Origin of the sequence: Pedobacter frigidisoli, from assembly GCF_004331675.1 — a bacterium.
In the GTDB taxonomy this organism is placed as follows: Bacteria; Bacteroidota; Bacteroidia; order Sphingobacteriales; family Sphingobacteriaceae; genus Pedobacter; species Pedobacter frigidisoli.
This window is the reverse complement of the sequence record NZ_SJSN01000001.1, coordinates 1-57,671: the sequence shown is the minus strand read 5'-3', so window position 1 is coordinate 57,671 and position 57,671 is coordinate 1. Positions and strand designations below refer to the sequence as shown.

Sequence of the window (57,671 nt, the reverse complement as noted above, 5' to 3'; positions counted from 1 at the left end):
GTAAAAGGCAGTAATAAATGTGAGAATACTGCCGCTACTGCCAAATCGGTAAGTATTGTGGTTAATTCAATAGCAACCTCAACAGATGTTGCCGCTTCCGATGCTAATATTTGTGCAGGATCTACTGCCAGTTTGGTAGCTTCAACAGCAACGGTAACTAACCCAATATTCAGTTGGTACAGTGATGCTGCCTTAACAACAAAAGTATTTACTGGAGCAACATTTGTAACACCAGCTTTAACCGCAACTACCAAATATTACTTAACTGTAAAAGGAGATAACAGATGCGAAAGTTCAGCAGCAAATGCTAAGGTGGTTACGGTTAATGTAAATACAGTGGCAACAGCTGCCGATATTACCTTATCTACGCCAGCAAGAATATGCGGTACCGGAACAGTGGTTATCAACGCCAGTTCTACAACAGTTATCAACCCAGTATTTACCTGGTATAACGATGCATCGTTAACAAGCGTGGCATTTACTGGATCGACTTTCACTACACCAACTTTAACCACCACTACTACTTACTATGTAACGGTTAAAGGCTCAAACAGATGTGAGAACACCGCCGCAAACGTTAAAACAGTAACGGTAATAGTTAGTCCGATTGCAGTGGCAACAGATATTTCTGTAAGTGGAGCAACATCAATTTGTTCGAATGTAGCTGCGGTATTAACAGCAAGTTCTACAACAGTTACCAATCCAATATTTACATGGTATAGCAACGCTAACTTAACAACGTCAATATTTACTGGTGCAACATTTACGACACCAGTATTAACCGCGACAACAACTTATTATGTAACGGTTAAAGGTGATAACAAATGTGAAAACTCGCCTGCAACCGCAAGAGTTGTAACGGTAACGGTTAACGCAACACCAAATAACCCAATTGTATCTAACGCAGGAACAAACATTTGTGCTGGTGATGTTACAACGTTAATTATTTCTAATGCACAATCTGGCGTTACCTACGAATGGTACAATGCTGCAACGGGTGGTAACGTGTTGTTTACCGGATCATCTTACACCACACCAATATTAACAGCAACTACCGATTATTACATTTTAGCAATTGGTGCAGGTGGCTGTAATAATAGCGGCGGTAGGGTAAAAGTTACGGTAACTGTAAATCCTAAACCAACCGTGCCAACAGTGGCATCTTCATCGGTAAGTGTTTGTACAGGAAGTACAGCAGTATTAACAGTAACAAGTCCTCAAACAGGAGTAGTTTACAATTGGTACACTACGCCAACTGGCGGAACAATTGTTGGAACAGGAACTAATTTCACAACACCTCCTGTAACAGCAAACGGAACTTATTATGTAGAAGGAACGAATGGATCTTGTACATCAGCAAGTAGAACGCCAGTAAACGTAATTGCTTTACCTGTTCCAACTGCACCAGCATCGGCAACGGCTGCAAACGGTACCATTTGCGCAGGCAGTACCACAATACTAACGGTAAATAATCCAACTACAGGTCTAATTTACAGATGGTACGCCGCAAGTTCTGGTGGCACAATGTTGGCCGAGGGTGTAACTTTTACCACGCCCGCTTTAACCACAAGCACAACATATTATGTAGAAAGTATTGCGGTGGGTGGTTGTGCTAGTCCTACGAGAACAGCAGTTGCAGTAACCGTACTTCCCGTATTGGCCAGACCAGTTGTGGTTGTTCAGGAGACTACGATAAACAGTGTAAACTTTGCTTGGAGTCCGGTTTCGGGAGCAACAGCTTACGAAGTTTCACTGGATAATGGTTCAACTTGGGTAAATCCGACTAACGGATCTACAGGAACATCATACTTGGTAATCGGCTTAAAACCTGATCAAAGTGTAACGATTATTGTTAGAGCAAGAGGACAGATTGATTGCCAAACCAGTGCAAACTCGGTTCCTGTTACAGGTAAGGCAACCAATCCTTTTGGTAACCAAATATTTATTCCGAATGCGTTTACGCCAAATAATGATGGTAAGAATGATATCTTCCTAATTTTTGGAAACACCATCGCAAGTTCGAAAATGAGCATTTACACACAATGGGGACAGTTAATCTTCCAGTCTGATAATATGGCTACGGGTTGGGATGGAACTTTTAAAGGCATCAATCAACCGATAGGGGTTTATGTGTACATGGTTGAAGTTACTTTCAGCGATGGTACAACAACGATGAGAAAAGGTACAGTAACCTTAATTAGATAACGAAGAGTGGATTAATTTATAAACAGATAAAATCAAATACCATGAAAATACTATCGGCTTTAAAAATATATGTGGCAATTGTTGGATTGATGCTTTGTTCGGCTAAATCCTTTGCACAAACCGATCCACACTTCTCTCAATATTACGCTTATCCATTATGGCTAAACCCAGCTTTAACAGGTGTAATTGATGGAGATTATCGTGCCTCGGTGAATTTTAAGCAGCAATGGAGTGCGCTAAACAGTTCGTTTTTAACTGGTGGAGCATCATTTGATTTAGCCCCCAAAAAGAACTTTGCTTTCGGCGCAACCATATTAAACCAAAGGGCTGGTGAATTGGATTTCAATTATCTCAGTGCGCTTGTATCAGGCTCTTATCGATTAAGATTTGGTTTCGAGGGTTTACAAATGATCAGCTTTGGTTTGCAAGCGGGCATTATCAACAGAAGTTTCGATTTCTCGCAAGCTAAATTTGGTAATCAGTTTAATCCAGTTACAGGTTACGACGGTGGAATGATCAGTGGCGAAACCTTAAATTCTCAATCCTCATTGGTGCCAGATGTAAATGCTGGGATTATGTTTTTCGATGGTAATCCAAACCAGAGTGTAAATGTTTTCTTAGGTGCAAGTGCAGCGCATTTAACTCGCCCAATGGATCGGTTTTCAGGAACGCAATCGAGAATACCTGTTCGATTTACCGGACACGGTGGCGCCAGAATTCGTGCTTCAGAGTTGCTGGATATTGTTCCAAATGCATTGGTGATGTATCAAGGGAATACGAATGAGATTTCAGTTGGCGCTTATGCACAGCTTAATGTTAATCAAAATTCAAATATCTTATTTGGAGGAAATTACCGTGTTAAAGATGCCGCAATTGCCTTTGTTGGTTTACAGCTTAGAAATATGGTTTTTGGATTAAGTTATGATGTAAATACCTCCAGCTTTAATCGTGCTTCCAACAGTAATGGAGGCTTAGAACTGTCTATTTCATTAATTGGTCGTAACGGAATTATTGGTCCAAACTTCTTTTGTCCACGTTTATAATTATTCACATGAAAAAAATATTACTTCTTTTATTAGTGGCATTTGGCGGTTTTGCAAACGCTCAGTATGTGGTGAATTATAAAAAAATTGCCGATACCTATTTCGAAAACAAGGACTATTACGCTGCATCAACTTTTTATAAGAAAGCGCTGAAAATTACTGGCGATAGTACACAGGCAGTATTGCCCTATGGTAAAGAAAGGAAATCGGGTACAGATGAGAAAGTAATCGAGGATTACGAGGGCTCCATCTTCAATTTAGCAGAATCTAGTAGGTTATATCGTGAATTTAACGAGGCAGAAAAATATTATGGTGTTGCCATTACCTTTACAAATACCCGTTTTAGGAAAGCGCTTTTCTATTATGCCGAATCATTAAGGGCGAACAAAAAATTCACGCAGGCGATTACTTCTTTTCAAGATTACATCAAAAAAAATCCTGGCGATATCTTCGTTAAGGATGCCGAAAAAGAGATCGAATCTTGCAAGTTTGCCATGGAGGAAATGCGTTTTCCAAGAATGGTTCAAGTGAAAAAATTACCCAGTAATGTAAACGGATTAGGTTCTAATTATGCGCCATTAAAAATTAATAACGAATTTTATTTTACCTCATCTCGCCCCATTACAATAGCTGGTAAAAAGGATATTGTTAAAACCGAGGCTGGAGAAGTTCAGGTGTCTACAAAATCCAATCCATTCATCAATAATATTTATACCACTAAAAGCGAACTTTCGGCAACAGATATCTCTGTAAAAATGATGGACATTAACTTTCCTAAAAATATGGAAGTTGCCGCAGCTAGTTTTACACCCGATGGCAATACCGCATACTTTACGGTTTGGGCAGATAAAGGAAATTATTCGATTTACAGCTCGAAAAAAACTGGCGATAAATGGACAAATCCACTGCCACTTGGTCTTGAGGTAAATAGTAAGGACTTTAACGCCTCTCAACCTTTTGTAACCAGCGATGGCAGATATTTGCTTTTCTCTTCTGATCGATCGGGTGGTTATGGCAAATTCGATATTTGGTTTTGTACACTTCGCGAAGATGGAACTTTGGGCCAACCTGTAAATTTGGGCGGATCAATTAACACTGAAGACGATGAAAGAGCGCCTTATTATAATGTTTTAACCAAAAAATTATTGTTTAGTACCGATGGAAGAATTGGACTGGGCGGCTTAGATTTCTTCGAGGCTGAAGGTGATCTAATCAACTGGACTAAGCCAAAAAACTTAGGTTTTCCGTTTAATTCATCAAAGGATGATATTTATTTTACCGCTGCGGATGAAAAAGGAACTAAGGGTTACATCAGTTCTGATCGTGAATCTTCTTGCTGTCTAGAAATTTTTGAGGTAAAAAAGGAGTTCTTTACGGTTAGCGGTATATTGTCAGATTGTAAAACAAAAAAACCTTTGCCTGATGCTAACGTAACTCTTTCTAATGTGGAGGGAGAACAAAAAATGACCACAGTTTTAGATGGAAAATACGAATTTAAGGTAGATTCGAAACGCCCGATTAAACTTACGTTTGCAAAAGATAATTACTTCGCCATTAGTAAGAATTATGCCTACGAAGAATTGGCAAAAGCCGATACTTTAATTTATAGAGATTATTGTTTAAGTCCGTTTAAGTTGGGTATTCCAATCGTGTTGGATAATGTTTACTATGAATTTGATAGTGCAGATTTAACCGAGCCATCTAAAAAAGTGCTCGATTTCTTAGTGCCAATTATGGAAGATAATACGGAAATGGAAATCGAACTTGGCGCACATACTGATAATGTTGGTACCGATGAATATAATTTGGTGCTCTCAAATAAAAGAGCGCAATCTTGCGTTGATTATTTGGTGAGTAAGGGTATAGCTGCTTCCAGAATGACCTCCAAAGGTTATGGCGAATCGGTTCCTGTTGCGCCAAATACCATTGGGTACGGCAAAAAGAAAAAGGATAATCCTGTAGGAAGAGCTAAAAATAGAAGAACAGAATTTAAGGTTACCAAGAAATAATATAATCTATTGTCCCGGTTGAGCCATCTTCTTTTTAAGGAGATGGCTTTTTTGCGATTAAGCGATAGGGTTTTTAAGATTAATCTTTGTAATTTTCGCCTAACATTTAAATTCATGAAGCTTAATATCCATCCAACAGTAATATTTAGAACACCTAAATTTTCGTATCATGCTGAGTTATCGGCCTGTTGGGAGGAATTGAAAGCTGCAATTGCTATATCTTCAACAGCCTTTTATGAGCATATTAAAGATGTTAATGCCGATGAAGTTCATCAGCTCCCACCAAAAATATTTTTTACCATTTGGAAATACTTCAATAGAGCAAAATTCCGGCCTACACCGTACGGCACTTTTGCCAGTTTCAGCATTCTTGCTGATGCCGTTAAACCATCGGACGAGCAAATTATAGTTGAAGAAAACCAAAAGATACGAGCATTAATCGATTGGCCATCAAAAAATAATATTCATTTTAATTTTGTAGAACTAATTGAACAAAATTGCCTTTTATTTAGCAATAGCAGTTATTATCTGGCCTTAAATAGTATCCGTTATATCGCCTGTACAAATGGATTATTCGAATTAGCCGAAATTGATAAGAATGATTTTGTACTGGCAATTTTATCAGCTTGCCTTAAACCAATTAGGGTTGTAGAGCTTGTAAAGGTTTTAGGCTTGGATGATGATGAATTGGCTAACCTATATGGATTGCTACAAGATATGCACGAACTGCAGCTTGTTTTTACCAATTTCGACCCAAATATTATTGGTGAGGATTATTTTGAGCGGATTGGTTTAAAACCTGAAGATTATCCAGCAAAATACCTTATCGCAGAAAGAACTGTAAAGTCTGGTCATGTTGATGAGCGGTTATTGCAAGCTGTTCCGGGTTTAGTAAAGTTGCTTCAGGGAACGCTACCTTTTGATAATAAGCCAGCACTTAAGCAATTTGTAGATAAGTTCACTAAAAAATTTGAGGGTAAGGAAATTCCACTTGCATTAGCTTTAGATCCCGAAATGGGCGTAGGTTATGATGAATTGGAACAAGCTGGTGGGAGTGATGATTTTATTGCTCAACTGAATATTAAAAAGGTAACTGAGAAAGCCACTAATGATTTAAAGGCATTGCTTTCCAATCAGCTCTCTACACAATATTTTAAAAGAGGAGAAACCATTCTCCTAAATAAGTTGCCATTAAAACTCAATGAAAAGCTACCCACGCTGCCAAATTCAATGAGTATGATTATGTCGGTTGTTGATGATTTAATTTTTGTAGATCAAATTGGAGGATCAACTGCCAATGCATTAGGTGGTCGATTTTCAATGGCCAATAACGAGGTAGAAGCCTATTGTAAAAGCATAGCTGAAATAGAGCAAGAAGCAAATCCTGATGTGCTGTTTTTTGATGTTGCCTATATGGTGGAAACGAACGTGGATAATATAAATCGTAGAAAATTACTCTACCAGTACCAGCTCTCTATTTTAAACTTCGATACCTCTTCAGATCCATTAACATTAAACGATATTCAAGTCTCCATTCAAGGGTCGGAAGTTGTATTGCGTTCTAAAAGGTTTAACAGGAGGATTGTTCCAAAAATGGCCTCTGCCTATAATTATACCCGATCTGATTTATCGGTTTTTAGGTTGCTCTGCGATTTGCAGCAGCAATCGTTGCAGGCAAGTTTATCCTTGTCGCTCGATAATATTTTTCCAGATTTAGATTACTACCCAAGGTTGCAATATCAAAATCTTGTTTTAAGTGCTTCGAAGTGGAAGATAAAAAAGCAAGATCTTTGTGATTTAAACAAGCAATTTATACCTATAGACCAGTGTAGGGAATACTTGCAAAAGCTCGGCGTAAGTCAATTTTTTAAAGCTGGAATTTCTGATCAAACCTTATGTTTCAACTTGGCTAATGATGTGGATTTACAAGCTTTTACGCAATTTATACAGAAACAAACCAGCATTTATTTAGAAGAGGTAATACTGCCAAATAGAAATCTAGTTGTCGATCAATATGGGAAGCCTTACCTCAGTCAATTTATTGTAAACCTATATCATCGCGATAAAATTTATCGTGGTGTTAAAGAGCCTAATGTTAAATCTGAGGTGAAAGAATTTTTTCCGCCAGGGAAAGAGTGGTTGTATTTTGAGGTTTTTTGTCACCAGCAGCGAACAGATCAAATTTTGGCAGAAGTGATTATGCCGTTCTTAAATCAGTATCAATCGGCTATCAAATTATGGTTTTTTATAAGGTATAGTGAAAATGGCAACCACATTAGGTTTAGGATTTTACTAAACGATGAAAATTATGGACAAAGGCTAACCTCCCAATTTGTTGATGAATTGGAGGTTTACCTTTCTTCAGGATTAATATCTGATATTCAGGTTAAAACCTACAAGCGAGAGTTGGAGCGCTATGGGGCAGATGCAATAGCGTTAATCGAGCAGCATTTTGCTGTCGATAGTGAATTTGTTCTTTCTTTATTTGAAACGCAGCCGAGTGATTTTGATAAATACCAGTTATGTGCAGCTTTGGCTTATAATCTTCAGGCTTCGGGTATTTTCGATCGTAAGACCTTAACCAATGCAGTTCGAATAATGGCCGATATTTTTACAAATGAGCATGATTTGGATGCTGCGGATTTTAAAAAGCTAAATGGCCAGTTTCAACTTTTTAGAAAATCAGAGTTTCAGGCTTTAAATGATCATCAACAGCAAAAATTTAATGAGTTTTCAGCTAGCTTTTCAAGTGTTTTAATCAAAAGCGAGCCAGAGAAGCTAACCAAGTTGTTTGGCGATTTAATGCACATGCACGTTAATCGCCTTTTTAGCAAAGATCAGCGAACTCATGAAATGATAATGTATTATTTTCTATCGAAAGATCTTCAGCGGCAAAATGCCATTAATTGCTAATAATTTAACTTCGACATAGGGTTAATCACCTCTACATCAATTTCGGTGATGTACCTATTCTGCGGGTCCTTGTAATACCTGAACATATACTCCTCCCCATAAAAGTTGGCAAGGCGTTTATTAATGTTCTCAATCCCAACATGATGACTTTCGGTTTGCTTGCCTTTATTGTCATTAATCATGTTTACAGTTGTAATGTTTAGATTATTCTTCTCGTAGGCGATTTTTATTTCTGCTGCTTGGGTAGAATGCGTAACATTCCCATGTTTGAATATATTTTCTACAAGGGTAAGTAAAATGAGGGGAGGAAACCTTAATCCAAATAAATCGCCTGTTATCTTCAAATCTAAATTGATGCCATTAGCCGTTCTTAACTTATGCAGGTTAATAAGGTGTTCTATTTGTTCAATCTCTTCACTCAATGGTACCATTTCCGATGCTTCTGGCCTTTTTAAGGCATAGCGCATCATCTCCGCAAGATTCATTATGGCATCGGCAGCCATAGGTGCTTTTTTACGGGCATCATTATAAATAAAATTTAAGGTATTGAATAAAAAGTGAGGATTAATTTGACTGCGCAGGTAGTTATTTTGCGACTGAACTAAATCATTTTCAAGAGCCTGTTTTTCTATTTGCGTAACAAGACTTTGACGCTCGAGTGCCTCAACTTTTTTTCTATCTTCAAACGATTTTAGAATATAAACGTAACCAGTGGAATAACCGATAATAGCTAAGGAGCGATACACACATGACAAAAGAAAATCAAAATCAGTTGCTGTTGCACCTTTTGGTTCAAAGAAGAAATTAATTTTTTCAAATATTACAAATAAAACACTGCTGCAAGCGACATAAGTTGCTATTGCTGCTAGTATTAGTAAAATAATTTTTATGATTTTTAATTTAGGTTCATTGACATTTAAGATTTTTTTAAGGACCCAAGCATAACTATAAAATAAAAAGATGTTAGTTATATAAACGATGGTGTATGCGCCAATTTGATTAAAGCGATCCTTTATTAATCCAAGTATGAAAACTTCATAAATGATGAAAATACTCCAGACAATTATGTGAAGTTTATATTTCTGATAGAAATTTTTAAGGTTAAGTGGAGACATTTTTTCTGTGTAGATCTATTGATATAGGGTTTTTATCTTCTAAAACCCATGTTTTGTGTAAAAAAATGGTAGAGTTGGTTTGGTTGGCGCACCTTTACAGCAGTTAATTGTAACAAACGAAACACATTATACATTATTTAAAAAAAAAATATGAAAACTCAAAATACTTCAAAGATCACTAAAAAAACTGTATTCGTTTACAAAAGTGTAAAGGTTCAAAGCGGTTACCAAACCAATCCTACAGGTGATCAAAGCCAAACAATTGCTACAAGTTTCATCCTAGGTTTATAAAATTTAAATTATGAAAACTCAAAGTACTTCAAGGATTACTAAAAAAACTGTATTCGTTTACAAAAGTGTAAAGGTTCAAAGCGGCTACCAAACCAACCCTACAGGTGATCAAAGCCAAACAATTGCTACCAGCTTTATCGTAGGTCTATAATTACTGACTTCTATTAGATTTCAATAAGCTACTTTGAACATAGGCGAAGAAAGCTTCTTTATAGCCTTCGCCAATTTGAATCATCTCATTATTTACAAGACGGATAATATTTCCATCTACCTTTTTAATTGCTGCTTTGGCCACAATATTCGATTTATTCACACGAATAAAGGCGTGGCTCTCTAAAGCTTTTTCAATTTCTTTGAGTGTAAGGTAGGTGGTGTGGGTTTCGCCTTTTGTAATAATCTGTATATAGTTTTGTAAGGCCTTTATGTAAAGTATTTCATCTATCGCGATGTTAGAAAATGCATACTTATGGTCTCCCTTAATATATAGTGCCGCAATCTGATCAGCTTCTTTTGATGCCGATTTAGCATTGTTTGCTTCTTTCTTTAATATCCTGTCAATTCCAAGTGCAAATTTTGCAAATGATATCGGTTTAAGTAAATATTGATCTGACTGAACATCAAATGCCTGAAGTGCATAATCTGGATGTGCAGTGGTAAAGATTAAATATTTTGCCTTTTCCCTAATGTTTTTGGCCAATTCTATGCCATTAATCCCAGGCATATCGATGTCCATGAAAAGTAAATCAATCTCATCGTCTGCGCTAATTTCGGTAAGTGCCTGCACAGGGCTAGTAAAGGTTTTAAAAATTGTTAAACCAGGCATTTCGGCTATATGGTCAGTTAGTACCTCAATAGCATGTTGCTCATCGTCTATAACAACGCATTTTAGATTCATGATTTTGTAAATATGTCTGTTTGGAATGATTTGAATGCAAGTTAAATAAAAAATGAATTGGTTTATCAAACCGCTATAAAAAAACTCGAACCCGTTTCGTCTAAAAAACTATGGGTTTCATGTAATAAACTGACTAGTTGATGTAAAAAAATTACAAACGCAATATCTTTTTGTAATCTTTAAACTGTTTGCCAAAAACAAATAATTGAAAGCATAATCTCTTTCAGTTAAACCAAAACATCTGCCTGCCCAATATTGTGTAGCCTGTAGATAAGAAAATTAAAAACAGGCCATACAACACTGGGTTTTGGGGATTTGGAAAGCGGCAAACAAACAGAAAAAGTATAAAAACTAAGAAACATCATTCTCCCAACATCTATTAAAAACATCGCCATGAAATATAACGAATACGAGTTTTTACTAAATAGCATTTACTACAGGGGAATTCTTAAAAATCAAGGTATTGATGCAGATATGTACCAAAGAATGCAAAGAGAATATAGCAATCTTAATTTGCAAACTTCGGATAACGGTAAGCTAGATAAGGAATTTGCTTTCAGAAAATCATTTCTTATTGTTCGCAATTATGTTCAGCAAGCAATTAAGGATGGTTTGAAAAGCTTTCAATTGATTATGCAAGCTGCCGATATCAATAAATTAACCTACATGGTTGCCATGTTAAATAGAAACTTTTTCGATAAGAGAAGTTTAGACCAAATTATTACAACAGCAAATACTGTTTTTACCCAGTACAATTTAAAGAACTAACTCCCTATTAAAGATATATCCATGGAACTTAAAGACGAAATCGGGCAATTTGCCGTGAGAATTAAGAAAATGCTTCCTCAAGTTCAATCTGAAGATTCAACTAGGAATGCCCTAGTAATGCCTTTTATCCAAATTTTAGGCTTTGATCCTTCTGAAGTTCAATCTGAAGCTGTACTAGATTTCGGTGTTAAAAAAAGTAAAAAAGTTGATTATACCATTATGAAAGATGGTGAGCCAACAATTTTGGTAGAATGCAAACACCATGATGATAATTTAGATATTCACGATTCTCGCCTATCTAAATATTTCCGTAAAACTAAAGCGAAATATGGTTTACTAACCAATGGTTTAGTTTATCGTTTTTATACTGAGAAAATGGTTAGATCGAAAAAAAATCAAGAGCCATTATTCGAATTCAAACTTACTGATACCAAAGCTGCAACAATTGCAAAAATGATTGAAGACCACAAAGATTATTTCAACGTGGACCACAAACACAATGCATTAGCAAGCTAGAAAAATAATAATTTTAATCTAAGAGTTCCCGAAAATTCTTACCACATTAAAGTCCTGATGAAAATCGGGATTTTTTTTTGCATTGAATTTTCATAAAAAAAGGAGAAGCTAAAAGCTTCTCCTTTTTGATAATACTTTATAAGCAATTTTCATTAAAGATTTGCTAGCGTTAACGATGGAAGCGGCATCCCCCGATTTTTCATCGGGGATATAGCGTACAGCGTGTTAAAACGCACAAATAGTTACTCTAGTTCATTGCCCGAATCCAGTTAATACTTTAAATCAACTCCACACTTCTGCTTACAAATGCAGTTAATTCTGCACCAGTTAACATACCTTGAGCCAACAAAGCTAAATCTATAGCTTGTTTAGCTAAATTGCTTTGCTCTTCGCCTTCTGCCTTTAAAATTTTGCTCACCAATTTATGGTTTCCATTGATGGCAACTTTATAACTATCTGGCATTTGGCCATAAAAACCCATTCCGCCACCCATAGCTGCCATATCTTTCATACGGCGCATAAATTCATCCATCGTAATCGTAACTGGCAATTCCTCAGGATGTAAAGCCACAACTTCTACCTGCATGCCAGGTTTTGTAATTGCTTTTTCAAAGATCGTTGTAACTTCTTTAACCTGATCTTCAGTTAAAACATGCTCATTAACTTCATCTTTCTCAATCAATTTGTCGGCAACGCTAGAATCTACACGTTTGATAGATGTTTTCTCTAATTTCTGCTCTAATTGCTGGATGAAATGATTATCAATTTGAGAATCTAAAACCAAAACATCATAATCTTTTTTATTCGCCGATTGGATGAACGCATCTTGTTTGGAAGCATCATTGGTGTACAAATAAACTACCGTTCCGTTTTTATCTGTTTGCAAAGGCGCAACTTTCTCCGCGTATTCTGGTAAAGTGAAAAGCTCATTTTTAGTGTTTCCAACCAAAGCGAAATCTTTTGCCTTATCGTAGAATTTATCTTCGCTAATCATACCATATTTTACGAACATACCAATGTCTTTCCATTTGTCTTCGTAAGATTTACGGTCTTTAACAAAAAGTTCGCCTAATTTATCAGCAACCTTTCTAGTGATGTAACTGTTGATCTTTTTAACATTACTATCCGCCTGTAAGAAACTACGCGAAACGTTTAGTGGAATATCAGGTGAATCGATTACACCATGCAATAACATCAAGAATTCTGGAACAATGTCCTTAACCTCATCCGTAATAAAAACCTGACGAGAATACAACTTGATTTTGTTGCGTTGCATTTCGAAATCGTTTTTCAACTTAGGGAAATACAATACTCCCGTTAGGTTGAATGGATAATCAACATTTAAGTGAATCCAAAATAATGGCTCTTCGCTAAATGGATATAATTCACGATAGAAACTTAAATAATCCTCATCTGACAAATCTGCAGGTGCTTTTGCCCAGATTGGATTTGTGGTGTTGATGATGTTATCAACCTCAACATCGTTATATTTTGCTTTACCTTCTTCATCAACACCATCTTCTATAGATTCTGTTTTAGTACCAAACTTAATTGGAACAGGTAAGAATTTAGCGTATTTATCAAGAATTTCCTGCAGTTTCGATTCCTCTAAAAACTCTTCAGAATCTTTGTTGATGTGAAGAATGATATCTGTTCCACGAGTAGTTTTCGTTCCTTCTGTAATTTCGAATTCGGTACTACCATCACAAACCCAACGAGCAGGTTCTGCACCATCTTGATACGATAAAGTATTAATCTCAACTAAATCTGCAACCATGAAAGCCGAATAAAAACCTAAACCGAATTTACCGATGATTTCATTGGCATCTTTCGCATCCTTAAATTTTTCTACAAACTCACTTGCGCCAGAAAATGCAACTTGGTTAATGTATTTTTTAATTTCTTCGGCAGTCATACCCAAACCATTATCGCTAATTGTAATGGTTTTTGCTTCCTTATCAACAGCAACTTGCACCAAAGGCTGGCCAACTTCGCCATTAAACTGACCTAATGAACCTAGTCTTTTAATTTTCTGAACGGCATCTACTGCGTTAGAAACCAACTCACGAAGAAAAATCTCGTTATCAGAGTATAAAAACTTCTTAATTATCGGGAAAATATTCTCGGTATGTATCGAGATATTTCCTCTTTCCTGTATGCTCATATATGTAAATATTGTTTAATCTACCTGCTGCATAACAAGGGTTGTTCCAAAGCGTTTTATTTGCCAAAATGACAGGATCATCAAAGCTTCATTGCGAAGCTATTTTTTCATTGGCTGTGGCAATCTCCTCTCAACCTATCAGTTGTTGGCTATCAATTCTTAACGGTTTACAAGAACGGTCGTCATCCTCAGCTTGACTGGGGATCTTAATTCACTAGCTTATGGTTTGGTATCCCAATAACCGAAAACAACTTTAGTCTATCGGTTGGTGTCTGCACCGACCGAAACAAATGGCCGTCATTCTGGTTCCGTGGTCGGTGGACTCACCGATCACATCATAAGTCTGATTGGTGCAGCACCAACCAATGATTTTGCAAAAACCAAAAAGCCAAGAAAACTTATATTTTTTCCTATCGGTCGGTGTCTTACCACCGAAACATAAACATAATTCATTTGTTTTGGAAAGCAAAACCTGCATTTCAATTAATGTTAGTCCCACTTTCTGCTGTAGCCCCGATAGAAGAAATCGGGGGCTGCCGCTGCAATTGGGTTTAGAGTGGCAAATGCTCTGCTTTTTCCTATCGGCTTATTGTCCCATGATCTTATCCCATGGTCGGTGGCTCACCGACCTTTTAAGTTTTATTGGGGGGTGGGCCACCAACCACCAATTAAGCACAAAAAAGCCAAGAAATCTTATGTTTTCTTGGCTTCATAATTTTGAATATTATCTTAATTCAATAAAAAACTTGGTTCGCTTTCTTCTAAACTTAAGATTTTAGTAATCTTTTTAAGTAAAACATCCATTTGGAAAGGCTTAGAAAGAAAATCATCCTGACCATAATTTAAGGTTGTAAAATCCTTTGCTTCGTATAATCCAGAGATTAATAAAATTGGAATCTTCGAAGTACTTTCAATTGATTTTAGTTGCTCGCACAAAATACGGCCATCAATATGGCCTAGAGAAATATCTAATAAAATTAAATCAGGGTTGAAAGTTTCTATTCTATTAAAAACTTCCTCACCATCGTTAAGTGCCGAAACTTTAAAGCCTCCAATTTCCAGTATCAATTGTATGGTTTCCAAAACCTCAATATCATCATCTACAACCAGTATTTTCTTCATATGTTTAAGCAATTTGTATGTCTTCAAAATTATAACAAAATGTATGTTGTTATGTTTACAATCTTTAAAATATTTTAACAATTAATTTATAAACCGAAAAATATTATGGGTTTTGGGCGTGTTTTACAACTCCTTCTTTGTGAAGAATGTAATTAAAAAGATCTTCAATTGGCTTTTGGAGTATTTTGCCTGGCTCAATGCCGTTCTCTAAAAGCACTGCAACCAATTCTGTTTGATAATAGTAGGCAATTGAACCAACAAAGTGGCAAGGTACATTTTTGTATTTTGGATAATCCTTAATATTGGTATCTACAAATTCCTGAAAGCCGCTTTTTAAAATTTCCTGAATAAAAGGATGATCTTTATGATTAGCCATAAAACGACTGAACCCAGCTAAATAGATATTTGGAAATGGTTTTTGATATACATTTGTAATGATTTGTTCCTTCTCTGCAGGAAAGGTTTTCTTAAATTCTGCCGCCAAACTGCTAGGCATTTTATTGTACAAATAACTTAACAAAACTTTTTTACCGAAAAAAGTGCCAGAGCCTTCATCGCCTAAAACATAGCCCAAGCCATGGTGCCCATCGTGAATTTTCTTGCCATCGAAATAGCAAATATTAGAGCCTGTACCCAAAATACAATTTAAACCCTCAGCACTGCCACAAGTGGCGTAAACAGAACCTAAAAGATCGTGATCTACGGAGATAAAGGCATTGGTAAAAACTTCCGATAATCCATTTGAAACCACTTCATGCTTATCGGGAGAGGAGCAACCTGCACCAAAAAAATAAATTTCCTTTACCTGATCGGCGTACTGTGCAACTGTTTCATTTTTTAAAATCAGTTTGCTAATTTCCTGCTCACTTAAAAAATAAGGATTGATTCCGGGGGTATTAAACCTAATGGTTTCGCCATTAAGATAACCCATCCAATCGGTTTTCGATGAGCCACTATCTGCAACAAGTATCATGGGACTAAATATAAAAATTAATTACCTAAATCTATATTGCCGCTAATTTCTTTAAGCGTAGTTTCTGCAATTTTTGCTTGATATTGCATCTCAATAAAACGATTTTGCGCATCAATTGCATTTCGTTGTGCTTCTCTCAATTCCAGGGGCGCAATACTTCCTAAGCGGTATTTCGCCAAGGTGATGTCTAGGTTTTCCTTAGCGATATCCACGTTACTTTGCTCAAGCTTAATCAGATCTAGATAAGTGCTATAATTTTGATAAGCGGTAAGCAACTGGGAATTTACATCAAGCTTCGTTTTATTCAAGTTTAGAGTTGAAGTTTCAATATCGATCTTGGCATTTCGCTCTTGCTGCCTTTGCAAAAATCCATTAAATAAATTTAAGCTTGCTGTAACGCCATAAGTAAATCCATTGGCAGCAAATTTCTGGTTAAAACCCGTCGGACTCGTACTATTTGCCCTACTGTAACCAGAATTTAAACTAATTGCAGGATACCTTGCTCCACGAACTGATTTTAATGTTAAAGAAGCTATTTTCTGATTGATAAAAGCATTTTGAACATTTGGATTCTGTGTTTCTGCTATTTCCGCCTGTTTGCTAAACAATATTCCCTTATCAACATCGATATTATTCACCACTGAAAAATTAGTGCTAATATCCCTCACCATTAATTGGTTTAGGCGAACCTTGGCCACTTGTAAAAAGTTTTTCACCTGAATGTAGTTAGATGTATCGGTATTGTAATCTACTTGCGCAGTTAATACATCCAACTTTGAGCCTCTTCCCAGTTGCAATTTAGTCTTGGCAATATTCGTTCGTAAAACCGAAACATCCATTGCACTATCGGCGGCGATTAACAGTTGTTGCTGCCTTACTACATCATAATAAGCGGTAATGACATCAGAAACGGTAGTTAAAATGGTTAATCTTGAATTGATTTCTCCTTGCTTTTGCAACTCTTTCAAGCGGTCATAATTGGCAAACATGGTGAAACCATCAAAAATTGTCCAGTTTAAATCAGCACCATAACTGTTGTTTGTACTTTTGGCTCCACGAATTACACGATCTTCTCCGGTTACGGGAGTTTGCCTAGTATTTTGGATGCTTCCGCCGTTGGTGTAACTTCCATCGATTGTTGGAAGCATGCCTGCATTGCCAATAGTTGCATTATTTTTAGCGATACCAATTTCATTTTTACTGATTTTAATATCGTAATTGTTCTGCAAAGCGATGGAAATGGCTTCCTGTAAACTGAGCTTTTCCTGCGCAAAACCCGAAGTGGATAGGCATAAAAGGAAAATAAATAGGTTTAATCTCTTGCTCATCTTATTCTGCTGTGTGTGTTGCTTCTTGTTCAAAACGATCAGCGTCTTTTAATTCTTTATTTGGTTTATAAGGTTTTGCCCAGTATGAGTAAATCGCTGGAATTACAAATAAGGTTAGTACCAAAGAAAATAAGGTTCCCCCAACGATAACCGTTCCCATACTCATTCTACTTTTTGCCGCTGCTCCTAAAGCCATAGCAATCGGTAAGGCGCCAATGGCGATGGCTAAACTCGTCATCAAAATTGGGCGTAAACGAGAAACCGCTGCTTCGCGAATAGCCTCTGGAATAGCAACTCCTTTTTCTTTCAATTGATTAGCAAATTCTACAATCAAAATACCATTTTTGGTTACCAAACCAATTAACATAATGGTTCCAATCTGGCTGAAGATATTCCAACTCTGACCACAAAGCCAAAGCGATAAAAATGCTCCGGCAACAGCCATTGGTACAGTTAGGATAATGATAATAGGATCTTTAAAACTTTCGAACTGTGCCGAAAGAATTAAGTAAACCAGTAGCAAAGCCAAGCCGAAAGCAAAGAAAGTATTGGAAGAACTTTCCTTAAAATCTCTAGATTCTCCACTTAAATCGGTAGAGAATGTTTCATCCAACACTTTTTCTGATATCCTATCCATGGCGTCTATTCCATCGCCAATGCTTTTGCCTGGGGCTAAACCTGCCGAAACGGTTGCCGCAATAAAACGATTGTTTCTGTACAATTGTGGCGGACTACTTTCTTCTTTTGCCGTCACTAAATTATCCAATTGCACCAAATCGCCTTTGTCGCTACGAACATACACCGAACTCAAATCCAAAGGATCTTTTCGGTCGCCACGATCGAACTGCCCAATAACCTGGTACTGCTTTCCATTCATAAAGAAGTAGGAAAACCTTTGTCCACTTAAGCCTAAGTTTAGGGTTTGTGCGATTGCCGCAATGGAAACACCTAAGTTTTTGGCCTTATCTCTATCGATGGTTAAATTGATTTCTGGTTTGTTGAATTTTAGGTTCACATCAGAAACGGTAAAGGTTGGGTCTTTTGCAACCTCATCCATAAATACAGGCACTTTCTCCCTCAGCTTTTCGAAATTCTGTGCCTGAATAATATAACTGATTGGTAATCCGCCTCGGCGACCAACAGAAATGGTTGGTTGTTGGTTAACGATTACTTTCCCTTCGGTATATTTTTTGGTGATTTTCGTTAATTGATCTGCAATTTCTTTTTGAGATCGTTTACGATCTCCAGCATCGATTAAACCCATTCTTACAAAACCTGAGTTTGTAGAACCAGCGCCACCGAAACCAGGAGAAGTGATGGTGATATTAACATTCTTCTCCGGAACAGAATCAATCACCAATTGATTCAATTTCATGATAAATTTATCTGTGGAAGTGAATGATGCACCTTCTGGCAAAGTCGCCGTCATATTTATCGCACTTCTATCATCATACGGAGCGGTTTCCTTTGGAAGAATTTTCCAGAACAGAAAAATCAATCCCATACAAATTACAATGATGGGAATGGAAAGCCACCTTTTATCTAAAAATTTATTCAGGTTTGAGGCATAGGCATCATTCAGTTTAACAAAGTAAGGCTCCGTCCAGTTGTAAAATTTGGATGGTTTATGCCCGCCTTTTTTCATTAAATAAGCATTTAACATTGGAGTTAACGTAAGGGAAACGAATGCCGAAATTAAAACTGCGGCACCGATTACAACACCAAACTCTCGAAACAACCTACCAACAAAACCCTGTAAGAAAATTACAGGTAAGAATACTGCCGCAAGCGTAATTGAGATTGAAATTACCGCAAAAAAGATTTCATTAGAACCTTTTATGGCCGCTTCAAATGGCGACATGCCTTCTTCTACTTTCTTAAAAATGTTTTCCGTAACTACAATTCCATCATCTACCACTAAGCCCGTGGCCAAAACAATCGCCAATAAACTCAATACGTTGATGGAAAATCCAAAAGCGTACATGATGAAAAATGTAAATATCAAGGAAACAGGAATATCAATCAATGGCCTAAAAGCGATTGCCCAATCCCTAAAGAAAAGGTAGATAATCAGAATTACCAGCACAAGAGATAACCCAATAGTTTCTGCAACCTCTGTAACCGAACGCTTAATAAATAACGTGTTATCTAGCGCAACTTTAAGCTTAATGTCTTTCGGCATATCGGCTTTCAGCTTATCAAATCGTTCGTAAAAAGCTTTACTAATATCGAGATAGTTGGCGCCCGGTTGCGGAATAATGGCAACGGCTACCATCGGTTTGCCCGATTCTCTTAAAATAGTTTCCTCATTTTCCGACCCGAGTACTGCATAACCAACATCTTTTAATTTTACTACTTGGTTGCTGTCCGATTTAAGGATCAAATTATTAAACTGATCTTCGTTGGTTAGCTTTCCAAGGGTTTTTACGGTTAGTTCTGTGGTTGCGCCTGTAATTTTTCCCGATGGTAATTCAACATTCTCGTTGTCCAATGCGGTCACAATATCTTGTGAAGTCAAGCCATAAGCGCTCAGTTTATTGGGATCCATCCAAATACGCATGGAATATTTTCTTTGCCCTTGAATTTGAACACTACTTACCCCAGGAATAGTTTGAATACGATCGGCGATCACATTTTCGGCAAAATCACTTAGCTCCAAAGTGTTTCTTTTATCACTCTGAATCGTCATCGATAAAATAGGATCAGAGTTGGCATCGGCCTTGCTTACCGTCGGTAAACCATCAATATCTTTTGGCAACGTTCTGGCTGCTTGCGAAACCTTATCACGAACATCATTTGCCGCCTCTTCAATATTTTTATCAAGGTTAAACTCAATGGTGATGTTACTTGTTCCCTGATTACTGGACGATGAAATATTTCGAATTCCGTCAATGGAGTTGATCGATTTTTCTAAAGGCTCTGTAATTTGAGATTCGATAATATCCGAATTCGCACCAGGGTAGGAGGTTCGAACGGAAACCACCGTTGGATCGATTGATGGATACTCCCGAACACCCAAAAATGTATAGCCTATTATCCCAAAAAGAACAATAACCAAGTTCATTACTATGGCCAGAACGGGTCTTTTTATACTCGTGGTTGAGATACTCATAATTATTCCTTAACCAGATTTACTTTTACTGGAGCATCTTTTTTCAAGGCCATCGAACCAGTTGTTAAAACCGTATCGCCAGCTTTTAATCCAGAAGTAATCACGATGTTTTCATCAGTTCGTGTTCCAGCTTCAACCTTAACTTCTTGTGCTTTTCCGTTTTTCTTAACATAAACGATCTTTCCCTTTAAAACCGGAATTACCGCTTCATTCGGAATCAGAATAGCGTTTTGTAAAGTACTCAAGGCCAGTTTTATCTTCGCAAACGATCCAGGCAATAAAGCATTATCTCCATTTGGTGCGAGCGCCCTAATCTGTAAAGTTCTGGTTGCAGCATTTATCCCTGGCTCAATAGCGTAAACTTTCCCTGTGTTTTCTTTCGATGATCCATCAGTTGTAAAGGTAATGGCAGAGCCCATTTTTATCTGACCAGCATATTTTTCAGGGACAGAAAATGTAACTTTTACCGGGTTAGTGCTTACCAAGTTAGCAATAACGGTTGCTGGCGTCAAATAAGTTCCAGATGAAATGCTGCGTAAACCAATTCTTCCACTAAAAGGTGCACGAATAGTGGTCTTCGCCAATTGCGCTCTAATTAATTGCGATTGCGCTTGCAACGATCTTAAATCTGCTAAAGAAGTATCGTATTCTTCTTGACTTATTGCACCTTTTTCGAGCAACTGTTTCGCCCTGTTTTCATTGGTGCTGGAAAGTTTTTGTTTAGTTTGTGCCTCTAGTAATTGTGCCTGAATATCTCTATCATTAACTTTTACCAAAACAGCTCCTTTAGAAACATTTGTGCCTTCAGTAAAATATATTCCAGTAACTAAACCAGAAACCTCGCTTTTTAGCACGACAGATTCATTTGCGTCAATAGCGCCCGTTACTTCTAAATCATTATCAAACGAGGTTAATTTAACTACAATGCCGTCTACCACCATTGGTGCTCCAGCTCCACCTTTTCCTCCCTCAGCACCCTTGCCTTGCCCAGCTGCGGCACCACCTTTACCCTCTAGTTTTTTATTCGCGTTAATTCTGTAATAAACTAAATAGGCCAAGCCTAAAGCCAAAACAGCATAAATGATATACCTTTTCTTCATGTTTATATTTGTGTCGTGCTATTCCGAACATTAAAATGAGCGTAATGTTCCAAATAGAGCGTAAAAATATTCAAATAGTTTAGTCCTAAATTTGTTGTATTAAGGATGTTACTTAGTAGGTCGCGAGCCTTTACTTAAGAGTCTTGAGTCTGCACTGGAAATAGCAAAATGGCTTTTAAGGTTTTCAAATGCGCATTTGTATAAATCATGAGCGTAGTAATTTCAGCTTTTGGAACAAAATCTACCGACTTCGGTCTCCTGACCTCCGACTAATTTTTCCTTAAAATTCAAAATCATCATCATTAAATATAAATTTGTGGCAAAACACATTCAATATGTTTATTAAAAAATCAATTTTAAGTTTAGTTTTATTACTAACGTGTATTATGGCAGCGAAGGCGCAAGTAAAAATTGGCTTTGAGGTTTCCTTTAAAGAACCGCAGGCACATTATGCTGAGGTTCAGATGAATATTTCTGGCCTAGTAAAAGATTATGTAGATGTTAAAATGCCAGTGTGGACACCAGGTTCTTATTTGGTTCGCGAATTTGAAAAAAGTGTTGAAGAATTTAAGGCAACTGCTGGTGGTAAAACGGTTAAGGTAGAAAAAGTAAGAAAAAATACCTGGCGAATATTTTCAGCTAAGGCAGCAAATATTAAAATTAATTACCGTGTGTATGCGTTCGAAATCTCGGTACGTACACCCTTTATCGATGAAACTCACGCTTTCTTATCGCCAACAGGAATTTTTATGCATCCTGATGGATTGATTAAATCGCCAAGCACTGTAAAAATCATTCCCTTTAATACTTGGACTAAAGTATCTACAGGTTTAGAGCCAGTTGCTGGTCAACAATTTACCTACAAGGCTACCGATTTTGATATTTTGTACGATAGCCCGATTGAGGTAGGTAACCAGGATGTGTTCGAATTCATGGCTGCGGGCGTTCGCCATGAAGTTGCCATGTATGGTGGTGGTAACTACGATAAGGAGAAGCTAAAGGTAGATATGGCGAAGATTGTTGAAGAACCAACAAAAGTTTATGGCGAAAATCCTAATAAACATTATGTTTTCATCGTTCATAACTTTTTAAGAGGCGGCGGTGGTTTAGAGCATTTAAACTCTACAACTTTAGGTGCAACAAGAAATGCATATAATACAGAAGCTGGTTATAAGGGCTTTTTAGCATTGGTTGCTCACGAATATCATCACTTATGGAACGTTAAGCGATTACGTCCGGTGGCATTAGGTCCATTCGATTACGACAACGAAAACTACACCACCAATTTATGGATTGCTGAGGGATTTACTTCATATTACGAAAACAAATATATGCATAGGGCAGGTTTTGTTGATGCAAATGGTTTCGTAAGCGATCTTGCTGGCGCAGTTGGAACGGTATTAAATATTCCAGGGGCAAAATACCAATCTGCTGCTTCTTCAAGTTACGATGCTTGGATTATCGGTTATCGCCCGAATGAAAATTCGAAAAACAATTCTATTTCTTATTACAGCAAGGGTGAAGTAATTGGAATTTTAATGGATCTGGAAATCATCAATGCTACAAAAGGCGCCAAAAGTTTGGATGATGTAATGAAAGCCATGTATTTACAATGCAAAACCCTAAAACGTGGTTATACCGATGCTGAATTTAAGGCAATGGTAGAAAAAGTTTCAGGAATCAGTTTTACTAACTTCTGGGCTAAATATGTTAACGGTGTTGATGATGCCGAATATGTAAAATATTTTGGATACGCCGGAGTAGATGTAACATCAGAAAATGCAACGCCAGGTAAACCAGTAAGCGGTGCTAGCGGTCAATTAACCAATAACGGTACGATTGCGGTAACTTCAATTACTAGAAATTCTGCGGCGTGGGCTGCAGGTTTAAATGTTAACGATGAAATTATCTCTTTAGATGATGTTACGGTAAACGATGCGCTTACTAATATAAGATTAAAAAGCCCAATGCTAAGTTTAGAAGCCTTACCAGTTGTGTCGAAGAAAAATATTGGCGATGTTTTGAAGTTGAAAGTAAAACGTGATGGTTTGGATAAAGAAATTTCTTTAACCTTGAAAGAAAACCCAAGTGTTCGTTTAAAAGCAACGATTAACGAAAATGCAACTCCGGCTCAGAAAGCCGTATTTGCAAAATGGTCGGGGAAATAAGAATGAAGTACTGAATCTTAAGTCAAAAAAAATCCCGTGAGAAATTAATCTCACGGGATTTTTTTTCTTACAAAAGCTTAGAATGTAAAACGTACGCCTAAACCAACGTCGCCACTGTAAAAATCTGTATCAGGAGTTAACTGTAAAGTTGGAACCCAGTCTAAAGAAAGGTTAATTGGAGCACCTTTAAATTTATAATCTAAACCTAAAACTCCATTCAATCCTAAATAAACATCACTATCGTAACCTTTAATTTTGTAAGATCCGATAGTACCACCACCACCATAATACCAAGTTAAGCCTTCAGCTCCATTAATTGGGTTATAAATTTCATATAATCCAGTTAATCTTAAATAATCAATTCCCTTGTTACTTCTAAAGTTACCAATTAGTTCAAGCATGGCACCTTTGTTTAGGCCAGTTTTAAAACTTATACCGTTTGCAGTTCCGAAGCGACCACCAATAGCATTTTTGTAATTTTGTGCTTTAACACTCGTTGTAGCAATAGCAAACAGTGCAATGCATCCTAAAATTGTAAATAATTTTCTCATAATTGATTTTATAAATAAATGTTTTTTTAAAATTATTATCTCCTTATCAACTTTAGTGCCGTTTATGTTTTTTTGGTAAAAATCTTATAGTTATAAAAAACAATGCTTGCATAGTAATAATGTTATTGCTAAGTTTATTCCAATAATTTACACCAGAAGAAAATTTGGTATTCTTTATTCGAGCAAAATTTTTTGATTAATAAAACATAATGGTTAACACAACTTTATGTTTGATTTTTTAACTTAACCAAATAATATTAAAATATATGGCTGCAGAAATTACAAGGGTTTTTGATCTTTTAAGATATAGCCTAGAAAATCCAAAGCAAGAGTTTATCAGCGGAAAAATTAATGGCAAATGGGTTAACTACAGCACAGCAGAATTTTGTGCAACTGTAGATAATTTGAGCCATGGTTTAATTGCAAAAGGGATTGGGAAAGGAGGCAGAGTTGCTGTAATGTCTCACAACAGGCCCGAATGGAATATTGCCGATTTTGCAGCCAACCAAATTGGCGCTTATCAAATCCCTCTATATCCAACTTTAGCCGAGCACGATATTCAGTTCATATTAAAGGATGCGGAAATATCAATCATCTTTATTGCTGATGAAGATCTTTATAAAAAAGTAAAACCTTGTGTAGATGCTGTAAATCCAGCTATTAAAATTTACAGTTTTAACAATATTGAGGGTGTTGATTGCTGGGAAACACTCATCAAAGCCGGTCATGAGAGTACTGATGTTAACCTTGATGATTACCGATCGAAAGTAGCACCAGAGGATATCCTTACTTTAATTTATACTTCAGGTACAACAGGAACACCAAAAGGTGTAATGTTAACGCATCATAATCTTGTTGCAAATTTTGTTAATTCTGCAGTGGTAATGCCCGATGGTGTAAAGAAAGGATTAAGCTTTTTGCCGCTTTCGCACATTTTTGAGCGCATGATTATTTATCTGTACCTCTTTAATCACACAGCAGTTTATTACGCCGAAAGCATGGATACAATCGTTGCCGATATTCAACAGGTTAAACCGAATGCATTTTCGACAGTTCCTAGGCTTTTAGAAAAAGTTTATGATAAGATTATGGAGAAAGGGAAATCGTTAAGGGGTGTTAAAAAAGGCATATTTTTTTGGTCGGTGGCCTTGGCAGAAAAATACACTATTGATGCAGGAGCTTGGTATAATTTCAAATTGAGTATTGCCCGAAAGTTGGTTTTCAAAAAATGGCAAGAAGCGCTGGGTGGAGAAATTGTGGTAATCGTATCGGGTGGAGCGGCTTTAAATCCGCGTTTGGCAAGGATTTTTTGGGCGGCAGGCATGCCTGTTTTTGAGGGATATGGTTTAACCGAAACCTCACCAGTAATTACTGTGAATCATTTTGGCGGTACCATGTTTGGTTCGGTTGGGGAAGTGATTAAAGGTGTTGAGGTTAAAATTGCACAAGATGGGGAAGTGCTTACCCGTGGTCACCAAGTGATGAAAGGCTATTACAACCGACCAGATTTAACGGAGGAAGCAATTGATAATGACGGTTGGTTCCACACTGGCGATATTGGCGAATTGGTCGATGGAAAGTATCTACGAATTACCGATCGTAAAAAGGAAATGTTTAAAACTGCTGGAGGTAAATATATTGCTCCGCAGATGTTAGAAAATAAATACAAGGAATCCATTTTTATCGAACAGATTATGGTTTTAGGGGAAAATAAGAAGTTCCCATCGGCCTTAATTGTTCCAAACTTCGAAACTTTAAAAACTTGGGCAGGACGAAAAGGAATTCCATTTACCAGTAACGAGGAAATTATTAAAAATGAGCAGGTTTTAACCAAATACAACGAAGTGATAGAAGCGGCAAATGTGGGCTTTGGTAAATGGGAACAGGTTAAGCGATTTGCCTTGTTGCCAAAAGAATGGAGTATAGATGGCGGTGAGTTAACACCAAAATTAAGCCTGAAAAGAAAAGTAATCACCGAGAAAAACAACGCAGTTATCGAAAAAGTATATAAAGATGCAGAAAACTACAAAGCCCCTCAATAATTTTAAAATCACATCGGTAATACTTGCTGTAATTATTATTATTTCTAGTTGCGCTAGCGGGCAATTAGGTAAAAACAACAGCGGCGAATATGAAAATGGCATGGTAGTTTCGGCACATCCAGAGGCCTCTCACGTTGGAGTCGAGATTTTAAAAAAAGGCGGTAATGCGGTAGATGCAGCAGTTGCAGTTCAGTTTGCTTTGGCCGTGGTTTATCCTAATGCTGGTAATATTGGTGGCGGTGGTTTCATGGTTTATCGCTCAGCAAGTGGAGAAATTAATACCTTAGATTTTAGGGAAAAGGCAGCTTCTGGAGCATCTAGAGATATGTATTTGGATTCGGCAGGTAACCCAATAGTTGATAAAAGTTTGTATGGCCATCTGGCTTCGGGCGTTCCGGGTTCTGTAGATGGAATGGTGGAGGCGCACAAAAAATACGGCAAGCTGTCTTGGGCAGAAGTTGTTCAGCCTGCTATCGATTTGGCTGCGAATGGTTTCAAGATTACCAAACGCCAAGCGGCAGAATTAAATGGCTTGCACCGTAACCTAATGGATTTTAATCCCAACGGAACGGCGTTTGTAAACCTCGAAAGCCCTTGGAAAGAAAGCGATTTATTGGTTCAAAAAGAGTTGGCAAATACATTAAAATTAATTCAAGAAAAAGGAAGAGCTGGGTTTTACGAGGGTGCAGTTGCCGATTCAGTTGTTGCTGAAATGCAAAGAGGTAAGGGCCTTATCACAAAAGAAGATTTAAAAAATTATCATTCGGCGTGGCGTAAGCCGATTACTGGAATGTACAGAGGTTATAAAATCATTACCATGCCGCCAACATCTAGCGGAGGAATTGCTTTGATTCAGTTACTTCAATCTGTTGAGCCATATCCATTAAAAAAATGGGGTTTCAATTCGGATTCTACAGTTCAGTTGATTGTTGAGGCAGAACGTAGAGTTTATGCGGATCGTGCTACGCATTTAGGCGATCCTGATTTTTATGCTGTTCCACAAGTAGGTTTATTAAAAGCAGAATATAATAAAAGCCGCATGGCGAACTTTAACTGGAATGCCGCAACACCAAGCAGTTCAGTTTTAGCTGGTGAGATAAAAGGATCTGAACATGAAGAAACTACGCACTTTTCTATTGTAGATCATGATGAAAATGCCGTTTCTATAACCACAACCCTTAATGGTTCTTATGGATCTTTAGTCGCAGTAAAAGGCGCTGGATTTCTCCTCAATAATGAAATGGACGATTTTTCAGTAAAACCCGGCGCTCCAAATATGTACGGTTTAGTTGGTGGCGAGGCAAATGCCATTGCGCCAAATAAGAGAATGCTCAGCTCGATGACTCCAAGTATTGTAGAAAAAGACGGCAAACTTTTCATGGTTGTCGGTACGCCTGGAGGTTCAACAATTATCACGTCTGTTTTCCAAACAATTATTAATGTAATTGATTTCGATATGTCGATGCAAAAAGCAGTTGCGGCCAAGAAATTTCACCATCAATGGTTACCAGATGAAGTTTATTTAGAAAAGGATGCCATGGATAGTTTATCAATAGAAAAACTGAAGGCAAAAGGTTATAAAATTCTGATTCGTGGCCCGATCGGTAGAGTTGATGCTATTTTAAGAACTAAATGGGGTACCTACCAAGGCGGTGCCGATCCTCGCGGGGATGATGTGGCGGTTGGTTATTAGATAATCTCTATTTATACAAGGCGTTCAAATGCAAATCTGAGCGCTTTTTTGTGACAAAAAATATTTAATTTCTACTTGCAATAACAAAATACATTCATTAGCTTTGTTATGCAAGCATAATAAAATTAACCAAATGAAGCAACAACAAACATTAGATTACCACGTTAAGTTTGCCTGGCAAAACATGTTCAATAAGTATAACCAAATGGCATCGAGCTTTGGTATTACACAGGCAATTGGTTACATGCTAATTAATATTGATGATGTTGAGGGTACCGCTGTTTCAAATCTTGCAGCCTTATTAGGTGTTAAAGCCACAAGCTTATCTCGCATGTTAAACAACATGGAGGAAGCCAATCTAATATATCGCGAAACTTCCATAGGTGATAAACGTTCTGTAAAGGTTTTTCTAACTGATTTCGGCAAAGAGAAGAAACACTTGGCCAAAGGTGTTGTTCGCAAATTCAATGAATATTTAGACGAACATTTCTCGAAAAAGGAAAAAGAGACATTCATCAATCTATTGATAAAACTAAATGATATTACGGTAGCATACACTGTTGATTAAATATATTTTGTAATGAAACCTGCTTTGCATGAGTTTACAAACGGGCTCAGGTTTTGAAGCAGGTTCCATCAGACCAAAAGAAAAATAAATAAAGACTGATGAAACGAAGCATTAATAAAGTTGCTGTTTTAGGCTCGGGTATTATGGGTTCACGTATTGCATGCCACTTCGCCAATATTGGTGTTGAGGTTTTGCTTTTGGATATCGCCCCAAAAGAACTGACACCTGAAGAACAAGCAAAAGGATTAACTTTAGATAAACCCGCGGTAAAAAACCGAATTGTAAATACAGCTTTGCAAACTGCTGTAAAAACAAATCCATCGCCTGTTTATTCTAAAAAAGTATTGAATAAAATTAAGACCGGAAACTTCGATGATGATATGTCGAAAATCTCCGGTTTTGATTGGGTGATTGAAGTTGTGGTCGAGAATCTGGATATCAAGAAAAAGGTTTTTGAGCAGGTAGAGCAATTTCGCAAGCCCGGAACTTTAATTACTTCCAACACTTCGGGGATTCCCATTCATTTAATGGCTGAGGGTAGAAGTGAAGATTTTAAAGCACATTTCTGCGGAACACACTTCTTTAATCCGCCACGTTATTTAAAATTATTGGAGGTAATTCCAACGCCGCATACCAAACCCGAAATCGTTGATTTCCTAATGCATTATGGCGATAAATTTTTAGGCAAAACCACTGTTTTATGTAAAGATACACCGGCATTTATTGCCAATCGCGTTGGGGTTTATTCAATTATGGCCTTGTTACATTTGGTCGAAAAACTTGATTTAACTGTTGAAGAAGTTGATAAATTTACCGGCCCAGCTTTGGGCAGACCAAAGTCGGCTACTTTCCGAACTTCGGATGTGGTGGGGTTGGATACCATGATTAAAGTTGCCAAAGGGCTTTACGATAATTGCCCTGATGATAAAGCGCATGAGTTGTTTAAACTTCCGGAGTATGTTAAAAAAATGGAAGAAAACAAATGGCTGGGCGATAAAACCAATCAGGGTTTCTATAAAAAAACTAAGACAGCTGATGGTAAAACAGAAATCCTTGCGCTCGATTTAAAAACATTAGAATATAAACCTCAGCAAAAAATAAAATCGGCCACTTTAGAAATGACCAAGCCGATTGAGAATCTTCGCGAACGCATGAAGATTTTTGCGAAAGGAAAAGATAAAACAGGCGAGTTATTCCGTCATTCTTCTTTTGGATTATTTGAATATGTATCTGATAGGATTCCAGAAATTTCTGACGAATTGTATCGTATCGATGATGCCATGCGAGCAGGTTTCGGTTGGGAATTGGGTCCGTTTGAACTTTGGGATGCCGTTGGCGTGAAAGAAGCGATTGAGGGAATGGAGCAATATGGAAACAAAGCTGCAGCTTGGGTTCACGAAATGCTTGATGCTGGAAACACTTCATTTTATAAAGTGGAGGGGGGCGTTAAAAAATATTACGACATTCCAACTAAATCTTACAAAGCCTTACCTGGAACGGATGATTTTATCATTTTAGATAACATCCGAGAAAATCAAACCCTTTGGAAAAATTCTGGTGTTTCAATTATCGATTTAGGTGATGGCATTTTAAATGTAGAGTTCCATACCAAAATGAATACCATTGGTGGCGATGTAATTTCAGGCATTAACAAAGCCATTGATATGGCCGAAAAAGATTACCGCGGGTTGGTAATCGGTAATGATGGTGCGAACTTTTCTGCCGGCGCAAACGTGGGTATGATTTTCATGATGGCGGTTGAGCAGGAATGGGATGAATTGAATATGGCCATTAGAATGTTTCAAAATACTTCGATGCGCATTCGTTATTCTTCAATACCAGTTGTAGTTGCCCCTCATAATTTAACTTTGGGTGGCGGCTGCGAGTTCAGTTTACATGCCGACCATGTTCAGCTTTCTGCGGAAACGTATATGGGCTTGGTTGAGTTTGGTGTTGGCGTTATTCCGGGTGGTGGCGGAACAAAAGAATTTGCTTTACGTGCATCTGACGAATATAAAGACGACCAGATTGTCCAAAATGCTTTGAAGGATCGTTTCTTAACCATCGGAATGGCAAAAGTTTCCACTTCAGGTTACGAGGCTTATGAGTTGGGTTATTTGCAAAAAGATAAATTCTCGATTTCGATGAACCGCAATCGTTTATTAGCTGATGCAAAAGCGAAAGCGATTGAGTTAGCTGATGCTGGTTATACGAAACCCGTTCAAAGAACAGATATTAAAGTTTTGGGTAAACAAGGTTTAGGAATTGTTTATGCCGGTGCAAATAGTATGTATGCCGGTCACTTCATTTCTGAACACGATAAGAAAATCTCTGAAAAATTAGGTTACGTCATGTGTGGCGGCGATTTATCATCTCCTACAGAAGTAAGCGAACAATATTTATTGGACTTGGAAAGAGAAGCATTTTTATCGCTTGCAGGTGAAAGAAAATCATTGGAGCGAATTCAATCGATAATAACAAAAGGAAAACCGTTGAGGAATTAAAAGTAGATGTGAGAGGTTAGATGTGCTTAGCCACTTCGTCATTGCGAGGCACCAAGCAATCTTAAAACTAAGGGTTTTTGTATCGCATTAAGATTGCTTCGTGCCTCGCAATGACGGCAAAGGATAGGAAAATGCGAATAATTAAAAAAGATAATATTGGCTAAACACCATAAGAAATACTTTAAAAAATGAACGAAGTATATATTATAGCCGGATATCGTACAGCAGTGGGCAAAGCGCCCCGTGGCGTATTCCGTTTTACAAGAGCTGATGATTTGGCCGCAGAAGTGATTAGGGCTTTGGTGGCGTCGGTTCCGAATTTAGATAACGAACAAATTGATGATGTAATTGTGGGTAATGCCACGCCAGAGGCGGAACAGGGATTAAACATTGCCCGTATGATTTCGCTGATGGGCTTGGATACCGATAAAGTTCCGGGAGTTACGGTGAACCGTTATTGCGCATCGGGTTTAGATACCATTGCTACGGCAGTTGCTAAAATAAAAGCTGGTATGGCCGATTGCATCATCGCAGGTGGCGTTGAAGTGATGAGCGGAATGCCTTTTGGTGGATGGAAATTGGTTCCGAATGCCGAGGTTGCCAAAAACAATCCTGATTGGTATTGGGGAATGGGCTTAACTGCCGAAGCGGTTGCGAAAGAATACAAAGTTAGTCGTGAAGACCAAGATGCATTTTCGCTGAAATCTCACGAAAAAGCAATTCATGCCATTAAAAGCGGTCATTTGAAAGATGGCGTTTTGCCAATTACAGTAAATGAAAACTACCTAGATGAGAATCTGAAAAAGAAAACACGTTCTTATGTGGTTGATACGGATGAGGGACCTCGTGCCGATACGACATTGGAGAAACTGGCAAAGTTAAAACCTGTTTTTGATGCCGTTGGAAGTGTAACTGCTGGTAATTCATCGCAAACTTCTGATGGTGCAGCATTCGTTTTGGTAGTTTCTGAAAAGAAAATGAAGGAATTAAATGCAGAACCAATCGCCAGATTAGTGAGCTATGGTATTGCAGGCGTTCCACCAAGAATTATGGGCATTGGTCCGATTGAGGCGATTCCAAAAGCATTGAAACAAGCAGGTTTAAAGCAAAGCGATATTGATTTAATTGAATTGAATGAGGCTTTTGCTTCTCAATCTTTAGCGGTAATCAGAACGTTGGATTTGAATCCCGATATCATCAATGTTAACGGAGGAGCAATTGCTTTAGGTCACCCGTTGGGTTGTACGGGAGCGAAATTAACTGTTCAAATGATGAATGAGCTGAAAAGACAGAATAAAAAATATGGCATGGTTACGATGTGTGTTGGTACTGGGCAAGGTGCAGCGGGGATTTTTGAGCTTTTTTAGGAGATTAGTTTAGGCGCATCGTCATTGCGAGGAACGAAGCAATCTTAATGCTCTAGGTTTATAATAGCGATAGTTGTAGGATTGCTTCGTGCCTCGCAAAGACGACCGTATTAGGCAAATGAACAAAAATAAAAATTAAGCGATTTTCAATTGTCGCTACTAGATACTATAACAATGGAAACAACTGAAAAAAACACAATTAAAGGTGGTGAATTCTTAATAAAAGAAACCACTTACCAGGATGTATTTATTCCTGAAGAATTTGATGAAGAGCAACAAATGATTGCCCAAACTTGTCGCGATTTTTTGGCAACAGAGGTTCAACCTATTCTTGATCGAATTGATAGTCAGGAAGAAGGTTTAATGCCTTTGTTGATGGATAAAGCTGGTGCATTAGGAATTCTTGGTGTTTCTGTACCTGAAGAATTTGGTGGCTTTGGTAAAAATTTTAACACTTCAATGTTGGTTGCTGATGTATGTGGCGCTGGTCACTCATTCGCGGTAGCACTTTCGGCACATACAGGAATTGGAACTTTGCCCATCCTTTATTATGGTAATGAAGAACAAAAAGCCAAGTATATTCCGAAATTAGGTTCTGGCGAATGGAAAGCAGCGTATTGTTTAACCGAGCCAAATTCAGGTTCTGATGCAAACTCTGGTAAAACTAAAGCCGTTTTAAGTGCTGATGGAAAACATTATATCATCACCGGACAAAAAATGTGGATTACCAACGGTGGTTTCGCAGATATCTTTATCGTTTTCGCAAAGATTGATGACGATAAAAACTTAACTGCTTTTATTGTTGAGAAAGATTTTGGTGGCATCACGATGAACCCTGAAGAGCACAAAATGGGTATCAAAGGTTCTTCAACTCGTCAGGTTTTCTTTAACGATTGCGAAGTTCCGGTTGAAAACATGTTGAGCGATAGAGAAAATGGTTTCAAAATCGCAGTAAACATTTTAAATATCGGACGAATTAAATTATCGGCTGCAGCTATTGGTGCTTCAAAGGCAACTTTGAGTACAGCGATTAATTATTCAAACGAAAGAATTCAGTTTGGTCGCCCGATTTCTAAATATGGTGCCATCCGTTTTAAAATTGCAGAAATTGCCTCGAAACTTTATGCAGTTGATGCGGCAAATTATCGTGCCGGACAAAACATTGATGATACTTATGACCAATTGGTTGCAGGAGGAATGGAATCGGGTAAAGCAAGATTAAAATCTGTTGAACAATTTGCAGTAGAATGCGCCATCTTAAAAGTTTGGGGTTCAGAAGCGTTAGATTATACAGTAGATGAGGGTGTTCAAATTTATGGAGGTATGGGCTTTAGTGCCGATGCACCAATGGACAGGGCTTATCGCGATGCCCGAATCAATAGAATTTTCGAGGGTACAAATGAGATTAATCGTTTGCTAACGGTTGATATGATGTTGAAACGAGCCATGAAAGGCGAATTGGATTTAATGGGACCAGCAACAGCAGTTGCTGCAGAATTGATGAGTATTCCTGATTTCGGCGAAGAAGACACTACTTTATTTGCTGCAGAGAAAAAAGTTTTAGCCAATTTGAAAAAGGCAACTTTAATGGTTGCAGGTGCTGCGGTTCAAAAACTGATGATGACCTTAAGTAAAGAGCAAGAGATTTTAATGAACATAGCCGATATGGCGAGTTATGTTTACGTTTTTGAATCTGCTTTATTAAGAACGGAGAAATTAGCGGCTACAAGAGGCGAAGCTGCAATAGCTGGTCAGTTAGATTTGTTAAGAATTTACATGGTTGAGGCAGTTGATGGCATTGCTAAAGCAGGTAAAGAAGCACTTTGGGCATTTGCAGAAGGCGATGAACAACGCATGATGTTGGTTGGCTTACGTCGTTTTACCAAAGTAGAGCCGTTTAACGTTAAGGATGCTCGTCAGAGAGTTGCGCAACAATTGATTGAAGCGAATAAATATATCTTTTAAGGTAAAAGGTTGAGGGTTTAAAGGTTTAAGGTTCAGGTGTGAAAATGTCTGAATCTTAAACCTTTTTTTTAGCGTCTTTCATAACTCATTGCTATTAAGATCCAGATCAGATAGCCATCGGATCAAATTCAGGAAGAAGATCGTTCTTTTAAGTTGTTTTTGGTAGCCTGCCTAAGGCTATCGTCCTGCTGAACTTGATTCAGCATCTTTCATGCTATTAAGGTCCTAATCCGATAGCTATCTAATTTAATTCAGCATTTTTTACCCATCACATCATTATTTCCGCTTTAAAAAATAACGAGTTTCTAACTATTTGGTATTAAAATCTTATTTTCGCGGATGATGAAATTTAGACTTTTCGCAATTATCCTTTTTGTAAGCGTTGTAATAACATCTTGTAAAAAAGATGATGATCCCGAAAAACAAATGACTGATTTTATATTAGCAAATAATATTAGCGCCACCAGAGATGCTTCTGGTTTATATTATCAGATTATTAAACCCGGAACTGGAAATTTTACCTATCCTGCGAATACCAAAATTACGATTAAGTACGAAGGTAGATTATTGAACGGAAATGTATTTGACAACGGTGGAGGTAAAGAGCAAACTTTTAATTTAATGGATCTAATTCAAGGCTGGAGAATAGGTATTCCTAAAATCCAAAAGGGTGGAGAGATTCGTTTAATTATTCCACCAAGTCTTGGTTACGGAAGCAATGCTACAGGATCAATACCTGGTAATTCTGTATTGGATTTTACCATACAACTTTCGAATACGCAATAATACAACGCCTTAATAATTAAGCTTTCATGAGTGTTTTATTCTCCATGAATTTGTTAAAATAGGTTAAAAATTGTAGCATCCGTATTAAAAGCTTATTTTTGCGGAGATGGTTAAGTTAAAATATTTCTTGTTGTCGATTTTATTGATTGCCTGCTTTGCTGCATGTAAAAAAGATCCAACGCTTGTTGATGATGATTCTTATGATCCATTACCACAATTTAAAACTGACACTACTGCTATTAGAGCCTTTATAAAAACTAATAATATTGATGCTTTAAAAGATAACTACGGTATTTTTTATAAGATTATTGAGCCCGGGACTGGTAGTGTTATTTACAATGCATCAACCAATATCACTGCTGATTACGAGGGTAAACTTTTAAACGGAACTGTTTTCGACAGCACAAAAGGAACGCCTATTTCGTTTGTGTTGGGAAAAGTAATTGCTGGATGGCAGGTTGGCATTCAAAAAATCCAGAAGGGTGGAAAAATCCGACTGATTATCCCATCTTATTACTGTTACGGAACTGCTGCACCATCATCGCTAGTTCCAGCAAATTCTATACTCGATTTTACCATAACACTTACAGACGTACAATAATAAATGAACAATTTTACTAAACTTAGCCTTTTTGCATTGCTATTGGCTACTACAATATTCAGCTCATGTACAAAAGAATATGAGTCTATTCAAGCTGTAGATGATGTTGCTATTCAGGCTTATATAAATAGCAATAAGCTAACTATGACCAAAGACGCTACGTCTGGTTATTATTATAATGTTATTACACCCGGAACTGGTGCCGTAATTAAGAATTCCGATTCAGTTTACTATTCTTATACTTTCAAATTATTAAATGGAACCGTTTTGAATAAAACTTCTGATTTAATGATCCCTGGAACATTTTTAGGCTACACTGATCAATTTACAATCGGAGGAACAGCGTATGTTTTTACTCCAATAAGAGAAGTATTAACAAAATTAAAAAGAGGTGGGACTGCTTCTTTAATTATGCCGTCTAATTTGGCTTTTGGAAAAAATGGCTTAAGTGCTATTAACGTAGGCTCTAATGAAAATATTATTGTCGATTTAGGGATTTATACCCAAGCTAAAAGACACGAGGTTGATGAATTTGAGATCAATAAGTTTATTGCCGACAATAAATTAACGATGATAAAAGACGTATCTAGAGCAAGATATAGCATTTCTAACCCAGGTACTGGAACAAGTGTAATTACTGTAAATTCTACTATTGCTGCGAATTATACATTGAGATATTTAGATGGAACTGTAATTCAAACAGTTACCGATGGAAGTTTTAGTGGATTGTTGAGCGATTTGGTTAAAGGCTGGCAACTCATATTACCAGGTAAAGTAACCACTGGCGGCAAATTACGTTTAATTATTCCATCAGATCTTGGATATGGTACTACACCTTTAGATTTCGATATTGAAATTGTTAGTGTTACTAACTAGATAAAGCTTCTTTAAAAACCTTAAGCACTCTTTCCCGTGCGAATGTATGCTCAACAATTGGTTGGGCATATTTTTTTGTTCCAAATTCTGGCACCCATTTTTTTATGTATTCAAATTTTGGATCAAATTTCTTGGTTTGAAGCTCAGGATTAAAAACCCTGAAATATGGAGCAGCATCGTTTCCAGAACCTGCAGCCCATTGCCATCCACCCACATTGCTCGCCATTTCATAATCCAGAAGTTTCTCGGCAAAATAGGTTTCTCCCCAGCGCCAATCTATTAAAAGGTGTTTGCTTAAAAAGCTGCCAACAACCATGCGAACACGATTATGCATCCAGCCGGTTTCATTTAATTGGCGCATGCCAGCATCTACAATTGGATATCCTGTATTTCCTGTACACCAAGCCTTAAATTCCGCTTCGTTATTGCGCCATTTAATTTTATCGTATTGCTTTTTAAACGAATTAGAGGCTGAATAGGGAAAGTGCCAAAGGATAGTCATGTAAAATTCTCGCCAGGCCAATTCCGATAACCATACATTGGATTTTGCATCAATGGCATCTTTTGCCGCTTTGCGGATACTTAGCGTTCCAAATCTTAAATGCAAGCCAATATGGGTTGTTCCGTCTATTGCGGGGAAATCACGTTCTTTCGCATAATCATCCAACTTGCTTTTGTAGCTAATCTTCGGGAAATCGATCTTGCTTTTTCCAAAGCCCATTTCCGCTAAACTTGGTAGCGGCAAGTGTTTGGTTTCTAAGAAATTTTTGAAGTATTTTTTTGTGGGATAAGCTTTCGTGTAAAAATCATTGAGCTTAGCGTGCCACTGTTTATAGAAAGGTGTAAAAACGGTGTATGGTGTTTTATCGGCTTTAAGAATCTCGTCTTTTTCGAAAATTACCTGATCCTTAAAAGTTTTGAACTCAATCTTTTCACTAGTTAAAAACTCAGCCATATTATCATCGCGTTCGCGGGCATAAGGCTCATAATCATGATTGGTGTATACAGCGGCTACATCATAATCATTTAAAACCTCCGACCAAACTTTTTCAGGCTTACCATATTTTACCAATAAATCGGATCCAACTTTGCGAAGTTCTTCTTTCAAATCCTCGATAGTTTGATGAATGAAAGTTACACGAGCATCATCCTGGGGTAACTTATCTAAAATGTTCTTATCGAAAATAAATAGCGGTAAAATGGAATTTCCACTTCTCAAAGCATGGTATAAACCGGCATTATCCGTCAAACGTAAATCGCGGCGGAACCAGAAAACCCCCAAACCCCCTAAAGGGGGCTTTGAATTTCCATCGGTTTTATTATTTTGCATAAATGAATCTTATCATAAGTGTTTTGAATTTTTTGCACTTGCTATTGCCTATCGTTTTTAGTTCCCCTTTCGGAGTTAGCAATTTATTTGCCTATCGTTTTTAATTCTCCCTTCGGGGGCTAGGGGAATACAAATCCCTCAGCGCATCATCCAAATGTGTAAATTTAAATTTAAATCCAGCATCTAAAATTTTTTGGGCAGAGGTATTGTTGCTCATCAAAACTGCTTCTGCTCTTTCGCCCATTAATAATTCAATTGCTTTTTTAGGAACTTTAATAGGCCAAAAAGGGCGGTGCAAATGTTTTGCTATAGCTTGAGTTAAGGTTTTGTTGGTTACAGGAAAAGGAGCACAGGCATTGTAGCAATCTTGCATTTTCAGGTTTTCAACGGCTTCGATATACATTTCAACCATATCGCTTATGTGTAACCAAGGCGTCCACTGTTTGCCGGTTCCAAGTGCAGCACCAACAAACAAACGCACCGATTTATCGAGCTGTGGCAATGCGCCACCATAGTTACTTAAAACAATACCCGTTCTCAATTTCACAATCCGCAAGCTTAACTTTTTTCCCTGATCAACCGCTTCTTCCCAAAGTTTGCAGCATTCGGGCAAAAAACCAAAACCATTTGGACTTTCTTCGGTCAAAATTTCATCGCCGCAATCGCCGTAATAACCCACTGCAGAAGACGAAATAAATGACTTAATCTGATGGCCTGGTTTAGATTTTATGGTTTTAAAAAGTAACTCGGTCGATTTAACACGACTATCAATAATCAGTTTTTTGCGCTCATCCGTCCATGCCTTATCTGCTACTCCTTCGCCAGCGAGGTGGATAATCGAATTTACGCCATCAATGCAATTTTCATCGATTGTACCCTTGTAAACATCCCAAACAAATGAATTTGGCTCATTGCCCTTTTTCCTGGAAAGTGTATTTACCTCATAACCCTTACTTAGCAAGTGTTTTTTGAGTTCGGTGCCAACAAGTCCGGATGCTCCAGTAATCAGAATCTTTTTTACCATGATTTTAAAACACTAAAGATACAAAAGGGTTTTGCGTTATCGTTATTCTCGCGTATGCGGGAGTCTTGAAGAGTGGTAAAAGAAAGCGATTTTATTCGTCACAGACATTATTTAAGTTTAAAATATAGAACAAGGTGATAGTGCGTATATTATGACAAATCTGTTGTGTAGTATAATTTAATTCGTCAAAATGATGAATTGGAATGAAAGCTCAGTAATTCTTGGAGGTCATCAGTCCCGCCATTTGCTTTACACCAATGAATCCCAGTGGCTTTCGGGACGGTTTGCCCGCTGTTATCGTGTTTAAGTTGGGCAGGTTGTGTCTGCCCAAAAGCTACTGCCCTTTATACCTAAACCCGATCGAAGCGAAATGCCCCCAATTTTTCATTGGGGCAGAAGTGTGAGCGGGACTGAACTTCGCCAAAAAATCAGAACCGCTCATTTCCAAAAACCTAAAAAAGATTTTTAATCCTTAATATTAAAGTCCTGCAATAATCTTGTTTTTAGGTGCCTTAACCGAATAACTTAACTTAATTGTTTTGGTTTCGTTTGGAGCAATTTTAAGTTGCCACGAAAGCATTCCACTTTCCTTATTTACTTCTGCGCCGCTATTTTCCAATAATTCTATTTCAATATCGCTTTCCGTTGATAAGGGATATTGATCTTTTAGCGATAAATCGATGGCCTCTTTTTTTGTATTTCTAATTTTGATCAGATAGGTAAATACCTGCTTTTTGTTCGTTCCAACAAATTTAGTGCTGCTAAAATCTTGTTGCTTCTCTTTGGTAATAATAATCTTTTTATCCTTACCCATACTCAAACTTAAAGTATCCAAAATATTTGCCGGATCGATATATGATTTGCCCGTATAAGTTCCCTCAAAAATAATATTTGCATTCCCAGCTTGGAGATTTAACTTTTCCCAGTCGGTAACATCAGCCAATAAATAAGCATCAGTACTTAGTTTTGGTGCAGCAAAATATTTGTATTTTGCAGGTACTTCGTATTCTTTAAAGGCAACCGTGTGGGGTTTGTTGTCGCTATTTACATCATAAGGAATATCGATATCAAAAGTAACCCCTAGCTGGGTTTCGTTAACAGATGTGTAATTATTGATGGTAGATACCGAACCTGTTAAATCTTTCTTATCTGTCTTGCCATAGTTTACAACCACTACTTCGTTAAGCATTTGTTCTTGTTTTACCACAGGTGATGCCATCCCTCTAATTTTAAATTGCTGTTGTTGATAAGTAGAAACAAACCAAGGATTTAAATTTGGTGCAGTAATATTATAATTCGGGTTTCCGGTTGATAAGGAAAGCTTTACCTTTTTCCAATCTAAGCCTGTGCTTTGCGTAATCGCTGCCTTGTAAACTATTCCTAAAGGATTGGAGGTGCTCATTGCCTTAATATCGTAACTGGCTAGCCAATTTGCATTCGGCGTAACGTAAGAAACATTGTAATTTGCTTCCGTACTTTCTTTTGCCATTAACTGCAAAACCAGCTGACCGAGTTGCTGGTTAGGGCTATTTCTTAGCTCGGCAATTTGTTGTTGCAAAGCATTAAGTTTTTGTGCTTGTTTTTCCTCAATTGTCGTAAGCACAGAAATTGCATTTCTCACTTCAGCATTTTTGGTTCGGTAATAGTCTGCTAATTTAATCAGCTCTGCTACGTTCGTTCCAGAACTTGTACCACCAGATTTACGGTTTTCATCTAACAAAACCAAGGTCTGCTCTTCGATGGTTTTAGCGTTTTTGGTTTTGGTTAACTCATTGTTCACTATCTTAACGCTATCGTTTAGCTTTTTAATTTCTGGATTGGCGGCATCGGTATTTAAGAAATCTTTATTAAACTGAACCGCCAAAATGGTAACTCCTGCAGAAACGCCTACTTGAATGGAGCTTTCATTTACCCGACCAGAGATATTATTGATCACAATTTCTGATGTTCCTGCCGGAAGATTTACTTTCCCCTTATGCGAAAGTTGAGCGCCGTTATTGTAAACGGTTACACTTTCTAAATTGGCTTTGGTTTTGATTTGTTGTTGTGCAAATACGCTTAGCGGAAATAACAGCATCGTTAGTAATCGTTTCATTATTTTTTCTTATTATAGTGTGTCGAAATCAAATATTTGAATGGAGGATGAGCTAAACAACGATTTTCCATAAACTGTGGCTCTTTTTGTTGCCTATTTGTAAAGAATGATTCAGCTTTTTGATGCAGCCAAAAAATAAGATAAATTTGTAGTTGCGTTCTTATAACACTTTTTAGCAAAACATGTCCAAAAAAATTTTAGTCTGGTTTAGAAATGATCTTCGCTTGCATGATAATGAAATGCTTGTGGAAGCAATCGCTAAATCCGATTCGATTTTACCAGTTTATATTTTAGATCCTCGCCTCTTTGGGGATACGAAGTATGGGACGCTTAAAACTGGCAACATTAGGGGCCAATTTATTCTGGAAAGTGTTTTAGGTTTAAGAAATTCGCTTAAGCAAATTGGCGGCAACCTGCTTATTGCAGAAGGTAGCCCGGAAGATATTATTCCCCAATTGGTTCAGGAATATGAAATTTCTGAAGTTTATCACCACAGGGAAGTTGCCCGCGAGGAAACCCACATCTCTACCTTGGTGGAGAATGCACTTTGGAAGTTGCGCATCAACTTAAAACATTTCATTGGCCATACATTATATAACAAGGAGGATCTGCCTTTCCCAATTAAGGATATTCCTGATGCCTTTAATCAGTTTAAAAAGAAAATTGAACGCGATTCGATTATCAAACCCTGTTTTTTAGCTCCCGATAGAATTAATGTTGCCGAAGTTATAGATTGGGGAACTTTATCCACTTTGGATGATTTTAGTCTTGTTCCCCAGCAAAAGGATCAGCGATCTGATTTTGAATTTACCGGAGGCGAGGCCGAAGGTTTGGTTCATCTTCAAAAGGTTATTCTTGCCATGCAGCAAGCGGCTACCTCTAAAAATTTAATTCTTGCCTCTAAATTATCTGCTTGGCTGGCCATTGGTGGCTTATCGCCTCGCAAGGTTTACTGGGAAATAAAGAAAATGGAAGGTGTTCCTAATACAAAAGCTATGTTTAACCATATTCTTTTGGGTTTATTATGGAGGGATTATTTCCGTTTTATGTTCAAGAAATATGGCAATACATTTTTTAATCCCGATGGATTTGGAAGTCAGGGTTTAGTTGATATGGCTAATGAACAAGAAAACTTTAATAGTTGGAAAAACGGACAAACGGGTTTTGCAATTGTTGATGCAGTTATGAACGAGTTAAATCAAACTGGCTACATCTCAAATATTGCCCGCCAAACTGCGGCACTGTATTTGGTTAATAATTTAGAGGTGAGCTGGGTTTTTGGCGCTGCTTATTTCGAGGAAAAGTTAATTGATTATAATCCGGCGAGCAATTGGGGCAATTGGGCAAATATGGCAGGTGTTGGTAACGATCAAAAAACAAAAAGTGTTTTTGATTTAGATAAGTATATCAAAAACCTCGATCCGAAAGGAAATTATGCCTTAACCTGGGCATCTTAACAAATATTCAATTTTGAATGAATAATTCAATGTTTGGTTAACATTTATTCGTTTAATTAGAAAAGCAAAAGCAGTAGCTCCTTTAATTTTACTCGGGCTATTTGCTATAGCTCCCTATAAAAACCGGAGGCTGCCGCGTATATCCCGTTTAGGTGGCCAAATATGTGCTACTATTTGAGGTTGTATGGGGCGTTTAGCCGTTTACATTTTACAACCTTTAAAAAAAGCTTCGGCATTAAGTAAACTAAACCCGATTGTACGGACGGCAGTTTTTTTCTAACTGCCTGGAGGAAAAGCGGGAGCGAACCTTTGCTAAGTATGCTAAAACCTGCTTTTCTTAATAATGTTTTTAGCAATTAAAATTCATTATAACAACTGTGGTTGGCGCAATATTTGCCCAGCAGGGTTAGCTGGAAAAATGGTTTTAATTTTTTTATCGAATAATTTAATTTAATGCAGTTTTTTGCCGTTTATATAAGGTAAAATTCTAATTTTGTAATGCTTATAGTAAACAGTTAATAATGGGTAGTTTATCTTATCTTAACGGCGAAAACGCCGAATATATAGATTCTTTATATCAGTCGTATCAGCAGGATCCTGAATCAGTTGAGTTTGGTTGGCAGAAATTTTTTGAAGGTTTCGATTTCGGAAGAGGTGCTGAAGCCCCGACAATAACTGCAGAAACTCCTGAACAATTTTTAAAAGAGGTTAGTGTTTTAAACCTGATTGACGGGTACCGTACTCGTGGTCACTTGTTTACGCATACCAATCCGGTACGCGAAAGACGTAAACATTTGCCAACTTTAGATTTGGCCAACTTTGGTTTATCTGATGCAGATTTAGAAACTGTATTTAACTCAGGAGTAGAAATTGGTATTGGTGCGGCAAAGCTGAAAGATATTGTTGCCTTTTTAAAACAAACCTACGCACACTCCATCGGTGCAGAATATAAATTTTTACGTACACCGGAAGTGTTGAACTGGATTCAACAAAAAATGGAAAGTGCACGTAATACACCTAACTTCTCTATCGATGAGAAAAAGCGTATCCTTAGGAAATTAAACGAGGCCGTAAGTTTCGAAAATTTCTTGGGAACAAAATTCTTAGGACAGAAACGTTTCTCATTAGAAGGTGCTGAAGCTTTAATTCCTGCATTAGATTCGGTTATCGAAAAGGGTGCTGAATTAGGAATTGAGGAATTTGTAATTGGTATGGCGCATCGCGGTCGTTTAAACGTGTTGGCGAATATCATGCAAAAAACTTACAAAGATATTTTTGCTGAATTTGAAGGTAAAAGCTACAATCCTGATACCCCGTTTGGTGGTGACGTAAAATATCACTTAGGTTATTCTACTGATGTAACTACGGTTGCAGGTAAAAGCGTTCACTTGAGTTTATGCCCAAATCCATCGCATTTAGAAACCGTTGATGGTGTGGTTGAAGGGATGAGCCGTTCGAAAATCGATTTCAAATATGGTGGCGATAACTCTCGTTTAGCGCCAATTTTGATTCATGGTGATGCTTCAGTTGCTGGACAGGGTATTGTTTATGAAGTTATTCAAATGGCAGGACTTGAAGGTTATAAAACCGGTGGAACAATTCACTTGGTAATTAATAATCAAATCGGTTTTACTACCAATTATAAAGATGCCCGTACAAGTACTTACTGCACAGATATCGCCAAGGTAACTTTATCTCCGGTTTTCCACGTAAATGGCGATGATCCTGAAGCTTTGGTTTATGCCATTAATTTGGCAATGGAATATCGTCAGAAATATAAAAACGATGTTTTCATTGATATTTTATGCTACCGTCGTTTCGGACATAATGAAGCTGATGAGCCTAAATTCACTCAACCTTTATTGTACAAAACAATTGAAAAACACCCTAACCCAAGGGAATTATATATCGAGCAGTTAACTAAAGAAGGTAAATTGGAAGCCGGTTTGGCAAAAGAGATGGAAAAAGATTTCCGTGGAATTTTGCAAGAACGCTTAAATGAGGCTAAAGAATATGTAGCTGGAAATACCGAAGTTAAATTTGGTGGTGCATGGGCAGATTTGCGTATGGCAACTCCAAAAGATTTTGAAACTTCTCCAGTTACGGCGGTTAAAAAATCTACTTTATTAGAGATTGGTAAACGCATTACTACTTTACCAGCAGATAAAAAGTTCTTCAAAAAGATTGAAAAATTATTTGGCGAACGAACCAAAATGGTTAACGAAAGCAATGTTTTCGATTGGGCAATGGGCGAGCAATTGGCTTATGGTACTTTGTTATCAGAAGGTAAACGTGTTCGTTTAAGTGGTCAGGATGTAGAACGCGGTACGTTTTCTCATCGCCACGCGGTTTTAACTTTAGAAGACAGCGAGGAAGAATATGTGCCATTGGCAAACATTTCAGACCAACAAGCAACATTTGATATTTACAATTCGCACTTATCAGAATATGGTGTTTTAGGTTTTGAATACGGTTATGCAATGGCCAACCCGAATGCTTTAACCATTTGGGAAGCACAATTTGGAGATTTCTTTAACGGAGCGCAAATTGTTGTTGACCAATATATTGCGAGTGCAGAAACAAAATGGCAACGTGAAAATGGATTGGTCATGTTATTGCCTCACGGTTATGAAGGTCAGGGTCCAGAGCATTCATCGGCTCGTATTGAGCGTTTTATGGAGCTTTGTGCCGATTACAACATGCAGGTTACCAATTGCACTACGCCAGCAAACTTCTTCCACGTTTTACGTCGCCAGTTTAAACGCGATTTCCGTAAGCCGTTAATCGTATTTACACCGAAAAGTTTATTGCGTCACCCAGCTTGTGTTTCAAAACTAGAAGAATTTACAGAAGGTGGTTTCAAAGAGGTAATTGATGATGTAAATGTTAAAGTTGCAGATGTTACGAGAATCGTTTTCTGTAGCGGTAAAATTTATTATGAGTTGCTAGAAAAACAACAGGCAGATAAAGTTAAGCATGTAGCAATTGTTCGTGTAGAGCAACTTTATCCTACTCCAGTTGACCAAATGGAAGTAATTAAAAAGAAATATAAAAATGCTAATGAGATTTTCTGGGTACAAGAAGAACCAGAAAACATGGGCGCATGGCCATATTTGTTCCGTAAATTATATAAAACTGGCTTAAAAGGTATTGATGTAATTTCTAGAAGAGAGAGCAGCAGTACAGCAACTGGTTTTGCGAAGCAACATGCTAATCAACAAGCTTATATTTTGGCTAAAGCATTAGAAGTTCCTGTTAAACAAGAGGAAGTGAAAGATGCCGCTAAAAAAGCGAGCAAGAAAATGGCAGAAGCCGATTAGTGGAATAACCAATAATCAAATTCCAATTTTCAGGCTTATAAAATGGACATTAGGATTTAATAATTGATTATTGAAATTTGGTTATTATAAAATAATATTTAGAATAAAGACATATTAAACATTATGAGTTTAGAGATAAAAGTTCCACCAGTTGGTGAGTCGATAACGGAAGTTGTTTTATCACAATGGTTAAAGAAAGATGGCGATGTTGTTGAGATGGATGAAGTGATTGCTGAGTTAGAATCAGACAAAGCTACTTTCGAATTAACTGCAGAACAGGCAGGAACTTTAAGAACCATAGCTGCTGAAGGTGATACTTTACCAATTGGCGCAGTTGTTTGTAAAATTGAAGATGGTGGCGCAGCTCCTGCAAAAGCTGATGCTCCAAAAGCTGAAGAAAAATCAGTTGTAGCTGAAGAAAAAACTTCTGCTCCCGTTGCTGAAAAATCTGGCGATAGTTATGCTACAGGAACTCCATCTCCAGCTGCAGGTAAAATTTTAGCTGAAAAGGGAATTGATTCTTCAGCTGTAAAGGGAACCGGTGTTGATGGTCGTATAACGAAAGACGATGCTGTAAATGCTGAAGCTGGTAAAAAACCAGAAGCCCCTAAAGCAAGTGCTCCAGTTGCAGCAGCTGCTCCAGCAGGAAGTCGTACTGAACGCCGTGAGAAAATGTCTCCTTTGCGTAGAACGGTTGCAAAACGTTTAGTTGCTGTTAAAAATGAAACCGCAATGTTAACCACTTTTAACGAGGTTAACATGAAACCAATTATGGATTTACGCGGAAAATACAAAGACCAATTCAAAGAAAAATATGGTGTTGGTTTAGGTTTTATGAGCTTTTTCACTAAAGCGGTAACCGAAGCTTTAAAAGATTTTCCTGCAGTTAATGGTCGTATTGAAGGTGAAGAATTGGTTTACAATAACTTCGCTGATATATCGATTGCAGTTTCTGCACCAAAAGGTTTAGTGGTTCCTGTTATTCGTAATGCAGAAAGCATGAGTTTAGCAGAAATTGAAAAATCTGTATTGACTTTAGCTTTAAAAGCTCGTGATGGTAAATTAACGATCGAAGAAATGACCGGTGGAACTTTTACCATTACCAATGGTGGTGTATTTGGTTCAATGATGTCAACTCCGATTATCAATGCGCCACAATCCGCTATTTTAGGAATGCACAATATTATTGAGCGTCCAGTTGCTGAAAAAGGTGAAGTGGTTATTCGTCCGATGATGTATGTTGCTTTATCTTACGACCATAGAATTATTGATGGACGTGAGTCTGTTGGTTTCTTGGTTAGAGTTAAACAATTATTAGAAGACCCAGCTAGATTGTTATTGGGAATATAATCCTTAACATTAAAATATAAAGCCTTGACATTATGTCGAGGCTTTTTTGGTTTAAGATGGGTATAAATATTCGTCATTGCGAGGCACGGAAGCAATCTTAAAGCACTTGGTTAGATTGGCGACCGCATTAGGATTGCTTCGTGCCTCGCAATGACGAACGCCTATATATTTTTGTTTCATTGTCCAAAGATTTCTCGACTTCGCTCGAAATGACGATATTTCTATTATATATTTAACCATGAAATTAACGTTCAACTCAAAATTCCTTTTCATTTTTATTGCGATTCTTATTATCGAAATATTAATCGCTAAATACCTGCATGATGCATATATTCGCCCTTTTGGTGGTGATGTTTTGGTTGTGGTTTTGATATATGCTTTCCTTAGAATATTCTTAAAGACTAATTATAAAAAACTTGCTTTAGGCGTGTTGATTTTCTCTTTTGCTATCGAATGCTTGCAAGGCCTGCATTATGTAAATTGGCTGGGCTTAGCGGATAATAAATTCTGGAGTACTGTTCTTGGAACTTATTTTACTTTTTATGATTTGCTAGCTTATTTTGTGGGGTATTTGATTTGTTTGTTGTTAAAGGATTGATTTTAGTTATTTGTTATTCTGAGGGATAATTTATTTCATAAAAATCAATATAAATGACGTTTAAGGCGGTCGTCATTGCGAGAAACTATCTTTCATAGTTTCGTGGCAACCTCATTGCTGCTTGTACATTGGAAAGACAAGGTGGAGATTGCCATCCCGATGCATCGGGAATGAAGAATCAGAATATTCTCGCAAGGACGCGAAAACATCAATGGTAGGTACGAAGAATCTGCAAATGATTAGCACTATTCTAAAATATTGCACAGCCATTTTTCGGAAGTGGGTTAATTGATGGTTGTGTTTCATCGCTTGGAGATTCTTCACTATGTTCAGAATGACAAACCCAGAGCCATTTTTCACTTTCTCGCTTAACAACAAAGCCCATCTCAATTAAGAAATGGGCTTGTAAAACTTTGTCAACTTTCTGTGCTACTGCTTATTAAAGTTGACAAAGTTAAACGTAGTATAGATGCGATTAGGATTCTAATCGTAATTTGTAAATCTACAATCGTAATTCTCCTAATCTTCTACTATCTCACTATTAATGCTCACCTCATCCTTTACATCCTCTTTAAAGTAATTCTTTTGGAAGATTAGGATAAGTATTACACCTACTGAAATTGCCGCATCAGCAAGGTTAAAAACTGGTCTGAAGAAAACAAACTCGTCGCCTCCCCAAATTGGAATCCAGGTAGGGAAGTGGCCCTCAGCAATCGGGAAGTAAAACATATCTACCACGCGACCGTGAAACCAGCTTTCGTAACCGTATATTTTTCCATAGAAAACAGAATCGATGATGTTTCCTAATGCACCTGAAAAAATCAAAGCCACATTTAAGATTAAACCACGATGATATTTATTCTTGATTAAATAATTTAATCCATAGCCGATTCCCGCAACTGCTGCGATTCGGAAAAGAGATAGCGCTAATTTGCCAAACTCACCACCAAATTCCATCCCAAAAGCCATTCCATTATTTTCGGTGAAATGGATAATAAACCACTTACCAATAATGTTAAACTCCTGACCAAGATACATATGAGTTTTAACCCAAGTTTTAACCAGCTGGTCGGCTAGTAAAACCAAGAAGATTAATATTAAAGGTTTTGTGTAGCCTTTCATTAACTCTGCTTTAATTTGGCTTCCATGCTCAAAGTTGCATGTGGAACCGCACGTAAACGTTCTTTTGGAATCAATTTGCCAGTTTCGCGACAAACGCCATAAGTTTTGTTTTCGATACGAACCAAAGCATTTTCAAGGTTATCAATAAATTTTTTCTGACGAGCAGCTAATTGATTGATTTGCTCTTTTTCCATTGTTGCAGAACCATCTTCCAGTGTTTTGTAAGCACCTGAAGTATCTTCTGTTCCGTTTGCATTCGGGTTGCTTAAAGAAGTTGTTAACGAGTTAAGTTCTTCTTTAGAACTGCGTAATTTATCTTGAATTAATTCTTTAAATTCTTGTAGTTCACTGTCTGAGTAGCGTGTTTTGTTGCTGTTTTCCATGTTCTATATCTAATTTTCTAATTTATGGATTTCTTTATATTTTATTTACTGAAATGTTCAATTCAACATCATCAATTACGATTTTGTTTGCATTCTCCATTTCTTCCGTCAATTCAAATTCATCGGCCAATATTTCGGCGCAAATGTAAGCTTTGTTTTTAGCAACTGCATGAGCTACTAAGTTATCATTTTGTAACCTAACTTTAATCCTATCGGTCACTTCAAAATTCAGTTCCTTACGTAAGTTTTGGATACGGTTAACCAACTCACGAGAGATTCCCTCTTGTTTCAATTCTTCTGTAATCGTAACATCTAAAGCAACAGTTAAGTTGCCTAAGTTGGTTACTTGCCATCCTGGAATATCTTCGGCAAAAACTTCAACATCATCATTTAAATTGATGGTAAATTCTTCGCCATTGCTTCCAACCACAATAATGAAACCGTCATTTTCTAAACGTTGGATATCATCTTGATTAGAATTTTCTAAAGCCTGTTTAATTAGGCTCATATCTTTACCAACTTTTTTACCTAACGATTTAAAATTAGGTTTTAGCTTTTTCTTAACGATACCATGCGTGTCCGTTATAAACTCGATATGCTTAACATTTGTTTCACTTAAAATGTAATCAGCAACTTTAGATATTTTTTGCTCGAAATCGCTATTTAACGATGGTATTAAGATTTTCTCTAGAGGCTGACGAACATTGATGCTCGATTTTTTACGTAACGATAAAACCATTGATGAAATATCCTGAGCATAAACCATACGCTCATTTAAATCATTATCGATTAAACTTTGGTCAGCCTCATTCCACAAAGTTAAGTGAACTGATTGCTCCGCTTTTGCATCGTTAACGGTTAAGTTTCTGTACAGCCAATCGGCAAAGAAAGGCGCAACAGGACTCATCAGCTGTGCTAAAGTTTCTAAACAAGTATAAAGCGTTTCGTAAGCAGCACGTTTATCATCAGTCATTTCACCTTTCCAAAAACGGCGGCGACTTAACCTAATATACCAGTTACTTAAATGCTCATCAACAAATGCCTGAATGGCACGAGTTGCTTTCGTTGGCTCGTAAGTGTTGTAACTTTCATCAACTTCGTTGATTAAGGTTTGCAGTAACGATAAAATCCAACGGTCTAATTCTGTTCTGTCTTCAACTTTGCTTAAATTATTTTTATCGATTTCGAATTTATCGATGTTGGCATACAAAGCAAAGAATGCGTAAGTATTGTAAAGTGTTCCGAAGAATTTGCGACGAACTTCAGCGATTCCCTCAATATCAAATTTTAAATTATCCCAAGGGTTTGCATTCGAAATCATGTACCAACGCGTAGCATCAGCACCATATTCTTTTATGGTTTTGAATGGATCAGCAGCATTGCCCAAACGTTTAGACATTTTTTGTCCGTTTTTGTCCAATACCAATCCATTCGAAACCACATTTTTGTAGGCAACTTTATCAAAAACAAGCGTAGAAATTGCATGTAAGGTATAAAACCAGCCACGGGTTTGGTCAACTCCCTCAGCGATAAAATCTGCGGGGAAATCTTCGTTCGCATCAATGGTTTCCTTATTTTCAAAAGGGTAGTGCCATTGTGCGTAAGGCATCGAACCAGAATCAAACCAGACATCAATTAAATCACTCTCACGATTCATTGGTTTACCTGATGGAGAAATTAAAACAATCTTATCGACAACGTTTTTATGTAAGTCAATCAGGTCGTAATTCTCTTCAGACATGTTCCCGATTTCGAATCCTTTAAACGGATTTTCTTTCTGGAAACCCGCTGCAATAGATTTTTCGATGGCATTGTAAAGCTCTTCCACCGAACCGATTAAAACTTCTTCTTTTTTATCTTCGGTTCTCCAGATTGGCAACGGAATTCCCCAATATCTCGAACGCGATAAATTCCAGTCGTTGGCATTCTTAAGCCAATTGCCAAAACGGCCCTCACCCGTAGATTTTGGTTTCCAGTTGATGGTTTCATTAAGGTCGAACATTCTGTCTTTAACATCAGTAACTTTAATGAACCAAGAATCTAAAGGATAATATAACAGTGGTTCATCAGTTCTCCAGCTGTGTGGGTAACTGTGAACATATTTTTCAACTTTAAAAGCTTTATTCTCTTCCTTTAATAAAATCGCCAATTCTACATCAACCGATTTTTCAGGTGCTTCACCAGCGTTATAATATTCGTTTTTAACATATTTGCCAGCAAAAGGACCAACATGTTTGGTAAATCTTCCCTGCAAATCTACTAGCGGAACAAGGATGTCATTATCATCCATTACCAACATCGGCGGGATTTCAGGAACAGCTTCTTTGGCAACTTTAGCATCATCAGCACCGAATGTTGGCGCAGTGTGTACAATACCAGTACCATCTTCTGTGGTTACGAAATCGCCAGAAATTACTCGGAAAGCATTTTCAGGATTTGTATATGGTAAAGCGTATGTTAAAAGTTGTTCGTATCTAATGCCCACCAAGTCCGTTCCTTTGCATTCGGCAAGTATTTGGTAAGGTATCTTTTTATCACCAGCTTTGAAATTAGCAAAATCTTCAGCTTTATTACTTTCGAAGAAACCTTTGCTGAATTGTTTTCCAACCAAGCTTTTTGCCAAAATTACATTAGTTGGCAAGAAAGTATATTGATTAAAAGTTTTAACTAAAACATAGTCGATTTTTGGTCCGACAGTTAAAGCTGTGTTTGATGGTAAAGTCCACGGTGTTGTTGTCCATGCCAGGAAATAAAAATCCTCCCCCGACCCCTCCGAAAGAGGGGAGGCAAGATGAAATGCCTTTTCCACGAAATTTTCCGCTCCCTTTCCTTTGGAAAGGGCTGGGGATAGGCTTTTAAACTGCGCAACAATTGTCGTGTCCGTAACATCGCGGTAAGCGCCAGGTTGGTTCACTTCGTGCGAACTTAAACCTGTACCAGCTTTTGGAGAATACGGCTGAATGGTGTAACCTTTATAGATTAAGCCTTTATCGTAAATTTGTTTTAAAAGCCACCAAACCGACTCCATGTATTTCGATTTGTAGGTAATATACGGGTCGTCCATATCTACCCAATAGCCCATTTTTTCAGTCAAATCGTTCCACACATCGGTGTAGCGCATTACTGTTTTTTTACAAGCTTCGTTATAATCTTCGATAGAGATGGTTTTACCAATATCTTCTTTGGTAATGCCTAATTCTTTTTCGGTACCAAGCTCAACAGGCAAGCCGTGAGTATCCCAGCCAGCTTTTCTTTTAACCTGATAACCCTTAATTGTTTTGTAACGGCAAAAAATATCTTTAATAGCACGAGCCATTACGTGGTGAATCCCAGGCATGCCATTGGCAGATGGTGGTCCCTCGTAAAAAGTAAACGGATTAGATTTAGGACGAGATGAAATGCTCTTTTCAAAGATGTTTTCTTCTTTCCAAAAATCCAGTATTTCTTGCCCTATTTTGGCAAGGTCCAATTGTTTAAATTCGCTATACATCAATTAAGTACCTCAAAAAATTAAGGATGCAAAGTTAAAAAAATTGGCTGAATTTTGGTAGTTTTGGTGTAAATACTTTTGAGGTGAAATTATTTAATATCGGACTTTCGTTAATGATTGTAGCTGTAATTTCGCTACCCATTATTGCCGTTATTAATCCCGAAAACCGCGATTTTGTGCTCTATGGTTTTTATTTTTGTGGTCTTTTAGAACTTATAGGACTAATCTTTGTTTTATTTCATATCATTACCTTAAAAAAGAAAAACCCATGATAAAGCTATTTAAGTTACAAAAGGCCGTTTTAGTTCTCATTTTAGGTGTGCTTTCTTATATCTCATATAGAATTTTAGATGCTAACGAAGTGACTTGGGCTCGCTATCTGCAAATGCTGGCCGGTGTTTTGGTTATGGTTGGTGCGCTTTGGATGTTGTACCCGATTCTTTTTGCTAAAAAAGATAACGATGGAAATGCCGAAATCATCACCGACCCAACGGTTGAAGTTTCGATAGATGAGGAAGAGAAAAAGCCCGTAACGGAGTAGAGATTTCTACCATAAGAAATATAAGCATATTTAAGTTTGGTTGGCTATTAGCTTATATTTTCTTAAATGTCTTAAATGGTTCAAAATTTTTGGAAAATCAATACCTGTATTTCAATTTAATGTTCGTCCTGCTGTACGCTTTACTTCGTTGACAGCCGGGGCTGCCACTACGTGCTCGCTACCATCAGGTTTAGATAACTCAGGTTAGACTACAGAATGAAGTTTGTCCCCACCGAATTGCCTAAGCTTTTAATGATATAACCCAGGGTTTAAACCCTGGGCAATGCTGCAAATGAAAATGTCTAATGGTCGAACCCACCAACATTCTTTGCTGATTCCTCATCGGAAACCACTTTTCTAACTTTCTTCTTATCCAGCCATAAAACCAAGGCAGGCAATAAGGTAAGGTTAAACACTAATGCTACGAATAGCGTAATTGAAAGTAATAAACCTAAAATAACCGTTCCGCCAAAAGTAGAGGCAGTAAAAATTCCGAAGCCGAAGAAAAGAATTAACGCAATATGCGTCATGCTTACGCCCGTCTCTGTAATGGTATCTGTAACCACTTTTGGAACTGAGAAGTTCGTTAAATTCAATTCTTGTTGGTATCTCGTTAAGAAATATATCGTTTGGTCTGATGCCAAGCCAAAGGCAATTGTGAAAATTAAAATCGTTGATGGTTTTAACGAAATTCCAAAATAACCCATAATTCCAGCTGTAATAATTAGCGGAACGATGTTCGGTAGTAAGGAAATAAACATGATGCCCAGGCTTTTAAATTGAGCCAATCGCAAAAGCGAAATCAACACAATAGCTAAACCAATACTTTCGAATAAATGTCTCAACATATAATCCGTTCCTTTAGAGAAGATAACGCTTGAACCCGTTAATTCGACATCAAATTTATCAGGAGGCAAAATGCTGTCGATGCGAGGTTTTAATTCAGCCATAATTGCGTCCAAGCGTTTCGACCCAACATCGGCCATTTGAAAACTAATTCTGGTGCTTTGATTTCCTTTGCTCACAAAATTGGTTAGTAGACTTGCATTTCCTTTTCCGCCATTGGCAATATAAGCCAGAATGAAGTTTTTCTCCATGTTATCAGGCAGACGGAAGAATGTAGAGTCATTGTTGTAGAAAGCTTGTGTAGCATATTTCAAGCCCATGTTAACCGAAATCGAACGGGAAAATTCAGGGTAAGCGGAAATCATTTTTTCCATCTTCTCCATTCTCTTTAAATTCGTCAGGTTGAAAACGCCATTCTTTTTCTTAGTGTCAACGCTAACTTCCAGCGGCAAAATTCCCTCGAAATTTTTCTCGAAGAACTTTAAATCCGTTAAGATTGTCGAACTTTTTGGTAAGTCATCAACTACATATCCGTTTACGTTAATTTTCATCACACCGATAAAAGCAATGATGGAAATAACGATGGTACCGATATAAATTACCGAACTTTTATTTTGAACAAGAATATCAGTTTTAACTAATAATTTGTGTAGAAAACCCTCTTCAACATGAGTTTGAGCTTTCAGTTTTGGTGCAGGTAAATAGCTGAAAATAATCGGGATTAAACACAGGCACATTAGCCAGGTAATCATTACGTTTATCGATGCTACGCTACCAAATTGCATTAATAACTCACTTCCTGTGAAGTACAAAACGCCGAAACCAATAGCTGCAGTAATGTTTGCAATCAGTGTGGTAACCGCAATCCTTTCGATGGTTAGGCTTAGAGCTCGTTGTTTATCGCCATCTTTTCTCAGCTCATTCTGGTATTTATTTAATAGCAAAATACTGTTCGGAATACCAATAATTACAATCAGTGGTGGAATTAATCCTGTTAAAATCGTTAACTCAAATCCGAACAGAACCAAAGTGCCAATACTCCAGATTACGCCCATAATTACCACTAAAATCGGGAAGAAAACAGCGTAGAATTTTCTGAAGAAAATCAACAAAATAATTGCGGAAACTAAAATTGATAATCCTAAAAACAATACAAACTCATTGCTTACCAATTTACTTACTGCGGTGCGGATGTAAGGCAAGCCCGAAATATGAACCTGAATTTTGCTTTTTGCTTCAAAGGCTTTTGCTTTCTCCTCAATCTGTTTTAAAATCGGGTTTCTTTCTGCGGTATTTAGAATCTTGGTATCAAAAGTAATGGCCATTAAAGTGGCATTTTGCTTATTGTAAACCAAGCCCTCAAAAAACGGTGTATTGTATATGGTGCTTTTAATCGAATCCATTTCTGTATCGGTTTTCACCAATCCAGCTGGAATAGCTCTTAAAGTAAATTTCTGATTAACAGTGTCTTTCTCCAATTGAAAAATTCTTCCTGAAGATAAAACTGCCTTTATTCCTTTTAACTTTTGAATATCATTACTAAGCTGAACCCATTGGTTGTAAGTCTCTTTCTTAAAAATATCTGGCGATTGAATACCAATTACCATCACGCTTCCATCCTCACCAAAAGTTTTTTTGAAGTTGTTATATTTAACGAAGGCGCTATTGGTAACAGGCAAAATTTTACTTCCCGTGTAAGAAAGTTTTACATTTTTGGCTTGGTAAGCCATGAAAACCGTACCTAATACAAAGAATACAATAATTGCGATACGGTTCTGAAGAATAAACCTTGAAAGCTTAACCCACATGTGTTGTCTAGTTTTAATTATAATGATAACGGCAAAACTAATCTTATTTATAAATCAGCGTGATCTTTTGCGCAATTAAATTTGCACAAATAACATACTTTTGATAAAAATGTTTTAATCGCATGTTGCACAAGGTTAGAGGTATTGTTTTAAAGACCACCAATTACAGCGAAAGCAGCGTAATTGTGCAAGTGCTTACCGATAAATTCGGGATGCAATCTTACCTGATTAATGGTGTTAAAAAGCCTAAAGCAAAGATTAAAATGAATATGTTACAATCGCTTCATCTATTGGATATGGTGGTTTATCACAAAGCAAATACCAATATTCAACGCGTTTCTGAAGTTCGGCAAACGCCTGTATTTAAAAGTATTCCTTATGATATGACTAAAACCAGCATTGTCATTTTTCTGAATGAGGTGCTTTACAAGAGTATTCGTCAGCAATCTGCTGATGATAGTTTGTTCGACTACATTTTTAATTCGATAGCCTGGTTTGATGAGAGTGAGGAGCTCAATCCAAATTTTCACTTATCATTTTTGCTAAAGCTGACCCGTTTTTTAGGCTTTTCTCCAAACGAGAAAAGAAGAACAGACCAAATTTATTTCGACCTGCAAGAGGGCGAGTTTGTTTCACGACCGCCAATTCACTCTAACTATCTTCATTTAGAAGATGCATTAGGATTCATTGCTTTATTTAATTCGCCGTTGGAAAAAATTTCTGAAATAAAAATGAGCAATGTACAACGAAGATTTTTGTTAGATAAGATATTGGTATTCTATACCTTACACACAGCTTCGTTTGGAGAAGTTCAATCGCATAAAATTTTGGAAACCTTGCTTAGTTGAAAAAAAGCGAAAAAGATTTGCGAAACAATATTATACCACTATATTTGCATTCCCAAAAGGAAAGGGAAATTAGCTCAGCTGGTTCAGAGCATCCCGACATTATCAGTCGGGAGGGTCGGGTTAGAAGAATTGACAGATTGAAAACAAAGGGAAATTAGCTCAGCTGGTTCAGAGCACCTCGTTTACACCGAGGGGGTCGGGGGTTCGAACCCCTCATTTCCCACACAACCTTTCAAGGATTTGAGAGGTTTTTTAATAAATGCCAGAGAGGGAAATTAGCTCAGCTGGTTCAGAGCACCTCGTTTACACCGAGGGGGTCGGGGGTTCGAACCCCTCATTTCCCACCAAATGCCTTTCAGAAAACTGAGAGGCATTTTTCGTTTTAAGAAATTAGCTCAGCTGATTGAGAGCATCCCGACATTTCGTCGGGAGGATCGTGGGTTTCGAACCCCTCATTTCCCACAAAGCCTTTCAGGAAACTGAGAGGCTTTTTTTTTTGGGTGCGCCGGGCATGTCAATCGACTATAGGGTTAGAGTCCCGAACACGCTTAGCAGTAGGAAGTGTTAGCCAGAGACAAGGGTGTCGTGGGTGACTGCGAATCTGAAGGAAGTCCGCGGCAAATATGGGGGCCTACGAACAGAAACTGTATATGAGGCGGATTTAGTCCGGGTGATGTTGCCCAACAAACAGAAGCCCAATACTGCACGGGGACTATTACGTATATACAGAGGCCACATCCATAGGAAGTAGATTGTCCTACCCCGGGAGATCTGAATGAGTTCT

The 57,671-nt window shown here is 37.5% G+C and carries 40 protein-coding genes and 3 tRNA genes (1 of these 43 running past the window's edge); 27 read left to right on the top strand and 16 right to left on the bottom strand.

Features of this window, described 5'->3' with window-relative positions; genetic code table 11:
* The 4 genes from EZ449_RS00200 to EZ449_RS00185 form a co-directional block, all read left to right on the top strand.
* Positions 1 to 2,205, top strand: the end of a protein-coding gene (locus EZ449_RS00200) for an Ig-like domain-containing protein (protein ID WP_131555947.1). Its footprint begins 12,096 nt before the window's first position; 2,205 of the gene's 14,301 nt are visible here — the last part of the coding sequence; its start codon lies beyond the left edge, outside the window; the stop codon is at positions 2,203 to 2,205.
* A gap of 41 nt (positions 2,206 to 2,246) precedes the next feature.
* Complete coding sequence (locus EZ449_RS00195; RefSeq protein ID WP_131555946.1) at positions 2,247 to 3,248, top strand: PorP/SprF family type IX secretion system membrane protein; 1,002 nt, start codon at positions 2,247 to 2,249, stop codon at positions 3,246 to 3,248.
* A gap of 8 nt (positions 3,249 to 3,256) precedes the next feature.
* Positions 3,257 to 5,257, top strand: a complete 2,001-nt coding sequence (locus EZ449_RS00190; protein ID WP_131555945.1) for an OmpA family protein — start codon at positions 3,257 to 3,259, stop codon at positions 5,255 to 5,257.
* A 114-nt stretch (positions 5,258 to 5,371) separates the two neighbouring features.
* Complete coding sequence (locus EZ449_RS00185; protein ID WP_165499662.1) at positions 5,372 to 8,170, top strand: lantibiotic dehydratase; 2,799 nt, start codon at positions 5,372 to 5,374, stop codon at positions 8,168 to 8,170.
* Here the strand turns inward: EZ449_RS00185 and EZ449_RS00180 are convergent.
* Positions 8,167 to 9,285, bottom strand: a complete 1,119-nt coding sequence (locus EZ449_RS00180; RefSeq protein ID WP_131555943.1) for a sensor histidine kinase — start codon at positions 9,283 to 9,285, stop codon at positions 8,167 to 8,169. The two genes, EZ449_RS00185 and EZ449_RS00180, sit on opposite strands and share 4 nt — an antisense overlap.
* Before the next feature lie 150 nt (positions 9,286 to 9,435).
* On the opposite strand from EZ449_RS00180, the gene EZ449_RS22550 reads away from it, so the two are divergent.
* On the top strand, positions 9,436 to 9,576 hold the full coding sequence (locus tag EZ449_RS22550; protein ID WP_165499661.1) for a hypothetical protein: 141 nt from the start codon (positions 9,436 to 9,438) through the stop codon (positions 9,574 to 9,576).
* Between the two features lie 10 nt (positions 9,577 to 9,586).
* Positions 9,587 to 9,727, top strand: coding sequence for a hypothetical protein (locus tag EZ449_RS22545; RefSeq protein ID WP_165499660.1), 141 nt, complete (start codon positions 9,587 to 9,589; stop codon positions 9,725 to 9,727).
* Here the strand turns inward: EZ449_RS22545 and EZ449_RS00175 are convergent, their stop codons facing one another.
* Positions 9,728 to 10,471, bottom strand: coding sequence for a LytR/AlgR family response regulator transcription factor (locus EZ449_RS00175; protein WP_131555942.1), 744 nt, complete (start codon positions 10,469 to 10,471; stop codon positions 9,728 to 9,730).
* 393 nt (positions 10,472 to 10,864) lie between these two features.
* Here EZ449_RS00175 and EZ449_RS00170 point away from each other — a divergent pair, with 393 nt between their 5' ends.
* Positions 10,865 to 11,239 (top strand): hypothetical protein, encoded by a 375-nt coding sequence (locus EZ449_RS00170; protein ID WP_131555941.1) that lies wholly within the window; start codon positions 10,865 to 10,867, stop codon positions 11,237 to 11,239.
* 21 nt (positions 11,240 to 11,260) lie between these two features.
* Positions 11,261 to 11,755: a type I restriction enzyme HsdR N-terminal domain-containing protein gene (locus tag EZ449_RS00165; RefSeq protein WP_131555940.1), complete on the top strand. Its 495-nt coding sequence runs from the start codon at positions 11,261 to 11,263 to the stop codon at positions 11,753 to 11,755.
* 277 nt (positions 11,756 to 12,032) lie between these two features.
* Here the strand turns inward: EZ449_RS00165 and htpG are convergent, their stop codons facing one another.
* The 6 genes from htpG to EZ449_RS00135 form a co-directional block, all read right to left on the bottom strand.
* Positions 12,033 to 13,919, bottom strand: coding sequence for a molecular chaperone HtpG (htpG, locus tag EZ449_RS00160; protein ID WP_205942912.1), 1,887 nt, complete (start codon positions 13,917 to 13,919; stop codon positions 12,033 to 12,035).
* Between the two features lie 729 nt (positions 13,920 to 14,648).
* Entirely contained in the window at positions 14,649 to 15,041 is a 393-nt protein-coding gene (locus tag EZ449_RS00155; RefSeq protein WP_131555939.1) for a response regulator, read from the bottom strand.
* A gap of 103 nt (positions 15,042 to 15,144) precedes the next feature.
* A complete protein-coding gene (locus EZ449_RS00150) occupies positions 15,145 to 16,014 on the bottom strand; it encodes an N-acetylglucosamine kinase (protein WP_225872182.1) in 870 nt (289 codons plus the stop codon).
* A 17-nt stretch (positions 16,015 to 16,031) separates the two neighbouring features.
* A complete protein-coding gene (locus tag EZ449_RS00145) occupies positions 16,032 to 17,342 on the bottom strand; it encodes a TolC family protein (RefSeq protein ID WP_131555938.1) in 1,311 nt (436 codons plus the stop codon).
* 1 nt (position 17,343) lies between these two features.
* Positions 17,344 to 20,454, bottom strand: coding sequence for an efflux RND transporter permease subunit (locus EZ449_RS00140; protein ID WP_131555937.1), 3,111 nt, complete (start codon positions 20,452 to 20,454; stop codon positions 17,344 to 17,346).
* A 2-nt stretch (positions 20,455 to 20,456) separates the two neighbouring features.
* Positions 20,457 to 21,554, bottom strand: a complete 1,098-nt coding sequence (locus EZ449_RS00135) for an efflux RND transporter periplasmic adaptor subunit (protein WP_131555936.1) — start codon at positions 21,552 to 21,554, stop codon at positions 20,457 to 20,459.
* Between the two features lie 335 nt (positions 21,555 to 21,889).
* On the opposite strand from EZ449_RS00135, the gene EZ449_RS00130 reads away from it, so the two are divergent.
* Complete coding sequence (locus tag EZ449_RS00130; RefSeq protein WP_131555935.1) at positions 21,890 to 23,722, top strand: M61 family metallopeptidase; 1,833 nt, start codon at positions 21,890 to 21,892, stop codon at positions 23,720 to 23,722.
* A gap of 77 nt (positions 23,723 to 23,799) precedes the next feature.
* Here the strand turns inward: EZ449_RS00130 and EZ449_RS00125 are convergent, their stop codons facing one another.
* Complete coding sequence (locus tag EZ449_RS00125; RefSeq protein WP_131555934.1) at positions 23,800 to 24,273, bottom strand: hypothetical protein; 474 nt, start codon at positions 24,271 to 24,273, stop codon at positions 23,800 to 23,802.
* Between the two features lie 266 nt (positions 24,274 to 24,539).
* Here EZ449_RS00125 and EZ449_RS00120 point away from each other — a divergent pair, with 266 nt between their 5' ends.
* The 9 genes from EZ449_RS00120 (at position 24,540) to EZ449_RS00080 (ending at position 36,675) form a co-directional block, all read left to right on the top strand.
* Entirely contained in the window at positions 24,540 to 26,315 is a 1,776-nt protein-coding gene (locus EZ449_RS00120) for an AMP-dependent synthetase/ligase (RefSeq protein ID WP_131555933.1), read from the top strand.
* On the top strand, positions 26,287 to 28,008 hold the full coding sequence (ggt, locus tag EZ449_RS00115; protein WP_131555932.1) for a gamma-glutamyltransferase: 1,722 nt from the start codon (positions 26,287 to 26,289) through the stop codon (positions 28,006 to 28,008). Before EZ449_RS00120 ends, ggt begins: the two co-directional genes overlap by 29 nt.
* 133 nt (positions 28,009 to 28,141) lie before the next feature.
* Positions 28,142 to 28,576 (top strand): MarR family winged helix-turn-helix transcriptional regulator, encoded by a 435-nt coding sequence (locus EZ449_RS00110; RefSeq protein ID WP_131555931.1) that lies wholly within the window; start codon positions 28,142 to 28,144, stop codon positions 28,574 to 28,576.
* Positions 28,577 to 28,674: 98 nt separating this feature from the next.
* Positions 28,675 to 31,080 carry a 3-hydroxyacyl-CoA dehydrogenase/enoyl-CoA hydratase family protein gene (locus EZ449_RS00105; RefSeq protein ID WP_205942911.1) on the top strand — a complete coding sequence of 802 codons (2,406 nt, stop codon included), beginning with the start codon at positions 28,675 to 28,677 and terminating at the stop codon, positions 31,078 to 31,080.
* A gap of 188 nt (positions 31,081 to 31,268) precedes the next feature.
* The gene (locus EZ449_RS00100; RefSeq protein ID WP_131555929.1) at positions 31,269 to 32,447 is read left to right on the top strand and encodes an acetyl-CoA C-acyltransferase; all 1,179 of its coding nucleotides are present in this window, start codon (positions 31,269 to 31,271) and stop codon (positions 32,445 to 32,447) included.
* 174 nt (positions 32,448 to 32,621) lie between these two features.
* On the top strand, positions 32,622 to 34,412 hold the full coding sequence (locus EZ449_RS00095; protein WP_131555928.1) for an acyl-CoA dehydrogenase family protein: 1,791 nt from the start codon (positions 32,622 to 32,624) through the stop codon (positions 34,410 to 34,412).
* Between the two features lie 339 nt (positions 34,413 to 34,751).
* Positions 34,752 to 35,198: an FKBP-type peptidyl-prolyl cis-trans isomerase gene (locus tag EZ449_RS00090; protein ID WP_131555927.1), complete on the top strand. Its 447-nt coding sequence runs from the start codon at positions 34,752 to 34,754 to the stop codon at positions 35,196 to 35,198.
* Positions 35,199 to 35,304: 106 nt separating this feature from the next.
* Positions 35,305 to 35,799 carry an FKBP-type peptidyl-prolyl cis-trans isomerase gene (locus tag EZ449_RS00085; protein ID WP_131555926.1) on the top strand — a complete coding sequence of 165 codons (495 nt, stop codon included), beginning with the start codon at positions 35,305 to 35,307 and terminating at the stop codon, positions 35,797 to 35,799.
* Positions 35,800 to 35,802: 3 nt separating this feature from the next.
* Positions 35,803 to 36,675, top strand: a complete 873-nt coding sequence (locus EZ449_RS00080; RefSeq protein ID WP_131555925.1) for an FKBP-type peptidyl-prolyl cis-trans isomerase — start codon at positions 35,803 to 35,805, stop codon at positions 36,673 to 36,675.
* On the opposite strand, the gene EZ449_RS00075 is transcribed toward EZ449_RS00080, so the two are convergent.
* From EZ449_RS00075 to EZ449_RS00065, 3 genes are all read right to left on the bottom strand, one after another.
* The gene (locus EZ449_RS00075) at positions 36,668 to 38,005 is read right to left on the bottom strand and encodes a cryptochrome/photolyase family protein (protein ID WP_131555924.1); all 1,338 of its coding nucleotides are present in this window, start codon (positions 38,003 to 38,005) and stop codon (positions 36,668 to 36,670) included. The two genes, EZ449_RS00080 and EZ449_RS00075, sit on opposite strands and share 8 nt — an antisense overlap.
* A 100-nt stretch (positions 38,006 to 38,105) precedes the next feature.
* Complete coding sequence (locus tag EZ449_RS00070; RefSeq protein ID WP_131555923.1) at positions 38,106 to 39,029, bottom strand: TIGR01777 family oxidoreductase; 924 nt, start codon at positions 39,027 to 39,029, stop codon at positions 38,106 to 38,108.
* A gap of 478 nt (positions 39,030 to 39,507) precedes the next feature.
* Positions 39,508 to 41,124 (bottom strand): DUF4139 domain-containing protein, encoded by a 1,617-nt coding sequence (locus tag EZ449_RS00065; RefSeq protein WP_131555922.1) that lies wholly within the window; start codon positions 41,122 to 41,124, stop codon positions 39,508 to 39,510.
* Between the two features lie 182 nt (positions 41,125 to 41,306).
* On the opposite strand from EZ449_RS00065, the gene EZ449_RS00060 reads away from it, so the two are divergent.
* The 4 genes from EZ449_RS00060 (at position 41,307) to EZ449_RS00045 (ending at position 47,849) form a co-directional block, all read left to right on the top strand.
* A complete protein-coding gene (locus EZ449_RS00060) occupies positions 41,307 to 42,581 on the top strand; it encodes a DASH family cryptochrome (RefSeq protein WP_131555921.1) in 1,275 nt (424 codons plus the stop codon).
* Between the two features lie 521 nt (positions 42,582 to 43,102).
* On the top strand, positions 43,103 to 45,901 hold the full coding sequence (locus EZ449_RS00055; RefSeq protein WP_131555920.1) for a 2-oxoglutarate dehydrogenase E1 component: 2,799 nt from the start codon (positions 43,103 to 43,105) through the stop codon (positions 45,899 to 45,901).
* Between the two features lie 123 nt (positions 45,902 to 46,024).
* Complete coding sequence (odhB, locus tag EZ449_RS00050; RefSeq protein ID WP_131555919.1) at positions 46,025 to 47,251, top strand: 2-oxoglutarate dehydrogenase complex dihydrolipoyllysine-residue succinyltransferase; 1,227 nt, start codon at positions 46,025 to 46,027, stop codon at positions 47,249 to 47,251.
* Between the two features lie 238 nt (positions 47,252 to 47,489).
* Complete coding sequence (locus tag EZ449_RS00045; RefSeq protein WP_131555918.1) at positions 47,490 to 47,849, top strand: ribosomal maturation YjgA family protein; 360 nt, start codon at positions 47,490 to 47,492, stop codon at positions 47,847 to 47,849.
* 519 nt (positions 47,850 to 48,368) lie between these two features.
* Here the strand turns inward: EZ449_RS00045 and EZ449_RS00040 are convergent.
* Genes EZ449_RS00040 through ileS form a run of 3 tightly spaced genes read right to left on the bottom strand, consistent with a single transcriptional unit; the run spans position 48,369 to position 52,844 of the window.
* Positions 48,369 to 48,971: a lipoprotein signal peptidase gene (locus EZ449_RS00040; RefSeq protein ID WP_131555917.1), complete on the bottom strand. Its 603-nt coding sequence runs from the start codon at positions 48,969 to 48,971 to the stop codon at positions 48,369 to 48,371.
* Positions 48,971 to 49,354, bottom strand: coding sequence for a TraR/DksA family transcriptional regulator (locus EZ449_RS00035; protein WP_131555916.1), 384 nt, complete (start codon positions 49,352 to 49,354; stop codon positions 48,971 to 48,973). Before EZ449_RS00035 ends, EZ449_RS00040 begins: the two co-directional genes overlap by 1 nt.
* A 34-nt stretch (positions 49,355 to 49,388) precedes the next feature.
* Positions 49,389 to 52,844 (bottom strand): isoleucine--tRNA ligase, encoded by a 3,456-nt coding sequence (gene ileS, locus EZ449_RS00030; RefSeq protein ID WP_131555915.1) that lies wholly within the window; start codon positions 52,842 to 52,844, stop codon positions 49,389 to 49,391.
* 268 nt (positions 52,845 to 53,112) lie between these two features.
* Here ileS and EZ449_RS00025 point away from each other — a divergent pair, with 268 nt between their 5' ends.
* Complete coding sequence (locus tag EZ449_RS00025) at positions 53,113 to 53,385, top strand: isoleucyl-tRNA synthetase (RefSeq protein WP_131555914.1); 273 nt, start codon at positions 53,113 to 53,115, stop codon at positions 53,383 to 53,385.
* A gap of 302 nt (positions 53,386 to 53,687) precedes the next feature.
* Here EZ449_RS00025 and EZ449_RS00020 read toward each other — a convergent pair whose 3' ends face one another.
* On the bottom strand, positions 53,688 to 56,039 hold the full coding sequence (locus EZ449_RS00020) for an efflux RND transporter permease subunit (RefSeq protein ID WP_225872181.1): 2,352 nt from the start codon (positions 56,037 to 56,039) through the stop codon (positions 53,688 to 53,690).
* A 122-nt stretch (positions 56,040 to 56,161) separates the two neighbouring features.
* Here EZ449_RS00020 and recO point away from each other — a divergent pair, with 122 nt between their 5' ends.
* The 4 genes from recO (at position 56,162) to EZ449_RS22540 (ending at position 57,349) form a co-directional block, all read left to right on the top strand.
* A complete protein-coding gene (gene recO, locus EZ449_RS00015; RefSeq protein ID WP_131555913.1) occupies positions 56,162 to 56,887 on the top strand; it encodes a DNA repair protein RecO in 726 nt (241 codons plus the stop codon).
* A 148-nt stretch (positions 56,888 to 57,035) separates the two neighbouring features.
* A tRNA-Val gene (locus EZ449_RS00010) sits at positions 57,036 to 57,110 on the top strand.
* A 46-nt stretch (positions 57,111 to 57,156) separates the two neighbouring features.
* A tRNA-Val gene (locus tag EZ449_RS00005) sits at positions 57,157 to 57,234 on the top strand.
* 37 nt (positions 57,235 to 57,271) lie between these two features.
* Positions 57,272 to 57,349 (top strand) — tRNA-Lys (locus EZ449_RS22540).
* Positions 57,350 to 57,671 lie beyond the last annotated feature (322 nt).

Excerpts from the sequence above, each read along its gene's own strand:
- EZ449_RS00195 (WP_131555946.1), top strand. The coding sequence starts at position 2,247 with ATGAAAATACTATCGGCTTTAAAAATATATGTGGCAATTGTTGGATTG.
- EZ449_RS00190 (WP_131555945.1), top strand. The coding sequence starts at position 3,257 with ATGAAAAAAATATTACTTCTTTTATTAGTGGCATTTGGCGGTTTTGCA.
- EZ449_RS00185 (WP_165499662.1), top strand. The coding sequence starts at position 5,372 with ATGAAGCTTAATATCCATCCAACAGTAATATTTAGAACACCTAAATTT.
- EZ449_RS00180 (WP_131555943.1), bottom strand. The coding sequence starts at position 9,285 with ATGTCTCCACTTAACCTTAAAAATTTCTATCAGAAATATAAACTTCAC.
- EZ449_RS22550 (WP_165499661.1), top strand. The coding sequence starts at position 9,436 with ATGAAAACTCAAAATACTTCAAAGATCACTAAAAAAACTGTATTCGTT.
- EZ449_RS22545 (WP_165499660.1), top strand. The coding sequence starts at position 9,587 with ATGAAAACTCAAAGTACTTCAAGGATTACTAAAAAAACTGTATTCGTT.
- EZ449_RS00175 (WP_131555942.1), bottom strand. The coding sequence starts at position 10,471 with ATGAATCTAAAATGCGTTGTTATAGACGATGAGCAACATGCTATTGAG.
- EZ449_RS00170 (WP_131555941.1), top strand. The coding sequence starts at position 10,865 with ATGAAATATAACGAATACGAGTTTTTACTAAATAGCATTTACTACAGG.
- EZ449_RS00165 (WP_131555940.1), top strand. The coding sequence starts at position 11,261 with ATGGAACTTAAAGACGAAATCGGGCAATTTGCCGTGAGAATTAAGAAA.
- htpG (WP_205942912.1), bottom strand. The coding sequence starts at position 13,919 with ATGAGCATACAGGAAAGAGGAAATATCTCGATACATACCGAGAATATT.
- EZ449_RS00155 (WP_131555939.1), bottom strand. The coding sequence starts at position 15,041 with ATGAAGAAAATACTGGTTGTAGATGATGATATTGAGGTTTTGGAAACC.
- EZ449_RS00150 (WP_225872182.1), bottom strand. The coding sequence starts at position 16,014 with ATGATACTTGTTGCAGATAGTGGCTCATCGAAAACCGATTGGATGGGT.
- EZ449_RS00145 (WP_131555938.1), bottom strand. The coding sequence starts at position 17,342 with ATGAGCAAGAGATTAAACCTATTTATTTTCCTTTTATGCCTATCCACT.
- EZ449_RS00140 (WP_131555937.1), bottom strand. The coding sequence starts at position 20,454 with ATGAGTATCTCAACCACGAGTATAAAAAGACCCGTTCTGGCCATAGTA.
- EZ449_RS00135 (WP_131555936.1), bottom strand. The coding sequence starts at position 21,554 with ATGAAGAAAAGGTATATCATTTATGCTGTTTTGGCTTTAGGCTTGGCC.
- EZ449_RS00130 (WP_131555935.1), top strand. The coding sequence starts at position 21,890 with ATGTTTATTAAAAAATCAATTTTAAGTTTAGTTTTATTACTAACGTGT.
- EZ449_RS00125 (WP_131555934.1), bottom strand. The coding sequence starts at position 24,273 with ATGAGAAAATTATTTACAATTTTAGGATGCATTGCACTGTTTGCTATT.
- EZ449_RS00120 (WP_131555933.1), top strand. The coding sequence starts at position 24,540 with ATGGCTGCAGAAATTACAAGGGTTTTTGATCTTTTAAGATATAGCCTA.
- ggt (WP_131555932.1), top strand. The coding sequence starts at position 26,287 with ATGCAGAAAACTACAAAGCCCCTCAATAATTTTAAAATCACATCGGTA.
- EZ449_RS00110 (WP_131555931.1), top strand. The coding sequence starts at position 28,142 with ATGAAGCAACAACAAACATTAGATTACCACGTTAAGTTTGCCTGGCAA.
- EZ449_RS00105 (WP_205942911.1), top strand. The coding sequence starts at position 28,675 with ATGAAACGAAGCATTAATAAAGTTGCTGTTTTAGGCTCGGGTATTATG.
- EZ449_RS00100 (WP_131555929.1), top strand. The coding sequence starts at position 31,269 with ATGAACGAAGTATATATTATAGCCGGATATCGTACAGCAGTGGGCAAA.
- EZ449_RS00095 (WP_131555928.1), top strand. The coding sequence starts at position 32,622 with ATGGAAACAACTGAAAAAAACACAATTAAAGGTGGTGAATTCTTAATA.
- EZ449_RS00090 (WP_131555927.1), top strand. The coding sequence starts at position 34,752 with ATGATGAAATTTAGACTTTTCGCAATTATCCTTTTTGTAAGCGTTGTA.
- EZ449_RS00085 (WP_131555926.1), top strand. The coding sequence starts at position 35,305 with ATGGTTAAGTTAAAATATTTCTTGTTGTCGATTTTATTGATTGCCTGC.
- EZ449_RS00080 (WP_131555925.1), top strand. The coding sequence starts at position 35,803 with ATGAACAATTTTACTAAACTTAGCCTTTTTGCATTGCTATTGGCTACT.
- EZ449_RS00075 (WP_131555924.1), bottom strand. The coding sequence starts at position 38,005 with ATGCAAAATAATAAAACCGATGGAAATTCAAAGCCCCCTTTAGGGGGT.
- EZ449_RS00070 (WP_131555923.1), bottom strand. The coding sequence starts at position 39,029 with ATGGTAAAAAAGATTCTGATTACTGGAGCATCCGGACTTGTTGGCACC.
- EZ449_RS00065 (WP_131555922.1), bottom strand. The coding sequence starts at position 41,124 with ATGAAACGATTACTAACGATGCTGTTATTTCCGCTAAGCGTATTTGCA.
- EZ449_RS00060 (WP_131555921.1), top strand. The coding sequence starts at position 41,307 with ATGTCCAAAAAAATTTTAGTCTGGTTTAGAAATGATCTTCGCTTGCAT.
- EZ449_RS00055 (WP_131555920.1), top strand. The coding sequence starts at position 43,103 with ATGGGTAGTTTATCTTATCTTAACGGCGAAAACGCCGAATATATAGAT.
- odhB (WP_131555919.1), top strand. The coding sequence starts at position 46,025 with ATGAGTTTAGAGATAAAAGTTCCACCAGTTGGTGAGTCGATAACGGAA.
- EZ449_RS00045 (WP_131555918.1), top strand. The coding sequence starts at position 47,490 with ATGAAATTAACGTTCAACTCAAAATTCCTTTTCATTTTTATTGCGATT.
- EZ449_RS00040 (WP_131555917.1), bottom strand. The coding sequence starts at position 48,971 with ATGAAAGGCTACACAAAACCTTTAATATTAATCTTCTTGGTTTTACTA.
- EZ449_RS00035 (WP_131555916.1), bottom strand. The coding sequence starts at position 49,354 with ATGGAAAACAGCAACAAAACACGCTACTCAGACAGTGAACTACAAGAA.
- ileS (WP_131555915.1), bottom strand. The coding sequence starts at position 52,844 with ATGTATAGCGAATTTAAACAATTGGACCTTGCCAAAATAGGGCAAGAA.
- EZ449_RS00025 (WP_131555914.1), top strand. The coding sequence starts at position 53,113 with ATGATAAAGCTATTTAAGTTACAAAAGGCCGTTTTAGTTCTCATTTTA.
- EZ449_RS00020 (WP_225872181.1), bottom strand. The coding sequence starts at position 56,039 with ATGTGGGTTAAGCTTTCAAGGTTTATTCTTCAGAACCGTATCGCAATT.
- recO (WP_131555913.1), top strand. The coding sequence starts at position 56,162 with ATGTTGCACAAGGTTAGAGGTATTGTTTTAAAGACCACCAATTACAGC.